We start from the raw sequence: 56,306 nt of genomic DNA, 5'->3' as shown, positions 1-56,306 counted from the left end.
CTCAATCTGCCGGCGCGTCGCGGCGTGCCTGGGGGTATCGGCGGGCTTCGTGACATCGTGAGCAATCCCATGCATGCGACGGGCGTAGGGCTGTTGATGCACGCACGGCGGCACACTGAGGAAATGGCGGCGGCGGGTCTGCGCAGCGGGCGGCCCCTCAGCCGGGTACTGGATCGGATGAAGTCTTGGATGTTTGAGTTCTTTTAACGCTCGCGTGCGGTGCAAGGCCGCCACGCGGCTAGCTCAAGGGAGGTGCCCTGATGTTCTCATTTCAAGAAGATGTCCTCTCCCCCGTACGGATCAAAGTCATCGGGGTCGGGGGAGCGGGGTGCAATGCGGTCAATACCATGATTGCATCGGGGCTGGCGCGTGTCGATTTCATCGCCGCGAACACCGATTTGCAAGCGCTGGATCGATCACGAGCCGCCTTCAAGGTTCAGTTGGGACCTGAGAGGACGCGCGGCCTCGGGGCCGGCGCGAAGCCGGAAATCGGAAAAGAATCGGCGTTGGAGAGCAAGGACCAAGTGCGTGAATGTCTGGAAGGAGCGGACATGGTTTTCGTGACCGCCGGCATGGGCGGCGGGACCGGAACGGGTGCGGCGCCGATTGTCGCGAGCATCGCCAGGGAATTGGGTATTTTGACCGTCGGAGTGGTGACGAAGCCGTTCCAGTATGAGGGACACCGGCGGATGTTGCACGCCGATGAGGGCATCAGAGATCTGAGGCGTCATGTCGACACCCTGTTGGTGATCCCGAACCAGCGCTTGCTCGGCATCGTCGATAAGACGACGCCATTGCTGGAAGCGTTCAAGGTGGCCGACGATGTTTTGCGTCAGGCGATTCAAGGCATCGCGGATGTGATCACCACGACCGGCCATGTGAACGTGGATTTTGCCGACGTCCGCACGATCATGTCGCACACCGGCCGCGCCGTGATGGGCATGGGTGTGTCACGCGGCACCAATCGGGCCATCGAGGCGGCGCAGAAAGCGATCTGCAGTCCATTGCTGGAAGAAGGAAGCGTTGAGGGGGCTCGCGGCGTGCTGCTGAATATCACGGGCGGTCCCAATATGTCGCTGCATGAAATTGAGGAGGCTGCGTCGATCATTCAGCAGACCGCGGATCCGGAGGCCAACATCATCGTCGGGCAGGTCATCAATCCCGATATGGGCGATGATCTGGTCGTCACGGTGATTGCGACCGGGTTCGAACGCGAGGAACAGTCGGCGGCCGTGCCGGTGGGGGCGGCCCGCGCGTCACGGACAACCTCGCAGGCGATGAACGGAGGTGGAACGCCCGTGGCGAACCGGCATCACAAAGACATCGATCGGCCGACGTTCTTGCGCCGGAGTGAACTGGTCCAGTCGATGGATCGGGCGGCGCTTCCGGCTGAGGACGAATGGGATGTGCCGACGTTCTTGAGAAAACAAGCCGATTGATCGGAAAGGTTGTCCGGTGCACACCAACAGTCCGGTTATCACCGTGCCGGCATTCGCCTCCTCCCAGGACGGCGTCCGTCATTTCTTCGGTACGCGCCGTCACGCCGACAGCCTGGCGCTCGAAGTCGGCGTACCGGCTGCGGGTCCACGCGGCAGGGGATGGTTATTGTCTGTCAAGCAGGTGCACGGCACCGACGCGTTGATTCTCAACCGACCGCTGACCGAAGACGATCGATTCGACGGAGGGTGGGACGCACTGATCACGGATCAGCCGGGCGTGACCGTGACCGTCCGAACAGCGGACTGCGTGCCGGTCCTGATCTATGACCGTCAGCGGCGGGCGGTGGCGGCCATTCATGCGGGATGGCGCGGCGCGGTAGCGGAAATCGTCCCCAAGACGATCACCCTGCTCGTTGAACGGTTTCGCGTGATGTCGGCGGAGCTTCGCGTCAGCATCGGTCCCTCGGCCGGACCCTGTTGCTACGAGGTTGACGAGCCAGTCCTGAGTGCGTTGCGGCAACGGATGCCGGAATGGGAGTCCGTCGTCCGGGGCGCCGGGGGTGCCAGGGCGCGGCTGGATCTGAAGCAGCTGGTTCGCCGTCAGGTGGAACGGATCGGCATTGCACCGGCGCAGGTCACCGCCGTCAATCTATGTACGATTTGTCATGACGATCTGTTCTACTCTTATCGCCGGGAAGGACGCGTGAACGGCACGATGGTCAGCGGCATAGCATTGATGTCGCGCCGCTAACGCTCGCCAGTGGCCGGGCTAGATTGTGTTTGTGGGAGTAGGGGCTTCGCGCGCATGGCTGTGTGGACGGCCGATTCAATCGCAGATCGCGTCAAGGCCGTGATGGATCGCATCAGGCAGGTTGCGGTGGCCGTCGGCCGTGAACCGGACAGTGTCCGACTGGTGGCGGCCACCAAAGCGGTTTCCGCCGAACGTGTTCGCGAAGCAGTTGCGGCGGGATTGCGGCTTGCCGGCGAGAATCGACTGCAGGAGGCGATTCCCAAGATCCAGGCCCTTCGCGACGATCCTCTCCGGTGGCACTTCATCGGGCGACTGCAACGTCGCAAAGTCCGCGACGTCGTTGCACGGTTCGATATGATTCATTCGGTGGACACGTTGGAGTTGGCGTTGGAAATCGAGCGGCGGGCTGAGGCGGCGGCGATCCGGCAGGATGTGTTGCTGGAGGTCAATGTGGCCGACGAGCCGACGAAGACGGGGTTCTCTTCGGATCAGCTTGAGGAACAGCTCTCGCAATTTTCTGGACTGACGCACCTGTGCATCCGTGGACTGATGACGATTCCGCCGCCGGTCGATAATCCGGAGCGGGCCAGGGTCCATTTCCGCGCCCTGCGTGAATTAGCCGAGCGCTTGTCGGGCCAGGCCGTTCCTGGGGTCGGAATGACGGAGCTTTCGATGGGGATGTCGAGCGACTACGTCGTGGCTGTAGAGGAGGGGGCGACGCTTGTGCGGGTGGGAACGGCCATCTTCGGGAGGCGAGATGCCTGATCCTGTCACATCGGTGGGCTTCGTCGGCGGCGGCCAGATGGCGGAGGCCATTGTCGGCGGGATGCTCGGTGCACGGGTGCGCTCGCCGGAATTCGTATGGGCGACTGATCCCGTCGCCGCGAGACGCGATCGATTGAAGGCGGTGTTCGGTATCCGCGTCGGCGAAGACAATCGTGCGTTGACTGCGTGGGCCGATCTGGTCATTCTGGCCGTCAAACCACAAGTGCTTCCCAGTGTGTTGAAGGAGATCGGCCCCTTCCTCGCCGGGAAGCTCGTCGTCTCGATCATCGCCGGGGTGCCCATTCGGGCTATCGCGGAGCACACTCCGGCCGTCGGAGGCATCATCCGCGCCATGCCGAATCAGCCGGTATTTGTCCGTGAAGGAATGACGGCGCTTACGGGTGGTGCCGACATGCCGGCCCGTGATGCTGGTCTTGTGCGCGCAATATTTGAAGCGGTGGGTCGGGTGGTGGAGGTGGAGGAACGGCTGATGGATGCGGTGACGGGACTCAGCGGCAGCGGTCCGGCGTTTGTGTTTCAAGCCATCGAGGCATTGGCCGACGGCGGGGTGAAGATGGGCCTGCCTCGGGGCACTGCGGAACTCCTGGCCGCGCAAACCGTACTTGGCGCCGCGCGAATGGTGTTGGAATCTCGGGAGCATCCTGCCACCCTCAAGGACCGCGTGGCGTCCCCCGGCGGAACGACGATTGCCGGCCTGCACTGGCTTGAACAAGGTGGCTTCCGTGCTACACTGATGGGGGCCGTTGAGGCGGCCACGAGGCGATCACAGGAGTTGGGACAATAGTGTTTGTCGTCGAGAATTTCTTCAGCGCACTTGGATACATAGTCTACTACGTTCTCGACATATACATGTACGTGGTGGTCGCCCGTGCGTTGATCTCATGGGTGAACCCAGATCCATGGAATCCAATCGTTCAATTTCTCGACAAGCTGACCGAACCGGCACTGGCTCCCATTCGGAGAATAATAGGGTGGCGACTGGGAGTGGACATCTCTCCAGTTGTCCTTATTCTGATTATTATCTTTCTACAGAGATTCATTGTCCCTACTCTGTTCCGGATGGCCGCGCTGGCTTGATAACACTTCTGTTTGGGGGGACGCCATGAAGATCACGCCGCTCGACATTCAACAGATGGTGTTCAAGATGAGTTTCCGAGGTTACGACAAGGAAGAGGTCAATCGCTTTCTCGAAGAGATCGCCGAAACCGTCGAGCTGTTGAACCGGGACAACGCGGTGCAGCGGGAAAAAATCGTTCTCCTCGAACAGCAGATCACCGAACTTAAGCGGACGGAAGTCACGCTGTCCAACACACTGGTGTCCGCGCAATCGCTGGCTGAGGACGTCAAACGCGGCGCCCAACGTGAATCGGACCTCATCATCAAGGAAGCGGAGCTCAAGGCGGGAGAAATGATCCGGCAGGCTCGGGTGGAGTTGCACAACACCCAGCGCGATGTGACGGCGCTTCAAAAGCAACGGTTTTTGATGGTGGAACGACTTCGTGCGACATTGCGCACGTTCGAGCGAATGCTGGAAGTCGAAGAACAGGAGGCGTTCAGCGACGCGGACACCACGCCTGAAGGCAAACTCGAAGGGCAATCGAGCCAGGCGTTGTGATCTGCGGGGCGATCCCCGGAGTGATCAGTCGCTCGGATACCTGCCGTCCTTTCCGAAAGATCTCATTTTCAGATTTCTTATGAGACTGCCGCCTGCGATTCATGCGGAGTTGCAATCCGCCGTGAACGACGGCGTGTTTCCCGGCGTTGTTCTCGCAGTCAGGTTGCGAGGACAGGCGCCGTATCTTGCCGCGGCGGGACGGTTGTCTTCGGACTCCGCCAGCCCGCCGGCGGAAGTTTTCACGCTCTACGACCTCGCGTCACTGACCAAGCCGCTGGTTACCGTCACCTCGATCCTGCTGCTCGTCCAGCGGGCCGAACTCTGCCTGGATGATCCAATCGCAAATCGCTTGCCGGAACTCGCGGGTAGTGCCGTCGGACAGGCCTCAGTGAATGACCTGCTGACGCACAGCTCCGGCCTCCCAGGATGGAGGCCGTTGTACGAACGGTTATATGAAGGGACGACGGCGAAGGTCGGGGTATCTGGTTGCATCGAGCCGATAGCCGCCAGGGCTGCGGTGCTGGACCTGATCCGTAACGAGCCGTTGGTCTATGTCAGAGGGACGAGGAGTCTGTATAGCGACCTGGGGTTCATCCTACTCGGGCTCCTTGTCGAGCGAGTGGCCGGAGTCATGTTGGACGAGTGGTATCGGCTGGCGGTGACGGATCCGCTCGGGGCCGGTCCGTTACTGTTTGCTCCCATCTCACGAGTGGGTATCGGCGGCGAGCCCTCCACCGAGAAGGCTGCGGGGATTGCACCGACCGAGTACGATACCTGGCGGCAGAGACTGCTGAGGGGAGAGGTTCATGACGAGAATGCTGCGGCGCTGGGTGGGATCGCCGGCCACGCCGGACTTTTCGGGACGGCCGAAGGAGTCCTTGCCGTTTCCGGAACGTGGCTGGACGCTTACCACGGAAAGGACACGATCTTCTCTCCCGACCTCGTTCACCGCTTTGTTGCCCGGCAGACGAACGTTCCGCAGTCGAGTTGGGCTTTGGGGTGGGACACGCCGACCACGCCGTCGTCTTCCGGCAGCTATTTCTCGGAATGCGCCTTCGGACATCTCGGATATACGGGCACGTCGGTATGGGTAGATCCGATTCGAAACCTAGAAGTCGTGATCCTGTCGAACCGCGTGCATCCGACCAGAAGAAATGAAAAGATCCGCGAATTTCGCCCGCGCATTCACGATCTGATCATTCGAGAGTTCGCGCTGTAGGAGAAAGGCTAGGCAGGGTCGGGGTAGTCGGTCCAGGTTTCCTTTTCGGCAAGATATTTCGTGCCTTTGAAGTTCGCCCGCGTCCGAAGCCGGCGGAAGCCCAACCGAGAAAGCTTCTCGACGAGGTCCTTCACGGCCGCAGCGATCGTCGGGTGTGACTGTCCTTCGACGGTCAGGGCTTCGTACATCGCCTTGGCCGCGTAACCGGACGTTGTGCGGTTGATGAGAATAGCACGGTTAAAGTAGCGATCGCTGGGATCGACCCCTTCGATTTGATGCTTCTCGACCAATCCATCCTTTTTGAAGAGTGATGCGAGTGAATTCATGAGTTCTCCACGAGACCGATCCAACCGATGGCTTGTCAGGCGGCAGTATAGGGAAGGTCCCGGCGGACTGCAAGAGATTGACAACCCAGAACGCCCCTCCTATCCTTTTTGATCCGACCGCGAAACAAGAGGCATTTCCTACTAGCATGAATATTCCCAACAGCTTGACTCTGCTGCGCATTCTGTTGATCCCCGTGTATATCGGGCTACTGGTCTATGAGCAATATGACCAGGCTCTGCTGGTGTTGCTCGTGGCGGGAGTGACCGACGCACTCGACGGCACAATCGCCAGGGCGGCGAATCAGAAAACCCGCCTTGGCGCCTTCCTCGATCCTCTGGCCGACAAACTGCTGCTGACGTCCGGGTTCATCACGCTGTCGACGATTCACGCGATCCCTTCGTGGGTCACCATCCTGGTGGTCAGTCGGGACGTCATGCTTCTGCTGGGTACCGCGGTCGCGCAGCTCACCGAGACTGAGATCGATATTACACCGACCCTCCTCGGGAAAGGCACCACGTTCCTGCAACTTTCCTACGTTCTCCTGGTGATCTTCTTGAGTTCCCGTCAGATCGACCTGCAGTACCTTCATCCCCTGCTCTTCGGCATGGTGGCCTTCACCCTGCTGTCCGGATTTCACTACCTGTATCGCGGCTATCGACGGGCAGGTTCCGTCGGCATGTAGTCCGTGTCCCGGTCCGTCATACGAACCGACGTCGGATGCCTGCTCGGAACGTGCATTTGTTTGACAGGTTTTGGGGTCGTCAGTAGACTCGCTCGATAGAGTCTAGGATTTCGCAAGCCTTGCTTCCGCACCCATCATGTAGCCAGTGGAGTGATCTATGGCGACTTTTGCATATGTCGGGCGCTCCCGGTCTGGTGCCGTCAGGAAAGGCGAACTTTCCGCTAAAAACCGGGACGAAGCCGTCGATCAACTCCGCAAGCAGAGCATCGTCGTCACCAGTCTCGACGAAAAAGCGGGAAAATCCGGATTCAAGATCAGCTTCGGGACTGGGCTGACCGACAAAGACTTGGTGGTCTTTACGCGTCAATTCGGTACCATGATCAATGCGGGTCTTCCCCTGGTGCAATGTCTGGAAATTCTCTCCACGCAATCGGAAAACAAGGCTCTGCGTGAATCGATCGGTGAGGTGAAAGTGCAGGTCGAGGCGGGCTCCACATTTTCCGATGCCTTGCGTCGCCATCCGAAGGTGTTCGACGATTTGTACGTGAATATGGTGCACGCCGGTGAAGTCGGCGGCCTGCTCGATACGATCCTCACCAGGTTGGCAAAACACATCGAGAAGGCCATGAAACTCAAGGGACAAATCAAATCCGCCATGGTCTATCCGGGGGCGATTCTGGGAGTCGCCGGAATCGTCATTACGGTGCTGATGATTTGGGTCATTCCGATCTTCGCAAAAATGTTCGACGAATTGTCGAGCGGCAAGGTGGGGCTGCCGGGGCCTACGCAACTGGTCATCGAGATCAGCAACGCGTTCCAATCCTATTGGTATGTCGCGATCGGGCTGGTCGTAGGGATGATATTCGCCGTGAAGAAATATTATGCGACCCCAAAAGGTCGGATGGCGATCGACAAGTTCCTTCTGAAGACTCCTGTATTTGGGGACCTCATTCGAAAAGCCTCCGTGGCCAAGTTCACGCGGACTCTCGGCACGTTGTTGTCGAGCGGCGTCCCATTGCTGGACGGCCTCTCGATTTGCGCCAAGACTTCCGGCAACAAGGTGATCGAAGAAGCACTGTTGAATGCCAGGGTCAGTATCAGCGGGGGCAAGACGATCGCCGATCCCCTGACCCAGAGTCAGGTCTTTCCCAAGATGGTCACGCACATGATCGCCGTCGGAGAATCGACCGGCGCGCTGGATGCGATGTTGGGCAAGATCGCCGATTTTTATGAAGACGAAGTCGACCAGGCGGTCGCGTCCCTGACGTCGTTGCTCGAGCCGATGATGATGGTGTTCCTGGGGGTCGTCATCGGGTTCATCGTCATCGCGATGTATCTTCCCATCTTTAAGATGGCGTCGGCGATCGGGTAGGAGAGCGGTGCATTTGCCACCGCTTCCCGAAGCCGGATTCTACGGATGCGGTTCGACGCGGTGGATCCGTAGGCTTGCTCAGGCCGCTTCTTCCGCGACCATCGACCGGGTCCATGATCTCCCAACACGCCTCAACCCCGTTTGACAGGCATCGCTTCTCGTCTGACGACATGGATGGATTGCGCGCCAGACTGCGCTGGTTGATGGCGTTCCGGGTGGCGATCGTCACCTTGATGCTCGCCTTGTCCCTCGTGTTTCAAGCCACAAAAGGAGGGCAAGTCGAAACGTACTATGCGCTCATCATCCTGACCTACGCGGTCACTATTCCTTCCGCCCTGTTGCTTCCCTCTCTCGCCGCTCCCTCGACCCTCACGATATTTTTTTGGGCACAAGTAGGGATCGATTTTCTTCTGGAAACCGTGTTGGTGGTGCGAACCGGAGGCGTCGACAGCCCGTTTGCGGTTCTCTATGTCATGACAGTGACGGTCGCGAGTCTCGTGCTGCGAAAACGCGTCGGACTGCTCGCGGCATGCGGCTGCATCGTTCTCTTCGGCGCGGTGACGAATATCCAACTCTACGGGCTTGCCGACAGGTGGGAGTGGATGTCGAAGAGCCATTTGACCGGTCCTGAGACGTTCCAGACCTTCGGCGCCTATGCCCTGGCGCTCCTGGTGGTGGGATTACTCAGCGGGACCTTGGCCGACCAACTCCAACAGGCCGACCGATCGTTACGCGAAAAGGAACAAGGGCTGACCCGACTCCAGGCCTTTCACGAAAATATCGTGCAGAGCATCAGCAGCGGGGTATTTACCGCTGACGGGAGCGGGGCGATCACCTCCTTCAATCCGGCCGCGCAGGAAGCCACGGGGTACACGCTGTCTCGCGTCCTTGGGTGCCAGTGGCGCGAGGTATTCAATTGGCATCCCTCGCAGTCGCTCCCTAAGGGCGGAAACGGCATGGTCGTGTCCGTGAGCCGTTTTGAAGTGGAATGCAAGCGTGCCGACGGAACCCGACTCGTGTTGGGTATGACGGTGTCTCCGCTTCACGAGCAGGGACAACAGGAGGGGTTGGTCGGGGTCTTCAAGGATCTGACACAGATCAGGGACCTTGAGGAGGAAATGCGCCGGAGAGAATGGTTGGCCAACCTGGGTGAAATGTCGGCGGGCATGGCGCACGAGATCCGAAACCCCCTAGGCGCGTTGGCGGGAGCCATGCAGATGCTCAGGAAGGAAGCGGCGGCGGACGATACGGATCGGAGGTTGATGGATATCGCGATCAGGGAAGCCACACGATTGAACTCGATCATCACGGAATTTCTGCAATACGCCCGTCCGCCGGCGCTCAATTTAGTGGACTCCGATATCAACAAAGTCCTTGCCGAGACTCTGGATCTGGTCCAACATGAAGCACGGACCCGCTCGAACATCAGGATCGTGACCACGCTCGCATCGGGCTCGCTCGTCGCTCAAATCGACCAGAATCAAATGCGACAGGTCTTCTGGAATCTCGCGACGAATGCCTTCGAAGCCATGCCGGACGGTGGGCAACTGAGCATCGCCACCGGATGCCGCCAAATCGATGCAGGAGGCCGAAAAGGAGAGGTGATCGAGATCGCGTTTCAGGACCAGGGAGAAGGGATTCCGAAAGAGAATCTCGACAAGATTTTCCTCCCTTTTTTCACAACCAAGAAAGAAGGATCCGGATTGGGTCTGGCAGCGGTCCATCGTATCGTCGACCTGCACGGAGGGTGGATCAAAGTAGAAAGCGATCGACAGCAGGGGACGCGCTTCGTCGTGTGCATGCCCCGATCCGGGGGCGACGGCGTACGGCTTTGGCATGAGGGACGAACACCGTGGAAAAGATCCTAGTCGTCGATGACGAGCAGAGCCTCCGTGAAGTGATGAGCATCATGCTCAAGCGAGCCGGCTACGCGGTCACGGAAGCGTCCGACGGCGAAGAGGCCATCGGCCAGGTCAACAAGGACATCTTCGATCTGGTCATCACCGATCTGCGCATGCCGAAGGCCGACGGGATGGCCGTCCTCAAAGCGGTCAAATCCTCTTCGCCGGACACGGTGGTGCTGGTAGTGACGGCGTTCGCCACGGCCGATTCCGCGGTCGAAGCCATGAAGCAAGGAGCGTATGACTATCTGACGAAACCGTTTCAAGTCGACGAGGTTCAGCTCATCATCCGCAACGCGCTGGAGAAACGACGGTTGTCGACCGAGAACATGTTGCTCAAGCGCGAGATGGCCAGCCAGTCGTCTTTCGCGCAGATCGTCGGTCAAAGTGAAGCCATGCAGAAGGTATTCGACGTGGTGCGGAAGGTGGCGGACGCCAAGAGCAATGTGCTGATCTGCGGAGAAAGCGGAACAGGGAAGGAACTGATCGCCCGGGCCATTCACTACAACAGCGCCCGCAGTACGATGCCGTTCGTGGCGGTGAACTGTAGCGCTGTGCCCGAGACATTGCTCGAAAGCGAGCTGTTCGGACATATGAAGGGATCGTTTACCGGTGCCGTGGCGAACAAGGCCGGACTCTTCGAAGTGGCGAACGGGGGCACGATCTTTCTCGACGAGATCGGCGATACGACCCCGCCGATTCAGGTGAAGCTCTTACGGGTGATTCAAGAGCGTGAATTTCGGCGCGTCGGCGGCAATCAGGATATGAAGGTCGACGTCCGCATCATCGCGGCGACCAACCGTGATCTGGAGAAGGCCGTGGCGGACGGGTCTTTCCGCGAAGACCTGTACTATCGGCTCGATGTGATTCCGATCCGCCTGCCGCCGTTACGGCTCCGGACCGGCGACATCCCTCTCCTGGTCAAACACTTCCTGGAGAAGTTCGCGCAGGATAGCGGGAAGACGGCGCCGGTTCTGACCCCCGAGGCCATGCATGTTCTGTTCGGTCACGAATGGCGCGGCAACGTACGTGAACTCGAAAACCTGATCGAGCGTGTGGTCGCGTTCGCCGCGGGAGGGCCGGTCACGGAACACGACATCCGCGGATGGCTGCATCACTCGCTTGCACCGCAGGCTCAGCAGGGAATCCCGACGGACCTTCCGGAGGACGGCCTGGACTTGGAAGGACTGATCAACGGCATAGAGAAGGATTTCCTGATGAAGGCGCTGGAGCGGACGAGATGGGTCAAGAAGAAGGCCGCGCGTCTTCTGCAGCTCAACACTCGATCCTTTCGGTATCGGCTGGAGAAGTATGCTATAAAAGGAGGTCGTGACTAACCGTGCCTCCGCATCCGAACCAGCTGGCTCCTCGTTCGCGGTTACCGTCTTGGCTCCCGCAAAAATCAATCTCATCCTCCGAATCCTAGACCGTCGCTCCGACGGTTATCACAATATCTGGTCGATCATGCAGACAGTCGCCCTGGAGGACGAGGTGCGTCTTCGTCTGTCGACCTCAGAAGAGGTTCGTCTCCGATGCGACTCGACGGAGTTACTGGGTGATCACAACAATCTCGTCCACAAGGCCGCGGTCGCCGTATTGGATCGGGCCCGGATGGCGGTCGGACTTGAAATCGAACTCAAGAAAGCAATTCCGCTGGGAGCGGGCCTAGGCGGAGGGAGCAGCGACGCGGCCGCGACGATCATAGGCCTGAATCGGCTGTTGAGCCTCGGATGGTCTCAGATACAGATGCGGGACGTTGCACAGATGCTGGGCAGTGACGTGTCGTTCTTCCTGTTCTCGCCGTCGGCCGTCGTCGCCGGGCGCGGAGAAGTGGTCAAGCCGGTGGCCGTCCGCGGTGCCCGCTGGGCGGTCCTGGTGAATCCGGGATTTGCCGTCGAGACTAGATGGGCCTACCAAGAACTGGCCGCTTCCCGGCCGGGAGTGACTCCCTTGTCGGATAGGCAGCGCGCACTGGACGAAGAGACTCAGATGGATTGGCAGCACCTCAAGGCGGCAGCGGAGAACGACTTCGAGGCACCGGTCTTCGCCAAGCACCCGACTTTGGGTCGGATCAAGCAAGCACTCCTCGCGCAGGGGGCCGAGATCGCGCTCTTGTCGGGCAGCGGGGCCACGGTGTTCGGACTGTTTGGGGACGAACAGTCCGCACGACGCGCCCAGATGGAATTCCAGTCCGATGAACGGCTGAAAACGTTTGTGGTGCCGACCTGTTCGGGGCCGCTCGCCATCCGCTAATGGCCCATGCGCTGCAACATGTAGCTGTCTGCGCTTGGTTGACAAGACCCTGCGGATTCCGTTAGAGTCTTTTCCCTCGGTTGGCTTCCTCAACAACGCGCAGCAAACAGGGGTAGGCGGATTCCAATGCTCGCCTACTTCGGCCCGTCGTCGAGACGAACCACGACTCAGTCAGGATCTGAACAGGCTAATCCATAGGACCGCTCGAGGGACCGATGAGCAGAGAACTGATGATTTTCTCTGGCAACGCGAACTTGGCCCTTGCCCATGAAATCTGCGCCTATCTGGGCGTCAAACTGGGCGAGGCGACCGTGGCCTCTTTTAGTGACGGAGAGATCCGGGTCAAGATCGAGGAGAATGTCCGCGGGGCAGATGTCTTCGTCGTGCAGTCCTCTTGCGAGCCGGTCAACGACTCCCTGATGGAGTTGCTGATCATGATCGATGCGCTCAAGCGGTCGTCCGCTAACCGGATCACCGCCGTCATTCCGTATTTCGGTTACGCCAGGCAAGACCGCAAGGACCAGCCCCGCGTTCCAATTTCGGCCAAACTGGTCGCGGATCTCATCAGCACGGCCGGGACGGACCGCGTGCTGACCATGGATCTCCATGCCGGACAGATTCAGGGGTTCTTTAATGTGCCGGTCGACCATCTCTATGCGTTGCCGGTCCTGTTGGACTACATCACGAAGAAGAAGGTCAAGGATCTCGTGATCGTGTCACCCGACGCCGGCGGCGTCGAACGGGCCCGCGCCTTCGCCAAGCGGTTGCAGGCCACTCTGGCCATCATCGACAAGCGGCGCGAGGGGCCGAATCAGACGCAGATCATGAACATCATCGGCGACGTTGAAGGCAAGAGCGCGTTGTTGTTGGACGACATGATCGACACGGCCGGGACGATCGTGCAAGGAGCCCAGGCCTGCGCCGACAAGGGTGCCCGTGAAGTGTGGACCGCCTGTACGCACGCGGTTCTGTCAGGCCCGGCCCTCGAGCGATTGCGAGGGTCCTGCATCAAACAGGTCATCGTGACGAATACGATTCCACTACGAGGCAAGGAACAGACCTGCCCGAAATTGTATCAATTGTCGGTCGCGCCGTTGTTGGGCGAAGCCATCCGCCGCATCCATGAAGATGAGTCGGTGAGTTCGCTGTTCGCCTAGCGCGGGATTGTGAAGACGCGGAACGGAGGAGTGACATGAAATTCGATTTGGCGGTCACCGTGCGGGAGAAATCCGGTAAGGGCGCTGCGCGTCAGTTGCGGCGAGAAGGGAAAGTTCCCGCAGTGTTGTATGGGCAAGGCGAGTGCCTTCTGTTGACCATCGAGCCCGAACCTCTGGTCAGAATCCTGAAGTCGCAAGCGGGCAGCACGGCGCTGATTTCGCTGAGCATCGCCGGAGTCAAGTCCAACCCGAAGCGAACCGCGCTCCTGCGCGATTTCCAGGTGGACCCTGTTGAGGGTCACGTGCTTCATGCGGATTTGTTTGAGATCTCCATGGAAAAGCCGATTCGTGTCAAGGTGCCGGTGCACGTGATCGGAGGCACGCCGGCCGGCGTGAAGGAAGGCGGGATCCTCCATTTCAACATGCGCGAGCTGTCGGTCGAGTGCTTCCCCGCCGCGCTGCCCGATCATATCGAGGTTGACGCGTCTCCGCTGGCCATCGGGCAGGGAATTCATCTCAAGGAAATCGCCAAGCGCGAAGGTGTCCGCTACCTCGACGATCCGGAGCAGATGGTTGTGAGCGTTGCCGTCCCGATGTCGGATGCCAAACTTGAAGCCTTATTGACCAGTCAGGCTGCCGGACCGGAAGGGGCGAAGGAGCCGGAAGTCATGGCGAAAGGCAAGGTTCCGGTGGAGGGTGCCGAAGCTGCGGAGGCTTCCAAGACTGCCGCTCCGGCCGCTGCTGACGCCAAGGTGGGAGATAAGAAGGAAGCCACGGCTGCAGCCCCAAAGGCTGAGAAGAAAGAAGCCGAGAAGAAGAAGTAACGTTGCGCCTCATCGTTGGGCTGGGCAACCCCGGCACCTCGTACGCCCAGACCCGCCACAATGCCGGCATATGGGTGCTGGAGCGGGCTGCCACCCGATGGGGAATCCGTCTCTCCAGGCGCGGGACCGCTCAACGGGGGTCGGGACGGCTTGGCTCGGAACTCATCGAGCTTGCCGGCACCCTCGACTTCATGAATGTGACGGGTCCGCCGCTCAAGGGTCTCCTCCGCCAGTACCGGCTTACCGCAGACGACCTCCTTCTCATCCATGATGACCTGGATCTGGAAACAGGACGTCTCCGGATCAAACGGGCTGGCGGCCACGGCGGACACAACGGCATCAAGTCGGTCGTCGAAGCCTTGGGTACTCAGGAGTTCGTCAGGATCAAAATCGGGATCGGCCGACCGGCTCCCCGACAGGATTCGGCGGACTATGTGTTGGAACCGGTGACACGGGAAGAGATGGACGTGTTCGAGCCGTGCCTGGAGCGAGCCGTCGACGCGCTGGAATGCCTGATTCACCGGGGGACCGAAGTGGCAATGAACCGCTTCAACGTGCGCGATCATCAGAACGCGATCGAGGAATGAATGACCGGCGCGTCGAATCTGACTGTCGGGAGCTCAGCTACTGCGATCGTGATCGGAGACGGGAAATAGGGTGAAGCATGGGACTTTGTTGCGGAATGATCGGATTGCCGAACGTGGGGAAGACCACGGTATTCAATGCCTTGACCGGCAGCGGGGCCCTTGCGGCCAACTACCCGTTCGCCACGGTTGATCCCAACACGGGCATCGCGCTGGTGCCGGATCCTCGTCTTCTTAAACTGACCGACATCTTCAAGTCGAAGAAGACAACGTACAGTACGCTCGAGGTCCGAGACATCGCCGGGCTGGTCGAGGGCGCGAGCAAAGGAGAGGGACTCGGAAACCAATTTCTCGGACATATCCGAGAGGTGGATGCCTTGCTGCACGTCGTGCGCTGCTTTGCCGATTCCGACGTCGTGCACGTGTCCGGTCGGATAGATCCGCTCCGGGACATTGCCGTTATCGAGACCGAGTTGATGCTGGCTGATTTGGAGGCCCTGGACCGCCGCAAGCAGAAGACGGAAAAGAAAGTGCGGGCAGGCGACAAGAAGGCCGCGTTCGAGATGGAATTCCTCTCACGCCTGATCGGGTTGCTCGATAAAGGGGAATGGCTCGGCAATCTGACCTATCAACCGGAGGAGCGGGCGCTGCTGGACGAATGCCAGCTCCTTTCGGCGAAGCCGGTTCTCTTCGTGGCCAACGTGTCGGAGGGACAGCAGGCCGACCAGACGGAAGTGAAGGCCGTACAGGACTTCGCTGCGCGACGCGGGGCCCGAGTGGTCAGGATCTGCGGGCAATTCGAGGCGGAGGTGTCGTCGCTGGCCGAGGCTGAACGGGCCGACTTTCTGAACGAAATGGGCTTGAGCGAGTCCGGTCTCGTGCGCCTGACGCGCGAGGCGTATACCTTGCTCAATCTCATCACGTTCTTTACAGCTGGTGAAACCGAGTCGCGTGCCTGGCCCATCGTGAGGAATACCAAAGCGCCCCAAGCCGCCGGAAAGATCCATTCGGACATGGAACGGGGGTTCATCCGCGCCGAGGTGTATACCTATGACGACCTGCTGACTCAGCGGTCGGAAGCCAAGGTCAAAGAAAAGGGACTCTTTCGCCTCGAGGGCAAGGACTACGTGATCAAGGAGGCGGATATCGTATACTTCAGGTTCAACGTGTAGATTAGCTTCTGTAGCAACATGCCCGACATCGATTCCATTCCTCGAAATCACGGACAGTAAGGGAGTGTCGCGTGCGTCCGGCCGGTGGCCACGGGAAGCTGCGGTATGTGTGTGTCGTCTGCTTCTGCATCGTCGGAGCTGGTTCATTCGGATGGGCCGGCGAGTTCAGGCTTGAATCGCTCGCGGTGAGAGGCGGCTTCAGCGGCATTTCGCCGCTAGAAGAGGAACAGAAGTATTACTTTCAGCAAGCCGACCTTGTGCTCGCGGTACGTCTGCCGTGGGAGTGGGACCTCGGAATGAGCTGGGTGGCCGGGACCAGACTGTTGACCTCCGGTGGAGTACTCCACGCGGCCCAAGAAACCAATGGAATTTTCACGTTGGTGCCGCTGGATCTCGCGATCGGCAGGAAAGACGGGCTATTGTCCCTCGACATGGGGTTCGGCGGAGCGTTGCTCGCCGATCACAAGTACGGAATCCAGAATTTCGGAGGCCCGTTTCAATTCGTCTGGACCTTCGGCGCGACCAGTCGTTTCCTTGGGCCGCTTGGACTCGGATACCATTTTCAGCATTATTCTGACGCGATGATCTACGGGCATCACACGCGCGGGGCCGATCTCCATCTCTTTGAGTTGATTTACTGGTTCAAGACCGGCAGGTAGATGCATGTTGAGACCCCTCGCTTGATCAGGATGCGCCGAATCTCGAGCGTGTATTCTGCAGAATGAATCCCGCCTGCCTCGACGCCACAGCAGTAGAAAGGAATCGTCTTTTCCCGGAGGAGGGATCGAAACTATTCTGTCGCCGCCGTGCGGGGTCTCATCGAGCACTGTGTTACGACTCCGAAGGCAGGAACGGAGATATATCGTCCTCCGGTAGGAGATCGAGGAAACGGAGGTCCGAGACTGTGATGGTCACGGCACCGAATGAGTTTTCCACCACCCCGCGCACCACATATGGCCGGTATGGTCGCCCGGACGACAGGAGTCGGCGGCAGCGTCGGTAGACGTCGGGAAACAGAGTCGCATCATAGAGGGCGGTGGTATCCTCCAGGGTCAGAAATTCCATCGCGAGACCGTCTTTGGTTTCCACGGGCTTTTCCGTGACGAGCCATCCCACCATGGTGATGTGTCGTCCGATGAACCGATCCATGTGTGAAGCCGGAATCGGTCGCACTCGCTCAATCTGGCTGCGATACTGGGTCAAGGGGTGACGGCTCGCCGGAAAACCAAACGACTCGATCTCATGGGTCAACTTCTGCCTGGGAACGTACTCGTCTGGTATCGGCAATGGATCGGATTCGGCCTCGCCTGCGTAGGCTCGCCAGAGCAGCGCCGGACGGGTGAGTTCGCCGGCGATGGAATCACAGCAGCCCGCGCGAACGAGCGCTCGAGCTTGCTCTGTGTCGGGTTGGATGCGCTGAAGAAAGTCCTGGAAGGAGCGATAGGGGCCGCGTGCCGTCCGCTCGTTGACGATCCGGGCGCAAAAGTCTTCCGACAACGTGTTAACCTGCATCAGACCCATGCGCAGCCGATCTCCTTCGCCCTGATAGGCCCACTCGCTGGCGTTCACATCCGGAAGCAGGACCGCCAGCCCCATGCGACGCGCTTCAGAGAGGTAAGCGACCGTCGAATAGAATCCGCCGCGATTGCTGATGACGGCCGCCATGAATTCGGCCGGAAAATGGGCGCGAAGATAGGCCGATTTGAATGAGACCTGCGCATAGCTGGCTGAGTGAGGCTTGCAAAAGCTATAGCCGGCGAAGCTCATGATCATCGCCCACACCTTCTCGATCACTTCCTGCAATGCGCCGTTGCTGGCCGCGCCGCGGCAAAACTGCCGGTAATAATCCCGAAGCTGCCGCTGCTTGTGTTTTTTGCTGATGATCTTGCGGAGTTGATCCGCGTCTTCCACGGAAAAGCCGGCCAGCGCCATCGCCACCTTCGTGACATCTTCCTGGTACACCATAATGCCGAACGTGTCGTCCAAAATGGGCTCGATCAGAGGGTGCAACGGCTTGTAGGATTGTCCGTGGGCACGCCGGACAAAGTCATGGACGAAAGTGATGGCGGCGGGCCTGACGAGCGACGAGACGATGACGAGATAGTCGAATACATCGGCGGTCGACAGCCGGTCGGGCGGCATGCCGACCCAGAGCTTTTTCAACAGGAGTCTCGTGGCCGGAGATTCGATGTAGAAACACCCGATGGTATCGCCGCGTCTGATCAGATCTTGTGTGGCCTGGTCGCGTAACGGGTCCCATGTCGCGTAGTCGATGTTGCGGCCCGTATGACGTGCGACGGCCTTCAACGCATCACGGATGACGGCGAGCGAACGGTTCCCCAGAATGTCGATCTTGACCAGGCCTGCTTCCTCCGCCTGGTTCTTTTCCCATTGAATAACCGGCCGGCTTTTGACCGTTCGCTCTACCGGCACATAACGTCTGACGTCATCGGGTGTGATCACCACGCCTCCACAATGAAGAGAGAGATGGCGAAAATGGTTCTGCACCCGCAGTGCCTGCTCTAAAATTTCAGGCCATGGGCCGTTCAAGCGGAGGGACGTCACGATCGCATGGAGCCATTGTCCGCGGGTTTTGGCGTCGATGAAGGCCTGTTCACGCATGATGCGGGAGCAGACGGTCGATATGGCCTTGGCCGGCATGCCGTAGACCTTCGCGGTTTCGCGGATGGCCGCGCGCAGACCGAGATGGTTCTGATTCGCGACCATCGCCGCCCGACCGTCGTACTGCTCGAAGATCTGCTCGAGGACCTTCTCACGCTCATCCCAGGGGAAATCGATGTCGATATCGGGCGGGTCTGTTCGCCCCGGATTTAAAAACCGCTCGAAGAACAAATTGTGTTTGAGAGGATCCACGTGCGTGATTCTCAAGCAGTAAGAGACGATCGAAGCCGCCACAGAGCCGCGGCCGCACGTCAGGCGCGTTCCGACGATTTCCTGCGCCACCAAGAAGTAATGAGCGAAGCGTTTGTGTCGAATGATGGTGAGTTCCCTTTCAATCCGCTCGCGGATCTGTGGCGAGAGGGTGCCGTATCGTTCTAAGGCCCCTGCATAGGTGCGCGCGCGAAGAGCGGTGAATGCTTCGTCATCCGTGAGGTCTCCAAACGAGGAAAATACGGCGTCGCGAACGCACCACTCGCTGTGACAGGCGTCGGCAATTCGGGCCGTATTGTCCAGAGCGTCTGGCGCATGGGGAAAATGCGAAGCCATCCGCGCGGGCGACATCAGCCATTGAGAAGGTCCGCAGCAAGCTTCGGCGGGCAATCGCGACAGCGTGGTATTAAGCGCAATCGCGCGCAGCAATCGATGCGTGCCGTAGTCTTCCGGGTCCGCAAAATACACCCGGTTGGTGGCGACCGGCGGCAGCCCGGTGCGGCGGCTGAACTGCAACGTCTCGTACATGGCGGGGCCAGGCGTCAACTCCACGTAGAGATCGCGAGTGGATTCCCCGGCCCACGCGGACAAGGCCGCTTCATCGTCGGTGAAGACGATCAAGCCTTGGCGATGGCGGACGACGGCGGAAAGAAAATCGAACGACTGATCATCGTGTCGTTCAGACAGCAGACGACAGAGATTGGCATAGCCATCGAGGGTTTTGACCAGCAGCACGGCGCGGTGGCCGGCGGTCGTCAGTTCGGCGCCGAGAATGGGCCGCAGTCCCCGCTGCCGAGCGTGATCGATAAATCGGATGGCGCCGTAGAGCCCGTTGGTATCGGTCAACGCCAGGCAGGAGAGGCCTTGCCGTTGCGCCGCGACACACAACTCGTCAAGAGAGGACGCGCCGCGCATCGGTGAGTAATGCGAGTGGACATGCAGATGAACGAACGGAGAGGGCGTCATCGTCGGACCGCGCCCCAAGAAACGGCCTGCGCGCCGAACTTGGCACGAATCCGATCCACAGCCAGGGACAGACGCTGGTGCGCCGGTTGCGCAGAGGACGTCGGTGTCTCGAACAGTCCAAGTTGTTCGGCCGGAGATTCCAAGTGATCGACCTGAAGCGTCACGTGCTGCAGCCGGACACGGCGTCGGAAGCACCGAATGAACAGACGCCTGAGCACCGGTTTGAGATCGGCTTCCCAATAGGTCGCCTGGTGGAGCCTTTGCTGGGTGACCTGTTGATGCTGATCACTGTGCCGAACGATGAGCAGCAGGCGCCGGCAGACTCGTCCCTGTTGTCGAAGCATCGTGCAGAGGCTCTCCAATAGTTCGTATAAGCGTCCCAGTAACAGACCGTCGTCGATCTCTTCGGGATCCAGCCTGAGCGACCGCTCGATCGACGGTTGATCGGTCAGAGAACGGACGGGAGACGGATCGACTCCCGATGCCCAATCATGCAACCACGCGGCGGCGGCGGCACCGAACGCCGATTGCAGATGAGTCAGCGGTACGGACGAGACGTCTCCCATGGTCCGCAGATTCAAATCTTCCAGCCGCTGCAAAATTTGCGATGGGCGTATGTGCTGTGTGTGATGATAGAGACCTGGCAGCCATGCGGCCGGCAAGGGGGCGAGAAACGGTTGCTCCGAGCCTGCTTGGATGGAGAGTATTTGCGGCGGTGCGGCGAGAGAGGTCGCCGCCAGTTGCGAAACCAGTTTGCTTCCTGCCAGTCCGATGACACTCTGCAATCCTTGTTGCCGGGTCAATGCTCGTCCGAGGCGGGAAACCGTATCGATGGGAGGGCCGAAGCAACGGGTCGTTCCGGTGAGATCCAGAAACAGCGCTCCGGGCCTGATCGATTCCCACACCGGCGCGAAAGGCAGGACGGTCTGTTGCACGGCGCGATGAGCTGCCTGTATCGACGACAAGTCCGGTGGAATGAGTCGTAGGCTTGGACATAGTCGCCGGGCCAACTCGATTGGGATGCCGAGCCGTACTCCTTCTTGCATCGCTTCGCGAGAGGCTTCAAGGACCAATGCGCGTTGGGTGTGAATAGGGGCCAGCACGACAGGGCGGTTCCGTAGTGCCGGTTCGGTTGCCTGAGCCAGCGCAATTCCGAAACAAGGAATCTGCAGATAGACAATATGACGGTCCATAACCTGAATCATGGCTTGAAACGTAACCAATGGTTACAAATGAAGGTGTCCGATGTCAATCGTGCGAAAAGAGGTCGGTGTTCGACACGCATTGCTCGGCGTCTGTGGGATCGCAGCGGCCGCAAACCCTGTGTGTCTCTTAGCGGCAAGCAGACCAGGCCTTCGATCCACGAGGGCTGGAAAAACGACGGGGCAACAACGACTGCTGTATGGATTCACGCGCAATGAGCAATTGCAAGCGGAAGGGCGTTCGAACCGGGTCTCGTATTTTTGCTATATCGGCTTGTGCATGGTAGCCTCCGCGAATAAATACAATGGATCTCGTCGTGCGAGCAAAAAACATGTTACTTCAGCCCAAGGTCGAATGGGCAACGATCGAACCGGAGCATATCTCCGCGCAGGCGCTCTATACCGGATACATCATACCGCTTGCCGCAATCGGACCGGTCGCGATGCTGATCGGAATGTCCATCATCGGTGTAGAGATTCCTTCCATTGGAACCGTGCAGCTACCGCTTCCGACTCTGCTCCCGCAGATAGTGATCGGCTACGGATTGGGATTGGCAGCCGTCTATGTGTTGGCTCTGATCATCAATGCGCTGGCGCCGACCTTCGGCGGCAAGAGCGATCGGATGCAAGCATTGAAAGTGGCGGCCTATGGTGCAACGGCTTCCTGGGTCGGTGGAGTCTTCCATCTCGTGCCGACGTTGGGCATTTTGGGGTTGTTGGCGGGATGCTACACGCTCTATCTCTTCTATTTGGGGTTGCCCATCCTCATGAAATCTCCACCCGAACGGTCTCTCGGCTACACGATAACGGTCATGGTCTCCGCGATTGCTCTCGCCGCCGTTGTCGGGTTGCTCAGCGCCGTTTTCGTGGAATTTCCGGCCTCTGAAGACCGCTCGCCGTCGGAACTGCCTGCGCCGCAAGACAGCTCCAATCAGTAGCCGGATGTCTCCCGAACAGCTGCCGGACTCGGCCACGCTCGAATCAGGCCGCGGCAGAAGCCTTCAGGGTTTGACAGCATTTTCAACCTTATGCTAGGGTGCATGACCTTTGCGCCGAACAGAGGCGCACCTACACCTCGCTCCGGACGTGATCCGGGGCCTTGTCCAGGAGGATCCCCATGGAGCTCTACGAGTCTCTGTTCATTATCCGTCCGTCCGTGACCGATGAGGAAACCAGCGCGCTCATCGAGAAGATGAAAGCGGTCGCCGACAAGACGGGTGCACAGTTCATCAAGGCCGAAAATTGGGGCCGGAAAAAGCTTGCCTATGAAGTCCGACGGGAGCGGAAGGGTACCTACGTGTACTTCTACTTCAAGGCGCCCAACAATACCGTCGCCGAGCTGGAGCGCGCCTATCGGCTCGAGGACAACATCATCAAGTTTCTGACGGTCCATCTCGAAAAAGAACTGGTGCCGCGTCGAGTTGCCGAGGCACCGTCCGAGGAGTTTGCCGGTGGCCGGGTTTAACAAAGTCATTCTCCTGGGTAACCTCACACGCAATCCGGAGCTGCGTTATACCCCGAACGGAACCCCGGTGGCGACGTTGGGATTGGCGGTCAGCCGGCGGTATAAGCAGGGAGAGGATCTCAAAGAAGAGGTGTGTTTCGTGGACATCGTCGTGTTCGGTAAACAGGCCGAACACTGCGGACAGTATCTGAGCAAGGGAAACGGCGTCATCGTGGAAGGCCGGTTGCAGCATCGACGCTGGGAAACCGAAGACGGGCAAAAGCGGAGCAAACACGAGGTGGTCGCGCAGACCGTGACGTTCATGCCCAAACGCGGTGAGACGGGCGGCGGAAGCGACGCCACCGGCCATCATGAGGAACCGGCGTACGAGTACGAAGAACCGCAATAGGCGGTGATGGTGAAGGAGAGCAGCGATGGAACGAGAACGGGGTGGAAGCGGCGGTGGGCGCGGTGAGATGGGCGGAGGAGGCGGGCGGTTTTTTCAGCGCCGGCGGCCCTGCCGCTTCTGCGTGGAAAAAGGGCAGATCGATTTCAAAGATGTCGGCCTGCTGCGTAATTTCCTGACCGAGCGCGGGCGTATCGTGCCGCGCCGTATCTCCGGCAACTGCCTGGGCCATCAGCGCGAATTGACGACGGCCGTGAAACGCGCCCGTCACATCGCGTTGATCAGTTTCGCCGAAGAGCGCTAGTCCGGTCGTCCGATTGATCTTGCAGGCAGGTGCGGCGATGGGACTGCTTACACCGCTGATCGCGGAAATCACCGCCGAGAAGGTCTCGTTGGTCGGAGAAGTGACCTCCGAAGAGCTGGGACTGACGGAGCGCGACGCCGTGATCCGTGGGCCCTTGTCGGTGAGTCTGGATCTCATGAAGGCGGACGACATGATCGCCGTCACGGGAGTCGTGGAAGGCACGGCGGTCAGGCAGTGCGTCCGCTGTTTAGGGGAATATGACGACGCCCTGGCGTTTTCCGTTCATGCGGCGTACGCCCGAGAGGGCAAAGAAGCCAGGAAGGATTCTCGCGCAGGGGGACGCCAGACCCGGCCAGCCGACGCCCGTAAAGGCAAGAGTGTGCCTGGAAAGGGTGAGCCCGCTTCCGAGGAAGACGCCGAGGATGACGACCGATATTTTTACCAGGGCGATCATGTGGAACTGGCTCCGATGCTGCGCGAGCACGTCATCCTCGCCGCGCCCATGCAGCCGCTCTGCCACGAAGATTGTGCCGGGTTGTGCCCGCGTTGCGGCAAGGATTTGAATGAAGGGCCCTGTCAGTGTCCGATGGAGCCGGCACCGACGGCGTTCAGGGTCATCCGGAGCATGAAATAATCGAGCGATGACCGGTCGAATCATCCGCCGATCGAGCGTCGACAGTTTGGAGGAAGAACGATGCCAAATCCGAAACATAAGCATTCCCGAGCCCGACGCGACAAACGTCGCACGCAGAAGTTGCGGGTCACGCCTCCGGGCATGTCCGTGTGCCCTCAATGCCACGAACTCAAGCTGCCGCATTACACCTGCCTCAATTGCGGAACGTATAAAGGCAAGGCCGTCATCCAAGTCGAAGAGGTCTAGGCGGATGGCGACACGGCCGTGCACTTCGCGGTGATGTCGCTCCAACCGCCGGCCGGCGTGAGCGGATGAGTTCAGACCCGCGCCGGGACCAAGCTTCGGCAAGACATACGATCGAGGCGGTTTCCGCCCGGATGAGACGCAGAGTGACCCGTTGAGGTCCCCTGTTGTGTCGCCGGTACTTCTGCTATAAGCTTCCAGGCCGACGATCAAGCCGCCGGTGTGTTGCGGTAGTTCAAACGAATCTTCAAGCACGAGTGACCACACCATCCCGAATGAAAATTGCGCTCGATGCGATGGGAGGCGATCATGGCCCCGCTCCCTGCATCGAGGGCGCGCTGTCTGCCGCGCAGGATCTGAACGTGGATGTCGTCCTGGTCGGCGACGAAAAGGTCCTGGCAGAGGAATGCCGACGTCTGGGTTGCACAGATGCCCGTCTCTCCATCAAACACGCGCCCCAGGTCGTCGAAATGCACGAGTCGCCGGCCGCCGTGGCCAGGAGGAAACGCGAGTCCTCGATCTGGATCGCGACGGAATTGGTGAAAAGCGGCGAAGCCGACGCCGTCGTGAGCCCCGGTAATACCGGGGCCAGTATGGTGGCCTCGTTCTTTGTGCTGGGCCTGACCAAGGGGGTCGAGCGTCCGGCGATCGCCACGAGCCTGCCGACCCTGACCGGAGAGGCGATCATGCTGGACGTTGGCGCCAACGTGGATTGCACGGCCCAGCATTTGACTCAATTTGCCATCATGGGCAACGAATACGGTAAGCACTTGTTCCGCAAACCGAATCCGCGGGTCGGACTCCTCAGCATCGGCGAGGAGGACAGCAAGGGCAATGAGGTCACGAAGGAAGCCTTCAGGATGCTGAAAGGGAGCGCGCTGAACTTCGTCGGTAACGTCGAAGGACGGGACGTCTACAGCGGAAACGCGGACGTCGTGGTCTGCGACGGATTTATCGGGAACGTCGCCCTCAAAATCTCCGAAGGCGTGGCGGACACGATCAAGAAACTGCTGTTCAAGGAAATCTCCGGGTCCTTGCTGGGGCGGCTCGCGTACCCGCTGATCGCCTCGCCGCTCCGAAACCTGAAGCGCCGGATCGACTACGCCGAGTTCGGCGGTGCGCCGCTTCTGGGCGTGAACGGCATCACGATGATTTGTCATGGCCGGTCTTCCGCTAAGGCGATCAAGAACGCCATCCGACGGGCAAAAGGGCTGGCCGAGAGCCGGGTCGATGAGCTGATCCAGCGGGACATCGAAGAGAGCCTGGCGCAGAGCCGACTGTCCGAGGAGCCGTCGGCGTGAGAGCGCGCATTACAGGCACCGGTTCGTACGCGCCGGCCAAGGTATTGACCAACTTCGATCTCGAAGCCCTGGTGGCCACCTCGGATCAATGGATCACTGAACGCACCGGCATTCGCGAACGGCGCGTGGCAGTAGAGGGGGAAGCCTGTTCGGATCTGGCGGTCAAGGCGGCGGAGCAAGCCCTGCGTGCGGCCGGCATTCGTCCGGAGGATCTCGATCTCATTCTGTTGGCCACCTGTACTGGCGACTATCCGCTTCCCGCCACGGCCTGTTTGGTTCAGCACCGCCTGGGGGCCACGCGCGCGGCCGCCTGCGACCTCTCCGCCGCCTGTTGCGGATTCGTCTATGCATTATCCGTTGCCGACGCCTATGTCCGAACCGGTATGCGACATGTCTTGGTGATCGGATCGGAGGTCATGTCCGCCATTCTCGACTGGGCCGACCGCAATACCTGTATCTTGTTCGGCGACGGAGCCGGTGCCGCAGTCGTCAGCGGCGTCCAGGGCGATGCCGGGATTCTTTCAACGCATCTCCGCTCCGACGGCGGGTTGCACGAGTTGATCGCCGTGCCAGCCGGCGGATCCCGGCTGCCGCTGTCCGAGAAGGTCGTCGCGGAGAAAATGAACTGTGTCAAGATGAAGGGCAACGAGACGTTCAAGGTCGCGGTACGCATGCTGGAAGAGATCGCTCGCGAGACACTGGCGGCGAACAAGCTCACCATCGAAGCCGTCGATTTGTACGTTCCCCACCAAGCCAACATCCGCATCCTGCATGCCGTGGCGGAACGTCTGGGACTTCCTCTCGAGAAGATCATGTTGAACCTGGACCGCTATGGCAATACATCGGCGGCGTCGATCCCCATCGCCCTCGACGAAGCGCTTCGGCAAGGCCGTATCAAGGACGGATCGCTGGTGATGTTGGGCGCCTTCGGCGCGGGGCTGACCTGGGCCTCAGCGCTCATTCGGTGGTAATCCCCTGTTCATGCCCGGAGCGGTCCCGAGAGATGAGGACTGCGCACTCGGGGAACTTTTCCCGTTGACATTCCAAGGGATTTCTTAGATATCTAGCTTTCATATGACTGCAGGAATTGGATTGATTTTCCCGGGCCAAGGATCCCAGTCCGTCGGGATGGGAAAGGCGCTGTACGAAGCCTATCCCGCGCTCAAACAGGTGTACGAAGAGGCTTCGTCGGTGTTGGGGTACGACGTCGCGGCGCTGTGTTTCGACGGGCCGGCCGAACGGCTCAATCTGACCGAGCATACTCAGCCGGCGCTGCTGGTCAGCAGCATCGCCGCGTTTCGAGCCTTGGAACCGACGGCCGTCAAACCGGTCGCCGTGGCCGGCCACAGCTTGGGGGAATATTCCGCGCTGGTGGCGGCGGGAGGCCTTTCGTTTCGTGACGCGGTCGGCACTGTTCAGAAACGAGGCCGGTACATGTCGGAAGCTGTAGCGCCCGGCACCGGCTCGGTCGCCGCTCTGTTGGGGTTGAGCGCTGATGCCGTGAAGGATGTCTGCCGTGAAGCCGCCTCGGTGGGTGTGGTTCAGGCCGCCAATTTTAATTCCCCCGGCCAAATCGTGATCGCCGGCGCAAAAGCGGCAGTGGAGCGCGCCATCGAAATCGCCAAGGCAAAGGGATGTAAAAAGGTCATCCCGTTGCCCGTCAGTGTGCCGGTCCACACGCCTCTGATGCAACCGGCCGCCGATCGGCTGGCCAGGGATCTTGCCGCGGTATCCTGGTCGGACTTGAAAATACCATTGATTACGAATGCGGAAGCCAAGCCGCTGAGACGCGCGGCGGAGATCGCTCCATCCCTCGTCCGGCAACTCCCGTCGTCGGTGCTGTGGGAAAATTCGGTCAGAGCGATGGCAGCAATGGGCGTCACGACGTTCGTTGAAGTCGGCCCCGGGACCGTGCTCACCGGATTGGTCAAGCGCATCGTGCCGGATGTGGTGACGATGAACGTCAATGATCCCAAGTCGTTGGAAGCTGCGGTTACGGCGCTGCGATGACGGAGGATCGGCAGACTGATGGGTTCCCCTCTGTCTCTCGAAACGAAAGGAGCAGCATGGCATCGTTGGAAGGTCGGGTGGCGGTCGTAACCGGTGGAGCCCAGGGAATCGGGCGAGCCATTGCGGAATCGTTGGCGAAGGCGGGAGCGGATATCGTGGTAGCGGATCTCGATCCGGCCCGGTCAACGGAGGCGATCGCAGCGATCGAGCAGGCGGGCCGGAAGGCGCTCAATGTGAAAGTGAATGTCGCGGATGCCAACGACACGAAGGCCATGGCCGATCAGGTGCTCAAAGAGTGGGGAAAGATCGACATCCTGGTCAACAACGCCGGAATCACGCGTGACGGATTGTTGCTGCGCATGAAAGAAGAAGACTGGAATCTGGTACTCCGGGTGAATTTGACTGGAACGTTCAACTGCACGAAGGCGGTCTTGCAGCCGATGACCAAACAGCGTTATGGTCGCATCGTCAATATTGCCTCCATCGTCGGTGCCATGGGGAATGTCGGCCAGGCCAATTATGCCGCGTCGAAAGCGGCGGTAATCGGATTCAGCAAGACGGTCGCCCGTGAGTATGCCAGCCGCAACATCACCGTCAATGCGGTGGCGCCCGGGTTCATTGACACGGCGATGACCCAAGGATTGTCGGCCGAGGTCAAGGAAACCCTGCAGAAACAGATTCCTCTCGGACGATTGGGGACGCCGCAGGACATTGCCGCAGCCGTCCGGTTTCTGGTATCGGAGGAAGCGGCGTATATTACTGGGCATGTGTTGCACGTGAACGGGGGGATGTTGATGTCGTAATCCGTGCCGGGACGAGACCAGGCCGTCGTCTGGGCGTCGAGTCGTTGTGGTTGTGAATGACCGGGCATTGCCGCGGCGGTTTTGGACCGGCGACGGAAGTGAGTTCACAGTATAGTCTAGAAGGAGGGTGGGACATCCATGGCAACGGTAGATGAACGGGTCAAGAAAATTATCGCCGAACAACTGGGAGTCGAAGAGGACGAAGTGACGAGCGAGGCAAGCTTCGTGGAGGATCTTGGAGCCGACTCTCTCGACACGGTCGAGTTGGTGATGGCGCTGGAGGAAGAATTTGGAATCGAGATCCCCGATGAAGACGCGGAGAAGATTCTGACCGTCGGGAAGGCGTTGGACTATATCAAGGAAAAGGCCTAAGCGGCGGGGCAGGCATGGTCGACCGATCAATCAGGCGCATCGTCGTCACCGGGTTGGGATTGGTGACGCCGCTGGGTACCGGGGTGGATAAGGTCTGGAAGGCGTTGTGCGCCGGCCAATCCGGAATCGGCCGCATTACAAAGTTCGATCCCGCCGGGTACGATGCTCAGATCGCAGGCGAAGTCAAAGACTTTGATCCAGCGCAGTTCATCGAAAAGAAAGAAATCAAGAAGATGGACGCGTTCATCCACTACGCGGTCGGCGCCGCGCAGTTGGCGGTGGACGACGCGGGGCTGAAAGTCGCGCCGGAGGAAGCAACCAAGGTTGGCGTGTACATCGGATCCGGCATCGGCGGCCTCGGTTCGATCGAGCATTACCATGCGGTGCTCAAAGACAAGGGGCCAGGTCGTGTCTCCCCATTTTTCATCCCCATGACGATCATCAATTTGGCTTCGGGACAGGTGGCGATTCGACTTGGGGCGAAGGGGCCGAATTCCTGCGCGGTGACCGCCTGTGCGACGGGCAATCACTGCATCGGCGACGCGTTCAGATTGATCCAGCGAGGCGATGCCGATGCGATGATCGCGGGAGGGGCCGAGGCTGCGATTACGACGCTCGGCGTGGCCGGATTTGCCGCATCCAAGGCGCTGTCGTTCCGCAATGCCGAGCCCACCAAAGCGAGCCGTCCGTTCGACAAAGACCGTGACGGGTTCGTGTTGGGAGAAGGGGCTGGTGTGCTGGTTCTGGAAGAGATCGAGCACGCGCGGCGTCGCGGTGCACGTGTATACGCCGAGCTTATCGGATACGGCATGAACAGCGACGCCTACCACATCACCGCGCCGTCCGAAGGAGGGGAGGGTGCCGTCAGGTGCATGGAACTGGCCCTCAAGGACGCCGGGATTCGGAAAGACCAAGTCGGCTACATCAACGCCCACGGCACGTCGACCATGGCGGATGCCATCGAAACCAAGGCCATCAAGCAGGTCTTCGGGGAGCGGGCTTTTCAGATTCCCGTGAGCTCGACGAAATCCATGACAGGACATCTGCTCGGCGCAGCCGGCGGCATCGAGGCGGTATTCAGCGTGCTGGCGCTGCATCACGGGATGCTGCCTCCCACCATCAATCTGGACAATCCCGATCCCGAGTGCGATCTCGACTACATCCCCCACAAGGCCAGGCCCGCGGCGGTGACGGTCGCCCTGTCGAATTCCTTTGGATTCGGAGGCGTAAACGCGTGTCTGTTGTTTAGGAAACCCGACGCGTAGCCGCCCTCATTCGCAGGGGGATGCGCGGGCTCTCATGACGCCCACCAACTCGATCGTCGCGTTACAGGACTCCTTGGCCTATCAATTTGCGAACGCGACTCTCCTGGAGGAGGCCTTGACACACTCCTCGTACGTCCATGAGCGCAGGTCGGTCGGCGCAGCCCACAATGAACGACTTGAATTTTTAGGCGATGCCGTGTTGTCGCTGGTGATCAGCGAACATCTGGCCTCTCAGTTGTCGCATTGCTCTGAAGGGGCCTTGTCGAAACTCAAGGCCAAGCTCGTGAGCGAGTCCTCGTTGGTCCGAGTCGCCAGACGCATTAAATTGGGCGAGCATCTCAGACTCGGCCGAGGGGAAGAGCGGTCCAAAGGGCGTGAGAAGGGCTCACTGCTGTCCGATGCAGTGGAAGCGGTCATCGCCGCCGTTCATCTGGACGGGGGCTACGGGGCCAGTCGCGCGGTGACGCTGCGTCTGTTTGAGGTCGAACTCCGCTCAGCGACCGATCAGGGGACGTATCCAGGCGCCGAGGACTTTAAGACCCAGCTCCAAGAGTGGTGTCAGAAACAACACGATCTGCTTCCTCGCTACGACATCGTCAGTGAAACCGGACCGGATCACGACAAGGTATTCGAGGTGGTCGTCACGGTGAAGGATGAGCCGGTCGGTCGGGGAACCGGGCGGAGCAAGAAAGAGGCGGAACAGTCCGCCGCAAGGCAGGCGTTGCAGCGGCTCGAGCGGTAAGCCGCGCGGACCATGGTATGATGATGAGCGGTCGGTGTCCTTCGCGCTGAAGACCGACCGATGGATGAACGGGACAGGGATCGCGACCAGAGCGAGGAGGGCAATGATGCAGACGTGGAAGCTGTGGAAGCGGATGATAGTCTGTTCGTGTCTCGGCGGTAGCCTCATCGCGGGGGCGTGGAATGCCGAGGCCGCCGATAAGATATCCGGCAAGGCCGACTCCGGAGCGTCGCCGAGGGCGATCATCAAGACCAAGTTCGGTGACATGGAGATCGCGTTTTTTCCGGACAAAGCGCCCCAGCATGTCGAGAATTTCCTCAAGTTGGCGAAATCCGGCTTCTACAACGGGACGATCTTTCATCGCGTGATTCCCGGTTTCATGATTCAGGGCGGCGATCCCAACACCAAAGACGTGAACAAACCCGAGACGTACGGCATGGGCGGGCCGAGCGAGCGACTGAAGGCCGAGTTCAACGACATCCCCCATCGCCGGGGCATCGTGTCCATGGCGCGCACGAACGATCCCAACAGCGCCGGCTCGCAGTTTTTCATTGTCGTCAAGGACTCGAATTTTCTGGACCGTCAGTACACGGTGTTCGGCGAAGTCGTGAAGGGCCTGGACGTGGCCGATCAGATCGTCAACCTGCCGAGAAGTCCCCGCGACCTTCCGACCGAGCGTGTGGAAATGACGATTACCGTGGTGGACTAGCGGAGACCTGAGATATGCGGGTTCGCCGATCTCTGTGGAAGATGGTCGCGATCGCCGCGGTCGGGCTTGTCGTCGGCTGTGGCGGAAAAACGGAGGTCATACCGCCGCTTCCGCCTCCGGACCATGGCCCCAAGGCGATCATCAAGACCAAGTTCGGCGAGATGCACATGAAATTCTACCCGGACCTCGCTCCCAAACATGTCGAGAATTTCCTCAAGCTGGCCAAGTCCGGCTTCTACAACGGGACGATCTTTCACCGCGTGATTCCCGGTTTCATGATTCAGGGAGGCGATCCGAACACCAAGAGCTCTCTTCGCAAGGAAACCTACGGCCAGGGAGGCCCCAAGGACGAAAAGGGGAACCCGATTCTCCTCAAAGCCGAGTTTACCGACACACCTCACAAGCGTGGCATCGTGTCAATGGCCCGAGCCAATGAACCGGATAGCGCCGGCTCACAGTTTTTCATCGTGGTGGAGCCTTCGCCCTTCCTCGACCGCAAGTACACGGTCTTCGGGGAAATTACACGGGGGTTGGGTGTGGCGGACAAGATTGCCGGGCTGCCGAGGAACGATCGCGATCTGCCGAACGAACGGGTCGAGATGACGGTGACAATCGTCGAATGAAGTGAAATGAGCGGAACCGGGCCTAGTGGTGGTGTTCGCAGCCTGGTCCATGGACGTGGGGGTCCGGAGAAGGCGGCGCAAAGGATTGGTTCGGGAGCACGATTCGGCCGGCCTCGTGCTGCTTGGTGAGATGCGCCGCGATGTCAGGATGATAGGCGCGGACGTAGCCGACGAGACCGGCCAGAAACCGCTGAGACTGGAATCCTGTGCCGGAAAAGTCCGCAACGAACCGGATCGCGCGATCCAACACCTCGGGGGCGAGGGTTGCGTCGGCGATCTGCTGAGGGTTCTGCTTTTTGAATGAGTCGTATTCCTTTTTCAGGTGTTCGGCGAAGACGGGCATTGGAGCGGACGGCACGTGAAGCGGGCTCAGCGTCCGTCGCAGGGCCTGGATCGCGGCGATGATTTCCGCATCCTGTCCGTCGCGGCGTCCTTGGAAATAACTGAAGGTGACCACTTCGACGAGGTTGTAGAGGGCGACGGCCTTCTCACCTCCGAGATCCGCCAGATGCCGGTAGAAGTCCCGCCGGAGGGGCATGAATTGCTCACCCAGCCGTTTTTGCTGATAGTCGCTACCTGACTCCAAATAGACGCAATTCTCGGGGCAAGCGATGCGGACGATCCGGTGTTCTCCGCAGCAGAGAGGACAGATGAGGCCGCCCAATGCCGGGCATGATCGTTTGCCCTTGCGTTGCTTGCAGTACAGGCACTGATTCATTTACCTGCGCCTCCCGCTCCCGGTTTCGGCGGCGGCGGGATAAAGCCGTAGTCGGCGAGGGTGCGCTTTTCCTGCTTAGGCTTCCCTTCCGACGGCGCTTCCAGACCGTTCATCTCGGCTGCGTGCGCCGACTCGTAGGGTACTAAAATCAGATTGTTGGTGCGGTCGATACCAAGATCCCCCGGCGAAGGGAGATACTCGGCGATGACTTGAAATCGTTTGTCCCAGGTCATGCGCCAGACTTTCCCCGTCGTGAAATCCGAGACGTACATGTTCGCCCATCGGTCGAAATCAACACCGCGTAAATTCATGAATCGGGCCGAGAAAAACCCGTTGGACACCAACTCGGTCAGGTGTCCGTCCGGACTGATCTCAAAGATTTTCCCCTTGTCCCAGCTCACCACGATCAACTGTCCCGACTTGGGGTGAAGAGCCAGCCCAGTGGGGCCTGCGAGCTGAGGATCGGCGAGCAAGAGCGAGACTTTTCCGGAGTCGAGATCGACACGATAGATACGGTTGCTTCGCTGGTCCGAGCAATACAGCAAACCTTTGCCGTCAAACGCTACATCGGTGAGGGACACGGCGAAAGCACCGTCTGACACGCCGGCCGAGATCGTCACCGCCGCGGTCGGTTTGCCCGTGGCGGCGTCGAACCCTCGGATGGTATCGAGATCGGCCACATACAAGGTGTCGCCGACGAGCGCCATGCCTTTGGGGGCGTGAAGTGTCGCGCCGTTCTTGCCGCCCTGGATGAATTTCAGGTTAGCCAGTTTGCCGCCGGCATCGAGTTTCGTAATGAAGCCGTTGTTATCGGCTTGCTCCGGATCTCCGTTGACGCTGGAGATGAAATATTGATTCCCCGCCGGCCCGCTGACGAAACTATATGGCGACTGGAGATCGACGACGGTCACTTGCGCGCCGGCGGGGTGGGCGACAACGGTCCCGACCAGCCAGACAGATAACAGGGTGCCGAGGCGGCGACAGCCGAAACGAAGGAATGAGTGGATCGTGGTCACGAATGGATCGGCCTGATGAGTGTGATGATGAATCATCGTAGCCGTGCCGCGCAGAATCTGTCAAGAAACGGCGGTGGAGGCTGTCTGAAGCCGACCGGCACCGCACGTTGACTTGCACAAAAATGCCCTGTTAAGGTGCGCACGTTTAATCGAACAACTCGTCGACTGGTCGGAACGGGGAGGAAGCCGTGGCAGCGAAACTCATTGATGGGAAAGCATTGGCGCAGCAGGTTCGGGATGGATTGGCGGCCAAGGCGGCGAAAGTCTTGGCCAAGACGGGAACGAAACCGGGTTTGGCGACCATCCTTGTGGGGGACGATCCCGCCTCTCACGTGTACGTCAAAAACAAGCAGAAGGCATGCGAGCTGGCGGGCATCTACGTGGACGACCACAAATTGCCTGCCGGGACTACCCAAGCCGAACTGCTCGCCCTGATCGGTAAAGAGAACGCCGATCCGAAAATCCATGGCATCCTCGTGCAACTCCCGCTGCCGAAGCACATCGACAGCAAAGTGATCTTGGAGGCGGTGTCTCCCGACAAGGATGCCGACGGGTTCCATCCCTACAACTTCGGCCGGTTGGTCGAGGGTCATCCTGTATTTGAAGCCTGCACGCCGAAGGGTGTAATCAGGATGATTGAGTCCACCGGTGTCACCATCGAAGGCAAACGCGCGGTGGTGCTCGGGCGGAGCAACATCGTGGGCAAGCCGTTGGCGCTCATGTTGTTACAGCGCAACGCCACAGTCACCATCTGTCATTCGAAGACGAAGGATCTGGCTGCCGTGTGCCGGGAGGCTGAACTGTTGCTGGTGGCTATCGGAAAGGCGAAGTTCGTCACAGCCGACATGGTCCGCGAGGGAGCCGTTGTCATCGATGTCGGCACGAACAAGACCCCGGAGGGCAAGCTGTGCGGTGATGTCGATTTCGAGCCCGTGAGTCAGAAGGCCGGCTGGATCAGCCCGGTGCCCGGGGGAGTCGGTCCGATGACGATCGCGATGTTGCTGGACAATACCGTGGAGTCTGCTAGGAGAATGGCAGGGATGGCATAGGTGTGTTCGGGACACAGGCACCTTCTGCGCTCGCGCCCCGCGCACGCAAGATTCCTTCGAACTCGTAGGTTATGGACTGTGCTCGGTGCATGCGCGCGGTGGAAGCCATCCGAGCCCTGACCCTCCTAGTGGTGAGGGGGGACGAAGAAAATCTTGACGAGGAAAGCTGAATGACTCGGGAGCCTAGGCGATTTAAAGACGTCCTCGATCGCGGACAGTTTGCCGTGACGGTCGAATATAACCCTCCGAAGGGGACGAACGTCGTCAGCCTGCTGGACAACGCCAGACAACTGGTCGGCCGAGTACACGGCGTCAATGTGACCGACAACACGGCCGCGGTGGTCCGCGCCGGGTCGCTGCCGGTGTGTCGATTGTTATACGAGCTGGGACACGATCCGGTGATGCAGTTGACCTGCCGAGACCGGAACCGAATTGCGATGCAGTCCGACCTGATGGGCGCGCATCTGCTGGGAATCAGGAACGTGCTGTGTCTGACCGGCGACTATCCCACTGTCGGCGATCACAAGGAAGCCAAACCTGTCTATGATCTGGACTCGGTCCAGGTGATGCAATTGGTGCAGGGGCTCAACGACGGCCGCGACATGGCGGGCAACAAGCTCGACGGCGTCACGGCGTTTCAAGTCGGCGCCGCCGTCACGCCTGAAGCCGATCCGTTGGGACCGATGCTCGCCAAATTCGAGATCAAGGTCAAAGCTGGGGCGGGATTCTTTCAGACGCAGGCCATATACCATCCGGAACAGTTTGCAAGCTTCATGACGGCCGTTCGTCCGTTCAAGGTAAAGGTGCTCGCCGGCATTCTGGTGCTGCGGAACGCCAAGATGGCCGAGTTCATGAACGCGCATATTCCCGGCGTGTCCGTTCCACAAGCGATGATCGACGAGTTGCGGGCTGCGGGTGACAAGTCGGAGGACGCCGGCGTGGAGATCGCCGTCCGGACCATCGCGGCGGTCCGGCCCCACTGTGACGGAGTCCATATCATGGCCATCAAAGCGACGCACCGGCTCGGAGAAATCCTCACCAAGGCGGGCATCGGATGATGAAAATCCCCGATCTTCGGCGGTACAAGCAAGGTAAACGATTGATCGTCATGACGGCCTACGATGCCCTGTTTGGCCGTCTGGTCGAACAGGCCGGGATCGAGACGATCCTGGTCGGCGACTCGTTGGGTGTCGTCGTGCAAGGCAAGGCCAATACCCTGTCCGTCTCAATGGACGAGATGCTGTATCACACGAAACTGGTCGCCGGGGCGGTGCAACAGGCCCTGGTGATCGGAGACATGCCCTTCATGTCCTATCAAGCCAGCCGGGAGGATGCTCTGCGCAATGCGGGACGGTTTCTGCAGGTCGGCGCCCATGCGGTGAAACTTGAGGGGGGGGCGGCCGTTGTGGACCGGGTGCACGACATGACGCAGGCGGGAATTCCGGTGGTCGGACATTTGGGGATGACCCCGCAGTCCGTCAATCAGTACGGCGGATACAAGGTGCAAGGAAAGGATGCGGCTCAGGCGAGGACGATGGTGCAGGATGCCAAGGCGCTCGAAGCCGCCGGCGCCGTGGCTGTGGTGTTGGAGGCCGTGCCGGCGGACCTGGCCCAGTCGATCACGGATGAACTGACCATCCCGACCATCGGTATCGGCGCGGGGCCTCATTGCGACGGCCAAGTTCTGGTGCTGTACGATCTGCTGGGATTGTTCGACGATTTCGTTCCGAAGTTCGTCAAGCCGTACGCCCACCTCAGGGCCGACGCGCTCCAGGCCCTGCGTCGTTACAAGGAAGAAGTGGAGCAAGGGAAGTTCCCCTCGGACTCCGAAAGCTATCATTAGGATCGCGGGCCGTCCCGCCGCGCTCGCACCTATCCAGCCGATCGCGGCTGGCAGGAGATGGGTTCATGGATTGGATCGAGTGGGTCTTCACTCGAGAGTTCCGGCAGTTCCTCCTGGCTCACGACCTCGTTTTTCCCCTTCTTTTTCTGGTCCGACTGATCGGAGTGACCGCTCTCGAACTGATCAGGCCGGCGAGGAAGATCGAATACGGCCGAGTCATGCTGTACGACTTCACGGTGTTTCTGGTGTATCAGTTCATCATCTTTCCCACCGCGGGATACATCGATCAATGGATTGCGGTGCGTCCACACTTGCCGGACGCCATCCTGAATCTGCCGCTGCCCTTGCGCGTCACGGCCTATTTCGTGGTCGCGGATTTTGGTCACTATTGGATCCATCGGTTGATGCATACGGCTCCGATCTGGCGCATCCACAAGTGGCATCACACGCCGACGTACATGTACTGGCTCGCCGGTATCAGGGCGACCATCCCGCAGCAGGTGATCGTGAATCTCCCGTACATCTTCGCCTACGCTTTCCTTGATCTATCTCCGTGGTGGATGTACCTGGCGATCGGGATGTTCAACGCTCTTCAAAACGACTGGATGCACATGAACGTCGGGTGGAGATTCAAGTGGCTGGAATGGCTGATCGTGACGCCGTGTTACCATCACATCCATCACAGTAATCGTCCCGAACATTACACGGCGAATCTCGCCGCCTTCTTTACCGTCTGGGATCGATTGTTCGGGACCTATGTCGATCCTGACGAAGTTTTGGAGCCGTTGTCGTTCGGGATCGGGGAAAAAGTGCCTCTCGTCCGTCTGGCGTTGGGCGTGTGAGAAGCGGGACGGCGGCAGGCTATCGTCTCGGACGCGGACCTTCGACCTGGAACACGGCACGGTCTTCGAACCTGACCGCGGTCAGGTGTCTGCCCCACACACATCCACTGTCGATTGCCAAATGATTGGACTCGAGTTGCAACCCCAAGGCGGCCCAGTGGCCGGTGACGATCGTGGTGTCCGCGCTGCGGCGTCCCGGCACGCGAAACCAGGGTAAATAGCCGGGAGGAACATCCTGTGGAGCGCCGGAAAACCCGGACATCTCGCCGGCCGGCGTGCAGCTTCGGATTCGCGTCATCGCTCGCGCCACACTGGCTCGCCGCATCCGTCCCGTCAGCGACGGATGCCAGGATGGAAGCGAGGCATGAAAGAAGTCGCGGAGAAATTCCCGATAGTCCGGTCCTCCCAACGCGCCGTCCACTTCGCCTGCCAGCTGGACCGCCTCCGCGGCCGTCCATTGCGGTAGCAGTCCGGCATGGACCATGAGTACCGAGTCGTCGTGGATCAGAAGTGGGCGCCCGCGCAGCCAGTCGATCAACTCCGAACGGTCGTCGGCTTTGAGGACGTCATCGATGGTGTCTTTAGGACGTAAGGTCACGATGCTCTCTGCTGCGGCCAGCAAAAAGAGATCGTGGTTACCCAAGACCACGGACGCCGCCGCGCCGAGATTCTTGATCAGACGCAGGACCCCCAATGAATCCGGTCCGCGATTGACGAGATCTCCGACGAACCACAGGTGGTCCCGCGTCGGATTGAAGTCGATTCGGTCGACCAACTGTGAGAGTTGAGCGCGGCAACCCTGCACATCTCCGATTGCATAGGTAGCCATCAGCCGAGAGATCGTTCGGTGTGGTGATCAGCGACCATGTTGGGATTCCTTGAGCCCGTCGTCGAGCAGATCCGGTAGTATGGAGAGATCGAACGAACCAGGACCCATGCGGCGACCATGATGCTGACCGCTTCAGTTCGGTTGAGTGTGACGGAGCGCCATCAAGGGTAGCGGGCTTCGATAACGCTTCGTAGCCCTCCGCGCGCGGCAAAGGTGCCGGTCACCTTCGCCCATACGGGCCGGCAAGCCCTTGTGACGTCGTGGAGCACGCGGTTGACGGCGTTTTCATAGAAGATCCCGAGGTCGCGATAGGCATGAATGTACATCTTCAGGGACTTGAGCTCCAGACATGCTTTGTCCGGCATGTAGTGCACCGTGATTGTTCCGAAATCCGGCAGTCCCGTTTTAGGACAAATTGCCGTGTACTCTGGAATCTCGATGGTGATTTCGTATCCCTTGTACTGGTTGGGAAACGTTTCGATATCCGGTAAGGGGGCTGTGATACCGCTTTTGGCGTGCCGATCGTTGTAGCCCAGGTGGGTCGTCTTGGCGGCTCTCTTCTGCACTCTTCACTCCTTCCCGGCTTTTGTCGTGTATCAAGCGACGTCGCTCGTATCTGCTGAGGCGTATCTCGTTCAGGCTTTCGGGCGCTCCACACTCCACCAGGACCGCTTCACGGTCTTCACAGTTGTTTCATCCACTCGGTTTGGCCGATCTTTTCCAGTTCGATATACAACGAAACCCAGGGGCATTTCATGTCGGGATACACTTCACAGAGCCCGCCTTTGCGTACACCACCGCAGGGACCATGGCTCATGAATTTTGGACATTCGGCCTTGAGGGAACTATCGGGAATAGGTGGGCGTTTATGGACTCCTCCCACATGCTGAGCCCCCTCATCCTCCCCAGGGATCATGACGCGCTTGTTCATTATGTTCCTAGTGTAGACAGATTCCGTCGAATCGGCAACGTCCGCCATCCTGCGAGCCAGATGAATATACTCGCGCGTGTCGTGGTTTTCCGCAAGCGGAGAATGAGGTTAGGGCGAATGGCCTATCGAATGATCTGCTGCTAGGCCTTCTTTCGGCGACGGTGGGTCTTCTGAGAAGTTGCGTTGATTATCAGGAAGTTATAGACTTTGAACCGACAAGCCCGGTTGAGTGTGGGAGTAACATTGCCGTTGACAGTCTTTTTTCGCCTTTGCTACGATGATCGAACTTTTGAAAGTGTGTGGAAGTATCAACGCGGTTCATCCAGCCTCGATTTCCTGCAGGTTTGTTGCGCACAATCATAGCTGTTCACCGGCTGGTCGATGGCCGGTGTCACGAGAGAGGGAGGTGTCCCGATGAGTCTTGATTATGTGAAGTTCTCCAATGGGTTTGAAAAGTTCATGCCGAAAGAATATCGGGACATGGTCGAGCATGGTCCCTTCGGAAAGAAAATCTCCGTCTCTCAGATGGGCAGCTTCAAGGAAGTCCTGGAAGAACATCCGATGTGCGCCGGTTGCGCAATGACTCTCTTCATCCGTCTCGCCATGATCGCATTCCCCAATCCCGAGGATACCATTACGGTCGGCACTGCCGGCTGCGGTCGTCTGGCTATTTCCCAGGCTGCCATTCCCTTCGTCTACGGCAATTACGGAGACCAGAATGGCGTCGCGAGCGGATTGTCTCGTGGGCTCCGTCTCCGGTTCGGTGACAAACCCAAGGATGTGGTGGTGATGGCGGGTGACGGCGGTACAGCCGACATCGGGTTCCAGCAGGTTCTCCATTCCTGGTTCCGGAAGGAGCGGTTCACGACGATCATGCTGGACAACGAAGTCTATGGCAACACCGGCGGTCAGGAGAGCGGTATGACCAACCGCGGCGCCGTGTTGAAGATGGCTCCCCTCGGCAAGAAGTTTGAAAAGATGGATATGGTGCAGATGGCCAAGGTGGCCGGCTGTGCCTACGTCGCGACGGTTGTTCCGAACAATCCCCGCCGTGTTGAGAGCGTCATCAAGAAGGCCGTATTGATCGCCAGAGAAGTCGGTTCCGCGTACATTCAGGCGTACACCTCCTGCAATATCGAATACGCGATTCCTACCGATAAGGTCATGGAGGACGCGAAGACGGTTGAGAACGATCGGTATGCATTTTCGGAGTACATCAGCGACGAAGCCAAGCAGTATTTGACCGAGCGCTATGGCTACAAGGAGTTTCTCCCGAAGCCGGCTGCTCCTGCCGGGGCGATTCCGGGCAAGGCCTAACACCCAGAGAAGGGAGACCGGACCATGGCAAAACGATTCAACATTCGGATGGCGGGCGTCGGAGGTCAAGGAGTCGTGACCGGCTCTCACATCTTGAGTACGGCCGTCATCAATGCCGGAGGAGAAAGCACGATCGTTCCGTTTTACGGATCGGAAAAGCGGATGGCGCCGGTCGAAAGCTATGTTCGCGTGTCGGATGAAGCCATCTATGAGATCGGTGAGATCACGTTCCCACACATCATCATCATTTTCCATCCGCAGGTCATCACGCACGGCAAGTCCTACACGATGCCGTTCTACTTCGGACTGAAGGAAGACGGAATCGCGCTCATCAACAATGACGGGCCGATGAAGCTCCACAAGGATCAGGCTCGGGAGTTGGAAGAGCGCCGCGCGAAGCTCTACTACTTCCCCGCGACGAAGACCTCGTTGGAGGTCGCCGGTATGGATCTGGCGACGAACATGGCGCTGATGGGTTGCATCGGGGCGATTACCGGGCTCACCAACATGGCGGGTCTGGAGCAGGCCGTGAAGGATCGTTTTCTGGGTAAAGGTTTTGTGGTGTCGGGAGGAACGGCGGCCTTGGACAGTGTCGTCGAACGAAAATTCAAGAAGAAGCAAGAATTGATCGAAAAGAACGTTGCGGTCATGCGGGCGGGATGGAATTATGCCGTCGATCACGGTTGGGCCGCTCCACAAATCAAGCGTGCGGAAGAACCGGTCGCGGCTGCCAACGCCTAAAGGAGCACCATGTATCTTGTAGCCGATATTAGTGTTGAGATTTGTGCTGCGAAGAGCTGTAAGCTTTGCACACAGTATTGTCCGGAAGCCAACACGATTCTGTACAGCGATGAGATGGGCAAGGACAAGGGTTTCAAGTACGGCTCGGCCTATGTGGCGGTGGACCGGTGCAAGGGCTGCGCGCAATGCGTATGGGTTTGCGACAATATGGCGAAGAACAACGCCATCAAGATGATCATGATCGACCAATTGCCGAAAGCCGCCTTGACCGACAACATCACCTACGGTGAAAAGAGCACCACCGCAGTCTTGGCGAGCCCCGTAGTCGGGTAAGCACCAGAAAGGGGAGTTGGGCGTGGCGACCACACCAGACACGAGAGAAAAGATCATTGTCCCGGGTCCGGCCGGGTTTCATCCACCTTCTGCGGCGCAGCTGGGCGTGGCGCTGCCTGATCCCGGTCAGGGGCTGTATTACGGACTGCTGGAGCCGAACGAGGAGAAGGTCATCGAAGAGATGGCGCGAAAGATGTTGACCAGCCCGAACGCCACGATCTTTCCCGGTCCCTTGTTGCTGTGGGCCTGGAATGATCACGCAGTGGAAAAGGCCAAGGCCACCTTGGAGATCGCCGCGCAGATTCCCGAAGTCATGATCATCCCGATGCCGGATTATCGCCCGAAGTATCCAAAAATCGATCCTGAAGAGGTCATTAACCCCAACCATCCCAACCTGACGATCTGGGGCAACAAAATCGAGGCGTGTATTTTCATCGGCGTCCATTGCCACTATGCGAATCTCACGCTCAAGATGATCCGGGCGGGGACCAATTGCTGCACCATGGCCATTTGTGCCGAGCAAGGCCATGAGGATGCCATGCTGACGATCCGCGACTCCGATACGGCGAAGATCAAGCGCGTCGCGCAAATTTTCAAAAAGGTTCGCGAAGAAATGGGCATCAAGCTGCCGACAAGCGGAGAAAACGTTCGCTTTACGGGCACACAGTCGAAAGTGCACGGCGGAAAGACCCATACAAATCCGATGACCTTCGCTCCGTCCCCAGACGGGACGGGCAGCGCCGCCATGTTCGGTCATTCCGCGGAACACATGAAACGAGAAGGGTAGTTGTAGCTGAGCGAATCGGCTCATCACTTAAAGAGGTGTGATCATGAGTGAAGCGTTGGAAGCCCAGCAAAAGACCAACCCACAGGGTGATCCGATCACCAGCGTGGCGGTTCCGAAGTCCGACGGGAAGAAGGACCCTCATGCCGAGGCGAAGCGGCAGAAAGTCGTGACGCCGGAATACATGTTTCACGAGGCTCCGAGAACCAAAGAATTTATTACCGGAAGCGAAGCGGCCAAGGAGGCGATCCGCCGTTCGAATGTCGATCTGGCCATTGCCTATCCGATCACCCCGCAGAGTGAAACGATGCAGCTGGTCGGGGTGCTCTACGGCGAAGGATACGTCAAAGAATATTATCGCGGCGAAGAGGAAGTCGGTGTCATGGCTGCGATTGCGGGCGGATCGCGATCGGGTGTCCGGTGTTACACCGCCACCGCAGGACCAGGCACCTTGCGAGGCCTCGAAGGCATTGCGTCCTGGCCGGGGCACCGGCTGCCGGTGGTCGCCATGTTCACGTGCCGTGTCGTCAACGCTCCGTTGGCCATTCAGCCGGACAACATCGAGGTTTCCTACTTGCTGAATTGCGGCATGATCGTCTTCCATGCCGAGAACCAGCAGGACATGTTCGACTTCACCATGGCCGGGTTCACCATCAGCGAAAAGAACGATGTGACGCTGCCGGTTGGCGTGTGCTGCGACGGTTTTTTCGTCACGCACGCCCGCGGGTATGTGCGCATGCAGGACCGAGGGATCAAACTCCCGCCCCGCGAAGCCTGGCGCGGAGCTGTGCCCGTGCTTGATGCGGAGAATCCTCCCGCGCGCCTGTCTCGCGATGCTCCGGTTCAGAAGTCGAACTTCATGGCCTACAACATCCACGCCGTATGGCAGCAGGAAGTTTGGGCGGCGGTGGAACGTTCGCGTAAGTACATCAACAAATATATGGGCGGACTGCTGACGGCCGAAAATGTCGAAGGCGCCGATGCGATCATCATCGCTTCGGGCAGCGCTGCGGCTCAGTCGCGTGAAGCGGTGCGCCTCTGCAAGGAAAAGGGCTTGAAAGTCGGGCTCATCAAGGTCCGCTCGCTCCGCCCGTTCCCGACGAAGGAACTCCGGGAGCTCTGCGGAAAGGCCAAGCTGATCGTGGTGCCGGAATTCAACTACGTCGGTTGGTTGGCGAAAGAAGTCGCGACGGCGATCTACGGATTCTCCAAGGCGAAGATCATCGGCGGCCCGCGGGTCTACGGCGGTCAGTCGATGCCGGTGGAGTTGATCGTGGACGAAGTTGAGTCCGGCCTGACCGGCAAGAAATCCACCAATGTGGCGATGTCGCAGATCATGGGTGGTGTCGTCAATCCCGACGAAGTCGCTCACTTTATGCGCAGCATCTGACGGCGCACGGCCTGGTGAAACATAAAGAGCCTGTCCGGGTTCCGGACAGGCTCTTTTAATTTTACCGCGCGCCGCGTTCTTCGTCATTCATCAAACGTATGTCGTACGAACCACGAACGGCGCTTCACGGCATACGAGCGACGAGTCTATCCTTGGATCTCGTCCTCGATCATCTCTTCGCTCGCCGGCATCCCGTAGGCGACATACTTCGCATATGACAGATAGATCATGGCGCTGTCGCGCATCGCCTTGGATCCCTGCGTCATCCGAACCACCTTGTCGGAACCTGGCGGCTCCATGTTTTGCAGCATCAGGGCATGGTCCTGCAGCAACTTGGTATAGCGTTCGACTGCCAGTTCCACCTCTTTATACGCCTTGAGGATTTCGTCCGTCATAGTTGTCCTCCCTCACGCCCTGAGCATACACTAGCCCATGCACGGACCGAAAGGCCGCCTCTCGGCGCCTCTGTCCCCTCTTGTGCTCAAAGTCATGGATCAGGTCGCTCGGACAGTGGCTGGGGCTCCTGCCGCCGGGATCCCTTCCACCGTCGCACAGCTTTCCCACCTGTTCACCAAAGGTAGAGGGTCTTTGGCGTCCCGCTATCTCGACGAATCGTCCAATGTTGCAGCCTACATCGCCTATTTCATGCCGGTAAATCTGTCGAAGGTGCAGGTCCTGCTCGAGGAGCTGCCGCCGGACGCACCATTGAACGAAGGCAGAAGGGGCTTGCGACTCCTCGACCTGGGAGCAGGCCCTGGGACCGGTAGCCTGGCCGTGCTCGACTGGCTTTGCCAAAGTCATCCTGAAGCGGCCGGGCGTCTCTCGGCCCTGGCCGTGGATTCCTCCGGCGAAGCATTGCGGCGAGCGGGTGAACTCTGGAACCGGTATTGCGACGAAGCAGGAATTTCAGGGGCAGGACTCATCCGATGCCAGGCCGATCTGGAGCGACCCGAGAAAACGGCGTGGCGCGACAGGGTCAAGCAAAAAGCCCCGTTCGATCTCATCCTCCTGGCCAACTGTCTGAACGAACTCCACCTCGATGCGTCGGATCCCATCGTCGCGCGAGCCGAGCTACTCGCGGAGCTCCTGCAGTGGCTTTCCCCTCATGGCACCTTGATGCTGCTTGAGCCTGCGCTTCGGGAAACAGCCAGGGGGCTCCATCGTGTCCGGGACCGTTTGCTGCGAGAGAAGCGATGCACCGTCTACAGTCCCTGCCTGCACGAACAAGACTGTCCCGCGTTGAGACATCCCGACGACTGGTGCCATGAAGAGCGAGCATGGAATCCGCCGGCTCATATTCAAGAAATTGATGAAGCAGTTGGATTCATCAAGGACTCGCTGAAGTTTTCATATCTCCTGCTCCGAACCGATGGAACTACGATCGCGCAGCGCTCGCCTCACACCTTCCGCATCGTCAGCGAGCTGCGTGAATTGAAAGGGGACACGCGAGCCTGGGTGTGCAACGAGTTGGGACGCTCCGAAATCGGCCGGCTGGATCGGGCAGCATCGGAGACGAATGTCGCATGGGGTGATTGTCAGCGTGGGGCGATCGTGCAGATCGAGGGCCTGAAGCGAAAAGACGGGGCGACGCTGGCCAGAATCCCGAGCGAAGGAATCGTCCAGATCGTCAGGCCCGTGTGAACAAACAATGGCGGTGCATTTAATGTCGAATTGACCGAGTACCATTCAGAAGAGGCGTGGCATGAGTATCCCCAACAAAAGTTCGCGAAAGGTGCGCCCCACTCATCCTGGTGAAATGCTGCGTGAAGATTTCCTTCCGGATTATGGATTGACCGTATCGGGCTTTGCCAAGGCCATTGGGGTTTCGCGGCAGACGGTGAATGAGGTGCTTCGGGAACGGCGGGCTGTGAGTCCTGAGATGGCGCTTCGGCTGTCTCGATTATTCGGCAATACCCCCGAGTTTTGGTTGAACGCCCAGGGGGCAGTATATTTGTGGGAGGCAGCTAGACAAGCCAAGGGCAAAATCAATCGCATTTCGCCACTGACTGCAGCCTGACAGGGTTGACTGATGCGAATGCACAATTCTCCTCACCCCGGAGAGATCATCAAGCAGCTATGCCTCGAACCGCTCCGGATCAGTGTTGCAGAGACATCTCAAGCGCTGGTCATCAACAGGAAGACGCTGTCTGCCATCTTGATGGTCGGGCAGGGATTAGCCTCGAAATGGCCGTTCGCTTGTCCATCGCCTTCGGCACATCGGCAGAAAGCCGGATGAACCATCAGACGCACTACGATCTACGACACGGCGAACATCGGCGGAAACAGCTTCGGGTACCCAAGCTTGCGGTATGGAAGTCGGTAGGCTGAGTTGTGGCGGGAAAAGCCAAGAAGACGGATCACGCCGGGCCGAAACGAGGGCGCGGCGCCTACTGGGGCCGTAAAGCTGACGCCAAGCGCGAGAGCAATCGGTTTCGTCGGGAGATCGCCAAGCAAGCTCTGCAGCATGGTCTCGAAGATTTTGCGAACGACACGGGACCTGAGGTATAACTCCAACATCCGATGTCATCGTCACGCCAGAAAGCCGACGTTATCGCTGCGGCATGCGATGCCCTCACGAATGATAATTCTGACGGGGCGGCATCAATTCTAGAAGGTGATTATCCGTTCGCGCCGGAACTCGTAATAAAACGTCGATTTCGACCCCTCGACTACACGCGGGTCTTCATCCGAGACGGATTCATTGATCGATACACCGACCAAAAACTCATATTTCCACCTGTCTTGCGCGTGATCTCCTTCGCCTTACCGGAGAAGTTCCCGTATCACCCCAATTGGAAAACACAAGTTACTCATCCGGCATATTGGGAGCTTGGAGCCACAATCGACCATCTTGTGCCAGTTACTCGGGGCGGCACCGATGAGCCATCGAACTGGATTACGACTTCTATGGCTCGCAACAGCGCGAAGATGAACTGGGCCTTGGCTGATCTGGGTTGGGAACTGCAGCCTCCGGGAGATTTCAAGAAGTGGGATGGGCTCCTCCACTGGTTCATTGACTACTGCAATCGCCATCCCAAAGCCGTGGTCGATTCTGGGGTACGACAATGGTTTCGCGCAGGTTCAAAAGCCTTGGGTGAGATAGAAAGAGGTCGAGTCGTACTCTAATATCGCGCCTAAGTTATTGAGGCCAGAACTCCAAACTAGTTATGAATGCCACGGGTCTGGAATCGACTCGTCGCCGGTCACTCCCTTTTAGAGTAGCGCTGAGCGGTCTTGTTTTGGAATTTGCGGGTGGCGCCGATCACAACCTCGTTCGCCCGCAACGGAAGGGGAGAACGGCTATTGGGAGAAGCATAAGGCAAAGGGGCCTGACGGGCCAACGCGATGATGAAATCTAGATTGCCCCCACGGGGGGATGGGTGGAGTGAGGACGAACGAGGTGATCGGCGACAGGACCCGCTTGGTTTAATCCGCTTCCGGTTCCGAACTGCCGTGCTGGTGCGATACGCGATCCTCGTCGAACAACTCTTCCATTTCCTCTGCGATCATGTCGCGATCGTTCGGCACCGAGATGAGGGGGATTTCTTTCCGAGCCTTGGGCTCTTTCTCTGATTCCGGCGGCTCAGGCTGCTTAGGCTTATCGGTCATAGCTGAAGTATACACACCCGGTCGAAGAAAAGGCGAGCTATTCAAAGGCTTCGAGTGAAGACCGTTCCGGGAAGGCTCTCTTGCAGTTCGTGCAGGTCACGAAGTAAATGGCTTCACGCACCGACATGGTGATCCGAAAATCCAGGCTGACGCCACGATGGTTACAGGAGGTGCAGGAGATTTCCTTCAACCGATAGGGCACATCCGGCTGGGTTCGCAGATAGAACTCCATGTCCGTATGGACCGGAAAACTGTAGAAACATTTTTTGCACACCCCGCGCCATTCACCGTCGGACTGCATGAATCGCTGGTCGATACCGAAGCTGGACCCCTTGCAGATGGCACACTGCACGGTGGACAGCCTGGATTCAACGTCCGCAACGGAGAGATTGGGCATCGGACCGGTTCTCCTTCGACCTTGCCGAGTATAGCGTTCTGACCGAAATGACTGCAACCGCGGCACAGATTCGGACTTGATCAAGAGCCGCATCGATTCTATAGTTGATTGCGATGTATCAGATCACCGACAAGTTGGCCGTCGGCAATCTTTTCGATGCCGAGAGTCCACCCGCCGGCATCGGCGCATTGCTGATGGTGGCGGCCGAGCTGTCGATTGCACCACCGGCAGGTGTTGCGTACAACAGCATTCCATTGAAGGAATACGGAGAAGCGGGCGTTTCCTCGTTGGATCACGCCGTAGCCTGGATTGAAGCGCACCTGCCTGAAAACAGCGTCCTGGTCTGCTGCCGCGCGGGCATGGGACGTTCCGTCTCGGTCGTACTGGCCTATCTCTGCTGTGTGGAAAACATGGCCTATCCCGATGCCCTGAGCCTGCTTCTGAAGCAGCGGCCTGGCGCTGTCCCCTTACCGAACTTGCGCTGGGTCATTGAGGCGGTGCAACAGCTTCGCGAATCTCGAAGAACGGCCGATGCGTCCGGTCTGAGGGCTTGATACCAGCCAGGCCGAGAACCGCTCGCGTCTCTCCGCAGACCACACTGTTCAAGCCGGTCCTTGACGAGACGGAGTAGCTTGTTCATGCCCGAACTGCCTGAAGCGGAGGTCGTTGCCAGACAGATCCGGTCTCGTTTAGCCGGCGCGAGGCTGGTCGATGTGGTCCTCGGTCGCCGGGACATCGTCAGGGAAGGGGTGGGCACCCTGTCCTGGTATCGCGAGACCCGACTGATCTCCGTCGACCGATATGGCAAAAGTGTCGCGCTGGGGTTTCAGAAAAGTGTCGAGGTGCGATACGTAGTAGCGGAACTCGGCATGTCCGGCCTCCTGCTGTTCGACGCGGTTCCGATCAGACATCCTCGCCATGTTCACGTGGAGTTGACCTTCGTAGAAGGCTCCGAGCGGATGCTTCGCTATTGGAACCCACGCCGATTCGGCCGCCTGTCCCTCCTTGATGCGTCCGGACTTGACCGGTACATCTCCCGCCGCTTCGGCTGCGATCCATTGACGATCTCGCGCGAGGAGTTCGCCGGCCTCCTAACCCGTCGGCGAGGCAGATTGAAACCCCTGTTGATGCATCAACAGATGGTGGCCGGAATCGGCAATATTTACGCGAACGAGATCCTCTTCCGCGCCGGCTTGCACCCGAACTGTCTCGCCAATCGTCTGCATCCGGACAGAATCGACCGGCTGTTCCGGATCACCCAACAGGTGCTTAGGCAGGCGATCGACTGCGGCGGATCGAGCGTACGCGATTTCTTCGCTCCCGACGGGACGGAAGGGCGCTACAAGGATCATCACTTGGTCTATGGGAAAGAGGGTGAGCCTTGTCCCAACCGGTGCGGAGCGACCATTAGGCGGCTCCAGAGCGAGCGAAGCTCGTTCATCTGCCCCGGTTGTCAGCGGCGGCGACGACAGGCGGGGGGGCAAGCCTGAATACACCGCAGATCTCAAGGAAACACCATTAGAAATCGGTAACTTGCGGCAATCTCGCACGGCTTGTCCCATGGGCTAGGCCTTTTGATCCCCCGTGAATTAGTCCCTCTGGTGTATTGAGTCATCTCCGCTATTTCGTTACAATCCGGCTCCCTTGTTACCGCTTGCCACTCGCGTCACGAAGGAGACCCGTCATGGCCAAAGTGCTCGAAGGTCCCGGTATGGGACTGATGAAGAAATGGGGAATCGCCGTTCCGCAGTACGTCGTCGTCACCTCTGCTGATGAACTTGCCAAGCTGGGACAAGCCAATGAATGGATGAAGAAAAGCAAGCTGGTCGCCAAGGCTCACGAAGCCCTGGGATCCCGGTTCAAGCTCGGTCTGGTCAAGGTCGGCCTCGATGTGAATGAGGCGGTGGCCGCGACGAAGGAGATGATCGGCCGTCAGGTCGGCAGCATCACCGTGACTCAAGTCATCGTCTCCGAGATGATTCCGCACAAGGAGGAGTACTACTGCGCGGTCAAGTCGACCCGCGAAGGCAGCGAGATTCTCGTCGCCAATTGCGGTGGTATCGAAGTGGAGTCAAATTGGGACAGGGTCAAGCGGTTGACTTTGGATGTGGGACAGCAGCCGACCTCCGAAGCGTTGGAGAAGTTGGCTAAGGATGCGGGATTCTCCGGCTCCTTGACGAAGAAAATGGCGGACTTTGCCGGAAAAATGTTCACCTGCTTCGACAACGAAGACGCGCAGTATCTTGAAGTCAATCCCGTGGTCGTGCGGGAGAGCGACGGCGAACTGGTCGCCCTCGATGCAGTCACCTTGCTCGACGGTGACGCCAAGTTCAGGCATCCGGACTGGAATTTTCAGTTTGCCGCCGAGTTCGGCCGCGCCTATTCCAAGGACGAGATGGACGTGATGGCCGTCGACAGCAAGATCAAAGGATCCGTGAAATTCATTGAAATTCCCGGTGGCGATACGGCGATGCTCCCGGCCGGTGGCGGTGCCAGCGTGTACTACTCGGACGCGGTTGTTGCGCGCGGCGGCAAACTGGCCAACTATGCGGAGTATTCCGGAGATCCTCCGGACTGGGCCGTTGAAGTCCTGACGGAAAAGATCTGTTCGCTCCCGCACATCAAGAACATCATCGTGGGTGGCGCCATCGCCAACTTTACCGACGTCAAGAAGACCTTCGGCGGCATCATCAACGGATTCCGGAAGGCCAAGTCGGACGGCAAGCTCAAGAGTGTCAAGATTTGGGTCCGCCGCGGCGGCCCCAGGGAAAAGGAGGGCCTCGACGCCATGCGGGCTCTCAGGGACGAAGGATTCGACATCCACGTCTTCGATCGCAACACACCGCTGACCGACATCGTCGACAAGGCGCTGCAAAAGTAGCCATGAGTCCTGAGTCCTGGGTGCTGAGCGATTAGCCCTGCTCTTCAACTCAGCACGTGGCACGCAGCACTCGGCACTAGGAAAGAGGAGACTCCGATGAGCATTCTGGCAAACAAAGACACCCGCGTGGTGATCCAAGGCGGACAGGCTGGTGTCAACGCCGCCCGCCGCATGGCTGAATTTTGTTATCTCATCAAGCGCCCGCTCAACGTCGAGGCTTTCGTCTATCCGCCCGATGCCGGGAAGACCAACGAGATCCCCTACGGGAGCGGACTGATCGCCATTCCCGTGTACAAGACGATTGCGGAGGCGACCAAGCATCATGCCACGATCAATACCAGCCTTGTCTACATCGGCGCCGACCGCGCGATGAAAGGCGGAATGGAAGCGCTCGACGATCCCCATATCAAGGTTGTGTCGATGATCACCGAGGGGGTGCCGGAGAAAGACGCCAAACTGCTCGGGGCCCATGCGCGAAAACTGGGCAAGGTGTTCAACGGTCCGTCGTCGATCGGCATCATTTCGGCCGGCTCCTGTCGGCTCGGTGTGATCGGCGGCGCCTTCGACAACCTGGTCCTGTCGAAGCTCTATCGCGAGGGATCGTTCGGGGTCATCACCAAGTCAGGCGGGCTCTCCAACGAGATCATCTGGATCTGTTCCCAGTTCGCAGACGGTATTACCACGGCGATCGGCATCGGCGGGGACGCCTATCCCGGCACGGACTACGTCAGTTATCTTGAGATGTTCGAGAACGATCCCCAGACGAAGGCCGTGGTCATCGTCGGGGAAATGGGCGGTGATCTCGAAGAGCGCGCCGCCGAGTGGTACGGCGCCAAGAAGCGGCGAATCAAGTTGATCGGCGTGGTCTCCGGCTTCTGTCAGGAGAGTCTGCCTAAGGGCATGAAATTCGGTCACGCAGGGGCCAAGGAAGGCATGAAGGGGGAAGGGTCCGCCCGGTCGAAATCGGAAGCGCTCAAGAAAGCCGGTGCGCTCGTCCCTCCCACGTTCGGGGCGCTCGGCCCGGCGATCAAGGAGACCTATCAGGAACTGTTGAAGTCCGGGCAAGTGAAGGAGCCGGTCGAGCCTGCGGTGTTGCCACGGTTGCCCAAGTCGATCGAAGAGGCGATGAAGGCCGACGAAGTGATGGTCGCGCCGCTGATCCGCACGACGATCAGCGACGACCGGGGAGACGAGCCGTGCTATGACGGCTATCCGGCCTCCGAGTTGATCAACAAGGGCTACGAAATCCCGCATGTCATCGGCCTGTTGTGGGACAAGCGGCTCATCTCCAAACAGGAAGCCGAAATCATCAAGCGCATCATGATGCTGTCGGCCGACCATGGCCCCTGCGTCAGCGGAGCCTATGCGACGATCCTGGCCGCCTGCGCCGGTATCGGGCTGTCGCAGTCGGTTGCAGCCGGCATGATCATGATCGGTCCCCGGTTCGGCGGCGCCGTGACGGACGCGGGCCGTTGGTTCAAGCACGCGGTAGACAACAAGATGAACGTGGACGAATTCCTGGCGTACATGAAAAAGAATGTGGGCCCCGTCCCCGGCATCGGCCACCGCGTCAAGAGCCTGCGCAATCCGGACAAGCGGGTGAAGGAACTGGTGGGGTACGTCAAGAGCCTGAGCATCAAGACGCCCTGTCTGGATTTCGCATTGGAAGTCGAGAAGGTCACGGCCGCGAAGAAGGACAACCTGATCCTCAACGTGGACGGAACGATGGCGGCCGTGCTCGTCGACATCGGGTTCCCGATCGACAGTTTGAACGGCTTCTTCATTCTGTCCCGTACGATCGGATTGATCGGACACTGGGTGGATCAGAAGCGTCAGGACAGCCGTTTGATCCGGCTGTTCGACTATCTGGTCAACTATGCGGCGCCAAAACGGCGCGAAGTGCCGCCATTGAAATAACCGCGGGAGGTCCTGCCGTTCAAAGAGCGGGGGGAAGTGCCGCCTTAACAAGAGGCTATCGGTAAAGGGTGCGTGGTCGGGGGGAGTCACTCCCCGGCTCCTGTTCTCAGAGGCCTAGCCCGTTTGCAAGGAGAGAGAGATGTCACTCGAGCTCGCCAGAAAACTCTATGCCAAGATGCCGGACGTCTGCGCGAAAGCCAGAACGAAATTCGGCCGGGGCCTCACGCTCGCCGAGAAAATTCTTGTGTCGCACGCCGACAATTTCGACACGCAAGTCTGGGATCGCGGGAAAGCGATGCTCGCGTTGAGACCGGACCGGGTGGCGATGCAGGACGCGACGGCTCAGATGGCCATGTTGCAGTTCATGCAGGCGGGGAAGAAACAGGCTGCGGTCCCGAGCACGATTCACTGCGACCACCTGATCCGCGCTGAAATGGGCTCCGAAAAGGATCTACTTCGCGCGATGGACGAGAACAAAGAGGTCTATAACTTCCTTGCTTCCGCGGCGAAAAAGTACGGCATCGGATTCTGGAAGCCGGGCGCCGGGATTATCCATCAAGTCGTTCTGGAAAATTATGCATTCCCCGGCGGCTTGATCATCGGCACGGATTCCCATACGCCGAACGGCGGCGGGCTCGGCATGTTGGCGATCGGAGTCGGAGGAGCGGATGCCGGGGAGGTGATGGCCGGACTCCCCTGGGAAGTGCTCCATCCGAAGTTGATCGGGGTGCGATTAACCGGCAAGTTGAACGGATGGGCATCACCCAAAGACGTGATTCTCTATCTGTGCGGGCTCCTCACCGTGAAGGGCGGGACGAACAAAATCGTCGAGTATTTCGGCCCAGGAACCGAGACGATCAGCGCTACCGGCAAGGGCACGATCTGCAACATGGGCGCGGAATTGGGCGCGACGACATCGGTGTTCCCATTTGATCAGAAAATGGTCGCCTATATGACGATCACCGATCGTGCTGATCTGGCGAACTTCGCGCAGTCGCACAAGGACCTCCTGGTTGCCGATCCGGAAGTATATCAATCGCCTGAGAAGTACTACGACCAGATCGTCGAGGTCGATCTCTCCAAGCTGGAGCCGCACGTCGTCGGGCCGCATACGCCGGATCTCGCTCGCCCGGTCTCCAAGCTGGCGGCGGAAGCGAAAGAAAAGGGGTATCCGGTCGAATTGAAGGCGGCGTTGATCGGGAGTTGCACCAATTCATCCTATGAAGACATCAGCCGTTCGGCCCACATCGCCAAGCAGGGAATGAAAGCCGGCCTCAAGGCCAAGACAGCGTTTCTCGTATCGCCGGGCTCGGAGCGCATCTATCACACGATGAAGCGCGACGGATTTCTGGAAACCTTTGAGAAGCTCGGAGGCACCGTATTGTCGAATTCCTGCGGCCCCTGCATCGGCCAGTGGAAGCGCGCCGACGGAGTGAAAGGGAAGGCGGATTCGATCGTCAGCTCCTTTAACCGGAACTTTCCGGGGCGCAATGACGGGATCAACGAAACGCTCTCGTTCCTGGCGAGCCCGGAAGTCGTGACGGCCTATGCCTTGTCGGGGGATCTGGGGTTTGACCCGGTCAACGGCAAATTGAAGGGAGCCGATGGAAAGGAATTCAAGCTCGATCCACCGCAGGGCGAGGAGTTGCCCGCGAAGGGATTCGCCAAGGGCGAGGAAGGGTTCGTCGCGCCGGCTGAAAACGGCGAGAGCTTGACGGTAGACATTCCCGCCACAAGCGAGCGGTTACAACTGCTGCAGCCGTTCCCGCGCTGGGACGGAAAGGATTTTGAAAAGCTTCCCCTCCTGATCAAGACGAAGGGGAAGACCACGACCGATCACATTTCTCCCGCCGGTCCGTGGTTGAAGTTCCGGGGCCACCTGGACAAGATCAGCGACAACATGTTTTTGGGCGCGAACAATGCATTTTCCTCGGAGCCGGGCAAGGGGACAGATGTACTGACCGGGGAAACCGGGTTGACGATCGCGCAGATCGCGCGCCGTTATAAGGCAAAGGGCATCGGATCCATCGTCGTCGGCGATGAGAACTACGGCGAGGGAAGCAGCCGGGAACATGCGGCCATGTCCCCGCGCTTCCTCAACGTCCGAGCGGTGATCACGAAGAGCTTTGCCCGCATCCATGAGACCAATCTGAAGAAGCAGGGGATCTTGGCGTTGACCTTCGCTGATCCGAAGGATTACGAGAAGATCGAGCAGCAGGACCGCATCAGTGTGACGGGGCTGACGAATCTGGCTCCTGGCAAGCCGGTGCAGGTGATCATTCACAAGACGGATGGCAACACGCTCACCATCCAGGCGAACCACAGCATGACGGCACAACAACTTGCGTGGTTCAAGGCAGGTTCGGCGCTGAACGCGCTGAACTAAACAGGAGTTAACAGAGGGACAACCATGAGCACGAAAGCCTCCAAGATCATCTATACGAAGACCGATGAAGCGCCGATGCTGGCGACCTATTCGTTTCTTCCGATCATCAACGCCTTCTCGAAGGCCGCCGGCGTGACCGTCGAGTTGCGGGATATTTCGTTGGCCGGACGAGTGTTGGCTGTGTTTCCCGAATATCTGACCCCGCAGCAGAAGCAGCCGGACGCGCTGGCCGAGCTCGGCGAGCTGGCCAAGACACCGGAAGCCAACATCATCAAGCTGCCGAACATCAGCGCGTCGATCCCGCAATTGGTCGCCACGATCAAGGAGCTCCAGAGCCAGGGGTACAAGCTGCCTGACTATCCGGAAATTCCCAAGGACGACAAGGAAAAGGACATCAAGGCTCGCTACGACAAAGTCAAAGGCAGCGCCGTCAACCCGGTGCTGCGCGAGGGCAACTCGGACCGCCGCGCGCCGCTGTCCGTCAAGGCGTATGCCAGAAAACACCCGCACAAGATGGGCGCCTGGAGCTCCGATTCCGGGACGCACGTCTCGCACATGACGGCAGGGGATTTCCGCTCGAACGAAAAGTCCGTGACGATTCCGGCCCCAACTACCGCGAAGATCGAGTTCGTGGGGGCGGACGGCAAGGTCACGGTGCTGAAGGACAAGATCGCGTTGCAGGCCGGCGAAGTTCTCGATGCCACGTTCATGAGCGTCAAGGCCTTGCGCAAGTTCCTCGAAGAGCAGATCGAGGATGCGAAGAAGAAGGGAGTTCTGTTCTCTCTGCACATGAAGGCCACGATGATGAAGATCTCGGATCCCAAGATCTTCGGACATGCGGTGACTGTGTTCTACAAAGATGTCTTCGAGAAGCATGCGGACACCTTCAAGAAGCTTGGTGTCGATCCGGACAATGGAATCGGAGACCTGTACGCCAAAATCAAGTCGTTGCCGGAAGATCAGCGCAAGGCGATCGAGGCAGACATTCAGGCGGTCTACCAGAAGCGTCCGCCTATGGCGATGGTCAATTCCGACAAGGGCATCACCAATCTGCACGTTCCCAGCGACGTCATCATTGATGCGTCCATGCCTCCGGTGATCCGTGACTCGGGCAAGATGTGGAATCCGGAGGGCAAGCTACAGGATGTGAAGTGCGTGATTCCCGATGCGAGCTATGCACCCGTCTACCATGAAATGGTCGAGTTTTGTAAGAAACACGGCGCGTTCGATCCCAAGACGATGGGGAGCGTTCCCAACGTCGGCTTGATGGCGCAGGCGGCGGAAGAGTACGGCTCGCACGACAAGACCTTCAAGGTTCCCGGTAA

Annotated in this window: 63 protein-coding genes (2 of these 63 running past the window's edge); 52 read left to right on the top strand and 11 right to left on the bottom strand. The window is 59.2% G+C overall.

Annotation, left to right across the window (positions count from 1 at the left end; genetic code table 11):
* The 8 genes from ftsA to P0111_14975 all read left to right on the top strand — a co-directional run.
* Positions 1-207, top strand: the end of a protein-coding gene (gene ftsA / locus P0111_15010) for a cell division protein FtsA (protein ID MDF0645338.1). 1,029 nt of this gene lie to the left of the window's left edge; only the last 207 of its 1,236 coding nucleotides appear in the window; the start codon falls outside the window, past its left edge; its stop codon occupies positions 205-207.
* 53 nt (positions 208-260) lie between these two features.
* Positions 261-1,439, top strand: a complete 1,179-nt coding sequence (gene ftsZ, locus P0111_15005; protein ID MDF0645337.1) for a cell division protein FtsZ — start codon at positions 261-263, stop codon at positions 1,437-1,439.
* Positions 1,440-1,455: 16 nt separating this feature from the next.
* Positions 1,456-2,190: a peptidoglycan editing factor PgeF gene (gene pgeF, locus P0111_15000; protein MDF0645336.1), complete on the top strand. Its 735-nt coding sequence runs from the start codon at positions 1,456-1,458 to the stop codon at positions 2,188-2,190.
* Positions 2,191-2,244: 54 nt separating this feature from the next.
* Positions 2,245-2,955, top strand: a complete 711-nt coding sequence (locus tag P0111_14995; protein MDF0645335.1) for a YggS family pyridoxal phosphate-dependent enzyme — start codon at positions 2,245-2,247, stop codon at positions 2,953-2,955.
* Positions 2,948-3,760: a pyrroline-5-carboxylate reductase gene (gene proC, locus P0111_14990; protein MDF0645334.1), complete on the top strand. Its 813-nt coding sequence runs from the start codon at positions 2,948-2,950 to the stop codon at positions 3,758-3,760. Before P0111_14995 ends, proC begins: the two co-directional genes overlap by 8 nt.
* On the top strand, positions 3,760-4,053 hold the full coding sequence (locus P0111_14985; protein MDF0645333.1) for a YggT family protein: 294 nt from the start codon (positions 3,760-3,762) through the stop codon (positions 4,051-4,053). Before proC ends, P0111_14985 begins: the two co-directional genes overlap by 1 nt.
* 25 nt (positions 4,054-4,078) lie before the next feature.
* A complete protein-coding gene (locus tag P0111_14980; GenBank protein ID MDF0645332.1) occupies positions 4,079-4,591 on the top strand; it encodes a DivIVA domain-containing protein in 513 nt (170 codons plus the stop codon).
* Positions 4,592-4,670: 79 nt separating this feature from the next.
* Positions 4,671-5,810, top strand: a complete 1,140-nt coding sequence (locus P0111_14975; protein ID MDF0645331.1) for a serine hydrolase — start codon at positions 4,671-4,673, stop codon at positions 5,808-5,810.
* 8 nt (positions 5,811-5,818) lie between these two features.
* On the opposite strand, the gene P0111_14970 is transcribed toward P0111_14975, so the two are convergent.
* Positions 5,819-6,136 carry a hypothetical protein gene (locus tag P0111_14970; protein MDF0645330.1) on the bottom strand — a complete coding sequence of 106 codons (318 nt, stop codon included), beginning with the start codon at positions 6,134-6,136 and terminating at the stop codon, positions 5,819-5,821.
* A 146-nt stretch (positions 6,137-6,282) separates the two neighbouring features.
* Here P0111_14970 and P0111_14965 point away from each other — a divergent pair, with 146 nt between their 5' ends.
* The 10 genes from P0111_14965 to P0111_14920 all read left to right on the top strand — a co-directional run bounded on the left by P0111_14965 (position 6,283) and on the right by P0111_14920 (position 16,741).
* On the top strand, positions 6,283-6,819 hold the full coding sequence (locus P0111_14965; GenBank protein ID MDF0645329.1) for a CDP-alcohol phosphatidyltransferase family protein: 537 nt from the start codon (positions 6,283-6,285) through the stop codon (positions 6,817-6,819).
* Between the two features lie 157 nt (positions 6,820-6,976).
* Positions 6,977-8,191, top strand: coding sequence for a type II secretion system F family protein (locus P0111_14960; GenBank protein MDF0645328.1), 1,215 nt, complete (start codon positions 6,977-6,979; stop codon positions 8,189-8,191).
* A 113-nt stretch (positions 8,192-8,304) separates the two neighbouring features.
* Entirely contained in the window at positions 8,305-10,059 is a 1,755-nt protein-coding gene (locus P0111_14955; GenBank protein MDF0645327.1) for an ATP-binding protein, read from the top strand.
* Complete coding sequence (locus P0111_14950) at positions 10,044-11,429, top strand: sigma-54 dependent transcriptional regulator (protein MDF0645326.1); 1,386 nt, start codon at positions 10,044-10,046, stop codon at positions 11,427-11,429. Before P0111_14955 ends, P0111_14950 begins: the two co-directional genes overlap by 16 nt.
* Entirely contained in the window at positions 11,422-12,345 is a 924-nt protein-coding gene (gene ispE / locus P0111_14945; GenBank protein ID MDF0645325.1) for a 4-(cytidine 5'-diphospho)-2-C-methyl-D-erythritol kinase, read from the top strand. Before P0111_14950 ends, ispE begins: the two co-directional genes overlap by 8 nt.
* A 215-nt stretch (positions 12,346-12,560) precedes the next feature.
* A complete protein-coding gene (locus P0111_14940; protein MDF0645324.1) occupies positions 12,561-13,502 on the top strand; it encodes a ribose-phosphate pyrophosphokinase in 942 nt (313 codons plus the stop codon).
* A gap of 35 nt (positions 13,503-13,537) precedes the next feature.
* Positions 13,538-14,326, top strand: a complete 789-nt coding sequence (locus P0111_14935; GenBank protein MDF0645323.1) for a 50S ribosomal protein L25 — start codon at positions 13,538-13,540, stop codon at positions 14,324-14,326.
* Positions 14,327-14,328: 2 nt separating this feature from the next.
* Positions 14,329-14,913 carry an aminoacyl-tRNA hydrolase gene (pth, locus tag P0111_14930; GenBank protein MDF0645322.1) on the top strand — a complete coding sequence of 195 codons (585 nt, stop codon included), beginning with the start codon at positions 14,329-14,331 and terminating at the stop codon, positions 14,911-14,913.
* 77 nt (positions 14,914-14,990) lie between these two features.
* The gene (ychF, locus tag P0111_14925; protein ID MDF0645321.1) at positions 14,991-16,082 is read left to right on the top strand and encodes a redox-regulated ATPase YchF; all 1,092 of its coding nucleotides are present in this window, start codon (positions 14,991-14,993) and stop codon (positions 16,080-16,082) included.
* A gap of 71 nt (positions 16,083-16,153) precedes the next feature.
* Positions 16,154-16,741, top strand: coding sequence for an acyloxyacyl hydrolase (locus tag P0111_14920; GenBank protein MDF0645320.1), 588 nt, complete (start codon positions 16,154-16,156; stop codon positions 16,739-16,741).
* A 172-nt stretch (positions 16,742-16,913) separates the two neighbouring features.
* On the opposite strand, the gene P0111_14915 is transcribed toward P0111_14920, so the two are convergent.
* Both P0111_14915 and P0111_14910 read right to left on the bottom strand, forming a co-directional pair.
* A complete protein-coding gene (locus tag P0111_14915; protein ID MDF0645319.1) occupies positions 16,914-19,940 on the bottom strand; it encodes a DNA polymerase III subunit alpha in 3,027 nt (1,008 codons plus the stop codon).
* Entirely contained in the window at positions 19,937-21,133 is a 1,197-nt protein-coding gene (locus P0111_14910; GenBank protein ID MDF0645318.1) for a hypothetical protein, read from the bottom strand. Before P0111_14910 ends, P0111_14915 begins: the two co-directional genes overlap by 4 nt.
* A gap of 326 nt (positions 21,134-21,459) precedes the next feature.
* On the opposite strand from P0111_14910, the gene P0111_14905 reads away from it, so the two are divergent.
* From P0111_14905 to P0111_14835, 15 genes are all read left to right on the top strand, one after another.
* The gene (locus tag P0111_14905) at positions 21,460-22,080 is read left to right on the top strand and encodes a Yip1 family protein (GenBank protein ID MDF0645317.1); all 621 of its coding nucleotides are present in this window, start codon (positions 21,460-21,462) and stop codon (positions 22,078-22,080) included.
* Positions 22,081-22,259: 179 nt separating this feature from the next.
* Entirely contained in the window at positions 22,260-22,607 is a 348-nt protein-coding gene (rpsF, locus tag P0111_14900) for a 30S ribosomal protein S6 (protein ID MDF0645316.1), read from the top strand.
* Complete coding sequence (locus tag P0111_14895; GenBank protein ID MDF0645315.1) at positions 22,594-22,995, top strand: single-stranded DNA-binding protein; 402 nt, start codon at positions 22,594-22,596, stop codon at positions 22,993-22,995. Before rpsF ends, P0111_14895 begins: the two co-directional genes overlap by 14 nt.
* A 67-nt stretch (positions 22,996-23,062) precedes the next feature.
* On the top strand, positions 23,063-23,296 hold the full coding sequence (gene rpsR, locus P0111_14890) for a 30S ribosomal protein S18 (GenBank protein ID MDF0645314.1): 234 nt from the start codon (positions 23,063-23,065) through the stop codon (positions 23,294-23,296).
* A 37-nt stretch (positions 23,297-23,333) separates the two neighbouring features.
* Positions 23,334-23,930, top strand: coding sequence for a DUF177 domain-containing protein (locus P0111_14885; GenBank protein MDF0645313.1), 597 nt, complete (start codon positions 23,334-23,336; stop codon positions 23,928-23,930).
* A 60-nt stretch (positions 23,931-23,990) separates the two neighbouring features.
* Positions 23,991-24,176 (top strand): 50S ribosomal protein L32, encoded by a 186-nt coding sequence (rpmF, locus tag P0111_14880; protein MDF0645312.1) that lies wholly within the window; start codon positions 23,991-23,993, stop codon positions 24,174-24,176.
* Positions 24,177-24,448: 272 nt separating this feature from the next.
* Positions 24,449-25,474, top strand: a complete 1,026-nt coding sequence (plsX, locus tag P0111_14875; GenBank protein MDF0645311.1) for a phosphate acyltransferase PlsX — start codon at positions 24,449-24,451, stop codon at positions 25,472-25,474.
* The gene (locus tag P0111_14870; protein ID MDF0645310.1) at positions 25,471-26,445 is read left to right on the top strand and encodes a ketoacyl-ACP synthase III; all 975 of its coding nucleotides are present in this window, start codon (positions 25,471-25,473) and stop codon (positions 26,443-26,445) included. The genes plsX and P0111_14870 overlap by 4 nt, the downstream gene beginning before the upstream one ends.
* 103 nt (positions 26,446-26,548) lie before the next feature.
* Complete coding sequence (fabD, locus tag P0111_14865; GenBank protein MDF0645309.1) at positions 26,549-27,484, top strand: ACP S-malonyltransferase; 936 nt, start codon at positions 26,549-26,551, stop codon at positions 27,482-27,484.
* Between the two features lie 56 nt (positions 27,485-27,540).
* Positions 27,541-28,287 carry a 3-oxoacyl-[acyl-carrier-protein] reductase gene (fabG, locus tag P0111_14860; protein ID MDF0645308.1) on the top strand — a complete coding sequence of 249 codons (747 nt, stop codon included), beginning with the start codon at positions 27,541-27,543 and terminating at the stop codon, positions 28,285-28,287.
* A 138-nt stretch (positions 28,288-28,425) separates the two neighbouring features.
* The gene (gene acpP / locus P0111_14855) at positions 28,426-28,659 is read left to right on the top strand and encodes an acyl carrier protein (protein MDF0645307.1); all 234 of its coding nucleotides are present in this window, start codon (positions 28,426-28,428) and stop codon (positions 28,657-28,659) included.
* 14 nt (positions 28,660-28,673) lie between these two features.
* Positions 28,674-29,924: a beta-ketoacyl-ACP synthase II gene (gene fabF / locus P0111_14850; protein MDF0645306.1), complete on the top strand. Its 1,251-nt coding sequence runs from the start codon at positions 28,674-28,676 to the stop codon at positions 29,922-29,924.
* A 34-nt stretch (positions 29,925-29,958) separates the two neighbouring features.
* A complete protein-coding gene (gene rnc, locus P0111_14845) occupies positions 29,959-30,666 on the top strand; it encodes a ribonuclease III (protein MDF0645305.1) in 708 nt (235 codons plus the stop codon).
* 241 nt (positions 30,667-30,907) lie between these two features.
* Positions 30,908-31,375 carry a peptidylprolyl isomerase gene (locus P0111_14840; protein ID MDF0645304.1) on the top strand — a complete coding sequence of 156 codons (468 nt, stop codon included), beginning with the start codon at positions 30,908-30,910 and terminating at the stop codon, positions 31,373-31,375.
* A gap of 14 nt (positions 31,376-31,389) precedes the next feature.
* On the top strand, positions 31,390-31,998 hold the full coding sequence (locus P0111_14835) for a peptidylprolyl isomerase (GenBank protein ID MDF0645303.1): 609 nt from the start codon (positions 31,390-31,392) through the stop codon (positions 31,996-31,998).
* A gap of 22 nt (positions 31,999-32,020) precedes the next feature.
* Here P0111_14835 and P0111_14830 read toward each other — a convergent pair whose 3' ends face one another.
* Complete coding sequence (locus tag P0111_14830; protein ID MDF0645302.1) at positions 32,021-32,716, bottom strand: hypothetical protein; 696 nt, start codon at positions 32,714-32,716, stop codon at positions 32,021-32,023.
* The gene (locus tag P0111_14825) at positions 32,713-33,768 is read right to left on the bottom strand and encodes a hypothetical protein (GenBank protein MDF0645301.1); all 1,056 of its coding nucleotides are present in this window, start codon (positions 33,766-33,768) and stop codon (positions 32,713-32,715) included. The genes P0111_14830 and P0111_14825 overlap by 4 nt, the downstream gene beginning before the upstream one ends.
* A gap of 152 nt (positions 33,769-33,920) precedes the next feature.
* Between P0111_14825 and folD the strand changes: the two genes are divergently transcribed.
* From folD to P0111_14805, 4 genes are all read left to right on the top strand, one after another.
* Complete coding sequence (gene folD / locus P0111_14820; GenBank protein MDF0645300.1) at positions 33,921-34,781, top strand: bifunctional methylenetetrahydrofolate dehydrogenase/methenyltetrahydrofolate cyclohydrolase FolD; 861 nt, start codon at positions 33,921-33,923, stop codon at positions 34,779-34,781.
* 170 nt (positions 34,782-34,951) lie between these two features.
* Positions 34,952-35,839: a methylenetetrahydrofolate reductase gene (locus P0111_14815; protein MDF0645299.1), complete on the top strand. Its 888-nt coding sequence runs from the start codon at positions 34,952-34,954 to the stop codon at positions 35,837-35,839.
* Positions 35,836-36,624 (top strand): 3-methyl-2-oxobutanoate hydroxymethyltransferase, encoded by a 789-nt coding sequence (panB, locus tag P0111_14810; GenBank protein MDF0645298.1) that lies wholly within the window; start codon positions 35,836-35,838, stop codon positions 36,622-36,624. The genes P0111_14815 and panB overlap by 4 nt, the downstream gene beginning before the upstream one ends.
* Positions 36,625-36,689: 65 nt before the next feature.
* On the top strand, positions 36,690-37,466 hold the full coding sequence (locus tag P0111_14805) for a sterol desaturase family protein (protein MDF0645297.1): 777 nt from the start codon (positions 36,690-36,692) through the stop codon (positions 37,464-37,466).
* Between the two features lie 19 nt (positions 37,467-37,485).
* Here P0111_14805 and P0111_14800 read toward each other — a convergent pair whose 3' ends face one another.
* From P0111_14800 to P0111_14790, 3 genes are all read right to left on the bottom strand, one after another.
* Complete coding sequence (locus tag P0111_14800) at positions 37,486-38,295, bottom strand: symmetrical bis(5'-nucleosyl)-tetraphosphatase (GenBank protein MDF0645296.1); 810 nt, start codon at positions 38,293-38,295, stop codon at positions 37,486-37,488.
* 161 nt (positions 38,296-38,456) lie between these two features.
* The gene (gene queF, locus P0111_14795) at positions 38,457-38,861 is read right to left on the bottom strand and encodes a preQ(1) synthase (protein MDF0645295.1); all 405 of its coding nucleotides are present in this window, start codon (positions 38,859-38,861) and stop codon (positions 38,457-38,459) included.
* Positions 38,862-38,977: 116 nt separating this feature from the next.
* On the bottom strand, positions 38,978-39,226 hold the full coding sequence (locus tag P0111_14790; protein ID MDF0645294.1) for a methylenetetrahydrofolate reductase C-terminal domain-containing protein: 249 nt from the start codon (positions 39,224-39,226) through the stop codon (positions 38,978-38,980).
* A gap of 414 nt (positions 39,227-39,640) precedes the next feature.
* On the opposite strand from P0111_14790, the gene P0111_14785 reads away from it, so the two are divergent.
* From P0111_14785 to P0111_14765, 5 genes are read left to right on the top strand one after another with little or no spacing between them, the layout of a single operon-like run.
* A complete protein-coding gene (locus P0111_14785) occupies positions 39,641-40,543 on the top strand; it encodes a thiamine pyrophosphate-dependent enzyme (GenBank protein ID MDF0645293.1) in 903 nt (300 codons plus the stop codon).
* 24 nt (positions 40,544-40,567) lie between these two features.
* The gene (locus P0111_14780) at positions 40,568-41,284 is read left to right on the top strand and encodes a 2-oxoacid:acceptor oxidoreductase family protein (GenBank protein MDF0645292.1); all 717 of its coding nucleotides are present in this window, start codon (positions 40,568-40,570) and stop codon (positions 41,282-41,284) included.
* Positions 41,285-41,293: 9 nt separating this feature from the next.
* The gene (locus tag P0111_14775; GenBank protein ID MDF0645291.1) at positions 41,294-41,617 is read left to right on the top strand and encodes a pyruvate ferredoxin oxidoreductase; all 324 of its coding nucleotides are present in this window, start codon (positions 41,294-41,296) and stop codon (positions 41,615-41,617) included.
* A 22-nt stretch (positions 41,618-41,639) separates the two neighbouring features.
* Positions 41,640-42,404, top strand: coding sequence for a carbon monoxide dehydrogenase beta subunit family protein (locus P0111_14770; protein ID MDF0645290.1), 765 nt, complete (start codon positions 41,640-41,642; stop codon positions 42,402-42,404).
* A 43-nt stretch (positions 42,405-42,447) separates the two neighbouring features.
* Entirely contained in the window at positions 42,448-43,791 is a 1,344-nt protein-coding gene (locus P0111_14765; GenBank protein MDF0645289.1) for a transketolase C-terminal domain-containing protein, read from the top strand.
* A gap of 146 nt (positions 43,792-43,937) precedes the next feature.
* Here the strand turns inward: P0111_14765 and P0111_14760 are convergent, their stop codons facing one another.
* On the bottom strand, positions 43,938-44,186 hold the full coding sequence (locus tag P0111_14760; GenBank protein MDF0645288.1) for a hypothetical protein: 249 nt from the start codon (positions 44,184-44,186) through the stop codon (positions 43,938-43,940).
* Positions 44,187-44,223: 37 nt separating this feature from the next.
* Here P0111_14760 and P0111_14755 point away from each other — a divergent pair, with 37 nt between their 5' ends.
* The 4 genes from P0111_14755 (at position 44,224) to P0111_14740 (ending at position 46,917) form a co-directional block, all read left to right on the top strand.
* Positions 44,224-45,432: a small ribosomal subunit Rsm22 family protein gene (locus P0111_14755; GenBank protein MDF0645287.1), complete on the top strand. Its 1,209-nt coding sequence runs from the start codon at positions 44,224-44,226 to the stop codon at positions 45,430-45,432.
* Positions 45,433-45,493: 61 nt separating this feature from the next.
* Positions 45,494-45,808: a HigA family addiction module antitoxin gene (locus P0111_14750; GenBank protein MDF0645286.1), complete on the top strand. Its 315-nt coding sequence runs from the start codon at positions 45,494-45,496 to the stop codon at positions 45,806-45,808.
* A gap of 314 nt (positions 45,809-46,122) precedes the next feature.
* Positions 46,123-46,299 (top strand): hypothetical protein, encoded by a 177-nt coding sequence (locus P0111_14745; GenBank protein MDF0645285.1) that lies wholly within the window; start codon positions 46,123-46,125, stop codon positions 46,297-46,299.
* A gap of 12 nt (positions 46,300-46,311) precedes the next feature.
* Positions 46,312-46,917 (top strand): hypothetical protein, encoded by a 606-nt coding sequence (locus tag P0111_14740; GenBank protein MDF0645284.1) that lies wholly within the window; start codon positions 46,312-46,314, stop codon positions 46,915-46,917.
* A 300-nt stretch (positions 46,918-47,217) separates the two neighbouring features.
* Here the strand turns inward: P0111_14740 and P0111_14735 are convergent, their stop codons facing one another.
* Together P0111_14735 and P0111_14730 are read right to left on the bottom strand one after the other, a co-directional pair.
* Complete coding sequence (locus P0111_14735) at positions 47,218-47,400, bottom strand: hypothetical protein (protein ID MDF0645283.1); 183 nt, start codon at positions 47,398-47,400, stop codon at positions 47,218-47,220.
* A 37-nt stretch (positions 47,401-47,437) separates the two neighbouring features.
* Positions 47,438-47,797, bottom strand: coding sequence for a hypothetical protein (locus tag P0111_14730; protein ID MDF0645282.1), 360 nt, complete (start codon positions 47,795-47,797; stop codon positions 47,438-47,440).
* Positions 47,798-47,910: 113 nt separating this feature from the next.
* Here P0111_14730 and P0111_14725 point away from each other — a divergent pair, with 113 nt between their 5' ends.
* The 6 genes from P0111_14725 to P0111_14700 all read left to right on the top strand — a co-directional run.
* Complete coding sequence (locus P0111_14725) at positions 47,911-48,351, top strand: dual specificity protein phosphatase (GenBank protein ID MDF0645281.1); 441 nt, start codon at positions 47,911-47,913, stop codon at positions 48,349-48,351.
* 84 nt (positions 48,352-48,435) lie between these two features.
* Positions 48,436-49,287: a bifunctional DNA-formamidopyrimidine glycosylase/DNA-(apurinic or apyrimidinic site) lyase gene (gene mutM, locus P0111_14720; GenBank protein ID MDF0645280.1), complete on the top strand. Its 852-nt coding sequence runs from the start codon at positions 48,436-48,438 to the stop codon at positions 49,285-49,287.
* 194 nt (positions 49,288-49,481) lie between these two features.
* Positions 49,482-50,678 (top strand): ATP citrate lyase citrate-binding domain-containing protein, encoded by a 1,197-nt coding sequence (locus P0111_14715; protein MDF0645279.1) that lies wholly within the window; start codon positions 49,482-49,484, stop codon positions 50,676-50,678.
* Positions 50,679-50,774: 96 nt separating this feature from the next.
* Positions 50,775-52,595: a citrate/2-methylcitrate synthase gene (locus tag P0111_14710; protein MDF0645278.1), complete on the top strand. Its 1,821-nt coding sequence runs from the start codon at positions 50,775-50,777 to the stop codon at positions 52,593-52,595.
* A gap of 139 nt (positions 52,596-52,734) precedes the next feature.
* Positions 52,735-54,981, top strand: a complete 2,247-nt coding sequence (locus tag P0111_14705) for an aconitate hydratase (protein MDF0645277.1) — start codon at positions 52,735-52,737, stop codon at positions 54,979-54,981.
* A 24-nt stretch (positions 54,982-55,005) separates the two neighbouring features.
* Positions 55,006-56,306 carry the 5' portion of an NADP-dependent isocitrate dehydrogenase gene (locus P0111_14700; protein MDF0645276.1) on the top strand. 931 nt of this gene lie beyond the right edge of the window, so the window shows 1,301 of its 2,232 coding nt (coding positions 1-1,301); it begins with the start codon at positions 55,006-55,008; the stop codon falls past the right edge of the window.

The sequence above is a fragment of the Nitrospira sp. genome (assembly GCA_029194535.1).
GTDB lineage: Bacteria > Nitrospirota > Nitrospiria > Nitrospirales > Nitrospiraceae > Nitrospira_C.
The sequence above is the reverse complement of the archived record's forward strand: the minus strand, read 5'-3'. Positions and strand labels throughout refer to the sequence as shown.

Bases quoted from the DNA above. Each gene is read 5' to 3' on its own strand.
- ftsZ (MDF0645337.1), top strand. From the start codon at position 261: ATGTTCTCATTTCAAGAAGATGTCCTCTCCCCCGTACGGATCAAAGTC.
- P0111_14995 (MDF0645335.1), top strand. From the start codon at position 2,245: ATGGCTGTGTGGACGGCCGATTCAATCGCAGATCGCGTCAAGGCCGTG.
- proC (MDF0645334.1), top strand. From the start codon at position 2,948: ATGCCTGATCCTGTCACATCGGTGGGCTTCGTCGGCGGCGGCCAGATG.
- P0111_14980 (MDF0645332.1), top strand. From the start codon at position 4,079: ATGAAGATCACGCCGCTCGACATTCAACAGATGGTGTTCAAGATGAGT.
- P0111_14975 (MDF0645331.1), top strand. From the start codon at position 4,671: ATGAGACTGCCGCCTGCGATTCATGCGGAGTTGCAATCCGCCGTGAAC.
- P0111_14970 (MDF0645330.1), bottom strand. From the start codon at position 6,136: ATGAATTCACTCGCATCACTCTTCAAAAAGGATGGATTGGTCGAGAAG.
- P0111_14965 (MDF0645329.1), top strand. From the start codon at position 6,283: ATGAATATTCCCAACAGCTTGACTCTGCTGCGCATTCTGTTGATCCCC.
- P0111_14960 (MDF0645328.1), top strand. From the start codon at position 6,977: ATGGCGACTTTTGCATATGTCGGGCGCTCCCGGTCTGGTGCCGTCAGG.
- P0111_14955 (MDF0645327.1), top strand. From the start codon at position 8,305: ATGATCTCCCAACACGCCTCAACCCCGTTTGACAGGCATCGCTTCTCG.
- P0111_14940 (MDF0645324.1), top strand. From the start codon at position 12,561: ATGAGCAGAGAACTGATGATTTTCTCTGGCAACGCGAACTTGGCCCTT.
- P0111_14935 (MDF0645323.1), top strand. From the start codon at position 13,538: ATGAAATTCGATTTGGCGGTCACCGTGCGGGAGAAATCCGGTAAGGGC.
- ychF (MDF0645321.1), top strand. From the start codon at position 14,991: ATGGGACTTTGTTGCGGAATGATCGGATTGCCGAACGTGGGGAAGACC.
- P0111_14915 (MDF0645319.1), bottom strand. From the start codon at position 19,940: ATGACGCCCTCTCCGTTCGTTCATCTGCATGTCCACTCGCATTACTCA.
- P0111_14910 (MDF0645318.1), bottom strand. From the start codon at position 21,133: ATGGACCGTCATATTGTCTATCTGCAGATTCCTTGTTTCGGAATTGCG.
- rpsF (MDF0645316.1), top strand. From the start codon at position 22,260: ATGGAGCTCTACGAGTCTCTGTTCATTATCCGTCCGTCCGTGACCGAT.
- rpsR (MDF0645314.1), top strand. From the start codon at position 23,063: ATGGGCGGAGGAGGCGGGCGGTTTTTTCAGCGCCGGCGGCCCTGCCGC.
- P0111_14885 (MDF0645313.1), top strand. From the start codon at position 23,334: ATGGGACTGCTTACACCGCTGATCGCGGAAATCACCGCCGAGAAGGTC.
- rpmF (MDF0645312.1), top strand. From the start codon at position 23,991: ATGCCAAATCCGAAACATAAGCATTCCCGAGCCCGACGCGACAAACGT.
- plsX (MDF0645311.1), top strand. From the start codon at position 24,449: ATGAAAATTGCGCTCGATGCGATGGGAGGCGATCATGGCCCCGCTCCC.
- fabD (MDF0645309.1), top strand. From the start codon at position 26,549: ATGACTGCAGGAATTGGATTGATTTTCCCGGGCCAAGGATCCCAGTCC.
- fabG (MDF0645308.1), top strand. From the start codon at position 27,541: ATGGCATCGTTGGAAGGTCGGGTGGCGGTCGTAACCGGTGGAGCCCAG.
- acpP (MDF0645307.1), top strand. From the start codon at position 28,426: ATGGCAACGGTAGATGAACGGGTCAAGAAAATTATCGCCGAACAACTG.
- fabF (MDF0645306.1), top strand. From the start codon at position 28,674: ATGGTCGACCGATCAATCAGGCGCATCGTCGTCACCGGGTTGGGATTG.
- rnc (MDF0645305.1), top strand. From the start codon at position 29,959: ATGACGCCCACCAACTCGATCGTCGCGTTACAGGACTCCTTGGCCTAT.
- P0111_14835 (MDF0645303.1), top strand. From the start codon at position 31,390: ATGCGGGTTCGCCGATCTCTGTGGAAGATGGTCGCGATCGCCGCGGTC.
- P0111_14830 (MDF0645302.1), bottom strand. From the start codon at position 32,716: ATGAATCAGTGCCTGTACTGCAAGCAACGCAAGGGCAAACGATCATGC.
- P0111_14825 (MDF0645301.1), bottom strand. From the start codon at position 33,768: ATGATTCATCATCACACTCATCAGGCCGATCCATTCGTGACCACGATC.
- P0111_14815 (MDF0645299.1), top strand. From the start codon at position 34,952: ATGACTCGGGAGCCTAGGCGATTTAAAGACGTCCTCGATCGCGGACAG.
- panB (MDF0645298.1), top strand. From the start codon at position 35,836: ATGATGAAAATCCCCGATCTTCGGCGGTACAAGCAAGGTAAACGATTG.
- P0111_14805 (MDF0645297.1), top strand. From the start codon at position 36,690: ATGGATTGGATCGAGTGGGTCTTCACTCGAGAGTTCCGGCAGTTCCTC.
- P0111_14800 (MDF0645296.1), bottom strand. From the start codon at position 38,295: ATGGCTACCTATGCAATCGGAGATGTGCAGGGTTGCCGCGCTCAACTC.
- P0111_14790 (MDF0645294.1), bottom strand. From the start codon at position 39,226: ATGAACAAGCGCGTCATGATCCCTGGGGAGGATGAGGGGGCTCAGCAT.
- P0111_14785 (MDF0645293.1), top strand. From the start codon at position 39,641: ATGAGTCTTGATTATGTGAAGTTCTCCAATGGGTTTGAAAAGTTCATG.
- P0111_14780 (MDF0645292.1), top strand. From the start codon at position 40,568: ATGGCAAAACGATTCAACATTCGGATGGCGGGCGTCGGAGGTCAAGGA.
- P0111_14775 (MDF0645291.1), top strand. From the start codon at position 41,294: ATGTATCTTGTAGCCGATATTAGTGTTGAGATTTGTGCTGCGAAGAGC.
- P0111_14765 (MDF0645289.1), top strand. From the start codon at position 42,448: ATGAGTGAAGCGTTGGAAGCCCAGCAAAAGACCAACCCACAGGGTGAT.
- P0111_14760 (MDF0645288.1), bottom strand. From the start codon at position 44,186: ATGACGGACGAAATCCTCAAGGCGTATAAAGAGGTGGAACTGGCAGTC.
- P0111_14755 (MDF0645287.1), top strand. From the start codon at position 44,224: ATGCACGGACCGAAAGGCCGCCTCTCGGCGCCTCTGTCCCCTCTTGTG.
- P0111_14750 (MDF0645286.1), top strand. From the start codon at position 45,494: ATGAGTATCCCCAACAAAAGTTCGCGAAAGGTGCGCCCCACTCATCCT.
- P0111_14740 (MDF0645284.1), top strand. From the start codon at position 46,312: ATGTCATCGTCACGCCAGAAAGCCGACGTTATCGCTGCGGCATGCGAT.
- P0111_14735 (MDF0645283.1), bottom strand. From the start codon at position 47,400: ATGACCGATAAGCCTAAGCAGCCTGAGCCGCCGGAATCAGAGAAAGAG.
- P0111_14730 (MDF0645282.1), bottom strand. From the start codon at position 47,797: ATGCCCAATCTCTCCGTTGCGGACGTTGAATCCAGGCTGTCCACCGTG.
- P0111_14725 (MDF0645281.1), top strand. From the start codon at position 47,911: ATGTATCAGATCACCGACAAGTTGGCCGTCGGCAATCTTTTCGATGCC.
- mutM (MDF0645280.1), top strand. From the start codon at position 48,436: ATGCCCGAACTGCCTGAAGCGGAGGTCGTTGCCAGACAGATCCGGTCT.
- P0111_14715 (MDF0645279.1), top strand. From the start codon at position 49,482: ATGGCCAAAGTGCTCGAAGGTCCCGGTATGGGACTGATGAAGAAATGG.
- P0111_14710 (MDF0645278.1), top strand. From the start codon at position 50,775: ATGAGCATTCTGGCAAACAAAGACACCCGCGTGGTGATCCAAGGCGGA.
- P0111_14705 (MDF0645277.1), top strand. From the start codon at position 52,735: ATGTCACTCGAGCTCGCCAGAAAACTCTATGCCAAGATGCCGGACGTC.